Origin of the sequence: Bacillus carboniphilus (genome assembly GCF_020524035.2) — a bacterium.
Classification (GTDB): domain Bacteria; phylum Bacillota; class Bacilli; order Bacillales; family JAIVKR01; genus Bacillus_CC.
Window position 1 is genome coordinate 2,865,001 of record NZ_CP129013.1, and the last position, 57,671, is coordinate 2,922,671.

General features: G+C 36.7%; 50 protein-coding genes, 7 tRNA genes, 2 rRNA genes and 10 pseudogenes (2 of these 69 only partly in view). 49 read left to right on the forward strand and 20 right to left on the reverse strand.

Going from position 1 to position 57,671, the window contains the following annotated elements; all coding sequences use genetic code 11:
• The 9 genes from LC087_RS14705 to LC087_RS14745 form a co-directional block, all read left to right on the forward strand.
• Positions 1-1,720 (forward strand): 23S ribosomal RNA (locus LC087_RS14705); it begins 1,208 nt to the left of the window's first position.
• 66 nt (positions 1,721-1,786) lie between these two features.
• Positions 1,787-1,902, forward strand: a 5S ribosomal RNA gene (rrf, locus tag LC087_RS14710).
• Positions 1,903-1,911: 9 nt separating this feature from the next.
• A tRNA-Asn gene (locus tag LC087_RS14715) sits at positions 1,912-1,986 on the forward strand.
• 1 nt (position 1,987) lies between these two features.
• Positions 1,988-2,060: transfer RNA gene (locus tag LC087_RS14720), tRNA-Thr, on the forward strand.
• Between the two features lie 17 nt (positions 2,061-2,077).
• Positions 2,078-2,152: transfer RNA gene (locus LC087_RS14725), tRNA-Glu, on the forward strand.
• 9 nt (positions 2,153-2,161) lie between these two features.
• Positions 2,162-2,237 (forward strand) — tRNA-Val (locus tag LC087_RS14730).
• 66 nt (positions 2,238-2,303) lie between these two features.
• Positions 2,304-2,376, forward strand: a tRNA-Thr gene (locus LC087_RS14735).
• A 16-nt stretch (positions 2,377-2,392) separates the two neighbouring features.
• Positions 2,393-2,477: transfer RNA gene (locus LC087_RS14740), tRNA-Tyr, on the forward strand.
• A 462-nt stretch (positions 2,478-2,939) separates the two neighbouring features.
• Positions 2,940-3,014: transfer RNA gene (locus LC087_RS14745), tRNA-Gln, on the forward strand.
• Positions 3,015-3,366: 352 nt separating this feature from the next.
• On the opposite strand, the gene LC087_RS14750 is transcribed toward LC087_RS14745, so the two are convergent.
• Positions 3,367-3,786: a DJ-1/PfpI family protein gene (locus LC087_RS14750; RefSeq protein ID WP_306019674.1), complete on the reverse strand. Its 420-nt coding sequence runs from the start codon at positions 3,784-3,786 to the stop codon at positions 3,367-3,369.
• Between the two features lie 333 nt (positions 3,787-4,119).
• On the opposite strand from LC087_RS14750, the gene rocF reads away from it, so the two are divergent.
• From rocF to glmS, 7 genes and pseudogenes are all read left to right on the forward strand, one after another.
• Positions 4,120-5,025, forward strand: coding sequence for an arginase (rocF, locus tag LC087_RS14755; protein WP_226543255.1), 906 nt, complete (start codon positions 4,120-4,122; stop codon positions 5,023-5,025).
• A 189-nt stretch (positions 5,026-5,214) separates the two neighbouring features.
• The gene (sigW, locus tag LC087_RS14760; RefSeq protein ID WP_226543257.1) at positions 5,215-5,778 is read left to right on the forward strand and encodes an RNA polymerase sigma factor SigW; all 564 of its coding nucleotides are present in this window, start codon (positions 5,215-5,217) and stop codon (positions 5,776-5,778) included.
• 13 nt (positions 5,779-5,791) lie between these two features.
• Positions 5,792-6,397, forward strand: a complete 606-nt coding sequence (locus LC087_RS14765) for an anti-sigma factor family protein (RefSeq protein ID WP_226543265.1) — start codon at positions 5,792-5,794, stop codon at positions 6,395-6,397.
• A 405-nt stretch (positions 6,398-6,802) separates the two neighbouring features.
• Positions 6,803-7,632: pseudogene (gene cdaA / locus LC087_RS14770) on the forward strand (diadenylate cyclase CdaA).
• Positions 7,625-8,908, forward strand: a complete 1,284-nt coding sequence (locus LC087_RS14775) for a CdaR family protein (RefSeq protein ID WP_226543261.1) — start codon at positions 7,625-7,627, stop codon at positions 8,906-8,908. The pseudogene cdaA and the gene LC087_RS14775 overlap by 8 nt, the downstream one beginning before the upstream one ends.
• A 33-nt stretch (positions 8,909-8,941) precedes the next feature.
• Positions 8,942-10,291: a phosphoglucosamine mutase gene (glmM, locus tag LC087_RS14780; protein WP_226543263.1), complete on the forward strand. Its 1,350-nt coding sequence runs from the start codon at positions 8,942-8,944 to the stop codon at positions 10,289-10,291.
• Positions 10,292-10,750: 459 nt separating this feature from the next.
• Positions 10,751-12,553: a glutamine--fructose-6-phosphate transaminase (isomerizing) gene (glmS, locus tag LC087_RS14785; protein WP_226543264.1), complete on the forward strand. Its 1,803-nt coding sequence runs from the start codon at positions 10,751-10,753 to the stop codon at positions 12,551-12,553.
• Positions 12,554-13,205: 652 nt separating this feature from the next.
• Here the strand turns inward: glmS and LC087_RS14790 are convergent.
• On the reverse strand, positions 13,206-14,000 hold the full coding sequence (locus LC087_RS14790; protein WP_306019675.1) for a transposase: 795 nt from the start codon (positions 13,998-14,000) through the stop codon (positions 13,206-13,208).
• Between the two features lie 623 nt (positions 14,001-14,623).
• On the opposite strand from LC087_RS14790, the gene LC087_RS14795 reads away from it, so the two are divergent.
• The 7 genes and pseudogenes from LC087_RS14795 to LC087_RS14825 all read left to right on the forward strand — a co-directional run bounded on the left by LC087_RS14795 (position 14,624) and on the right by LC087_RS14825 (position 19,757).
• Complete coding sequence (locus tag LC087_RS14795; RefSeq protein WP_226543467.1) at positions 14,624-15,478, forward strand: AAA family ATPase; 855 nt, start codon at positions 14,624-14,626, stop codon at positions 15,476-15,478.
• Positions 15,479-15,924: 446 nt separating this feature from the next.
• Positions 15,925-17,039, forward strand: a pseudogene (locus LC087_RS14800) (RNA-guided endonuclease TnpB family protein).
• Positions 17,040-17,158: 119 nt separating this feature from the next.
• The gene (locus tag LC087_RS14805) at positions 17,159-17,443 is read left to right on the forward strand and encodes a GyrI-like domain-containing protein (RefSeq protein WP_226543113.1); all 285 of its coding nucleotides are present in this window, start codon (positions 17,159-17,161) and stop codon (positions 17,441-17,443) included.
• A gap of 63 nt (positions 17,444-17,506) precedes the next feature.
• Positions 17,507-17,903 (forward strand): annotated as a pseudogene (locus tag LC087_RS14810) (Gfo/Idh/MocA family protein); the annotation flags it as partial.
• 185 nt (positions 17,904-18,088) lie between these two features.
• Positions 18,089-18,460: a Gfo/Idh/MocA family oxidoreductase gene (locus tag LC087_RS14815; RefSeq protein WP_226543116.1), complete on the forward strand. Its 372-nt coding sequence runs from the start codon at positions 18,089-18,091 to the stop codon at positions 18,458-18,460.
• A gap of 626 nt (positions 18,461-19,086) precedes the next feature.
• Positions 19,087-19,296 (forward strand): DUF6141 family protein, encoded by a 210-nt coding sequence (locus LC087_RS14820; protein ID WP_264190027.1) that lies wholly within the window; start codon positions 19,087-19,089, stop codon positions 19,294-19,296.
• A gap of 245 nt (positions 19,297-19,541) precedes the next feature.
• Positions 19,542-19,757: a hypothetical protein gene (locus LC087_RS14825; RefSeq protein ID WP_226543120.1), complete on the forward strand. Its 216-nt coding sequence runs from the start codon at positions 19,542-19,544 to the stop codon at positions 19,755-19,757.
• Positions 19,758-19,815: 58 nt separating this feature from the next.
• On the opposite strand, the gene LC087_RS14830 is transcribed toward LC087_RS14825, so the two are convergent.
• Positions 19,816-20,007, reverse strand: a complete 192-nt coding sequence (locus LC087_RS14830; protein WP_226543122.1) for a DUF1272 domain-containing protein — start codon at positions 20,005-20,007, stop codon at positions 19,816-19,818.
• A gap of 220 nt (positions 20,008-20,227) precedes the next feature.
• Here LC087_RS14830 and LC087_RS14835 point away from each other — a divergent pair, with 220 nt between their 5' ends.
• From LC087_RS14835 to LC087_RS14845, 3 genes and pseudogenes are all read left to right on the forward strand, one after another.
• Positions 20,228-20,647: an Lrp/AsnC family transcriptional regulator gene (locus LC087_RS14835; protein ID WP_226543124.1), complete on the forward strand. Its 420-nt coding sequence runs from the start codon at positions 20,228-20,230 to the stop codon at positions 20,645-20,647.
• 148 nt (positions 20,648-20,795) lie between these two features.
• Positions 20,796-21,176 (forward strand): annotated as a pseudogene (locus LC087_RS14840) (VOC family protein).
• An 86-nt stretch (positions 21,177-21,262) separates the two neighbouring features.
• Positions 21,263-22,024 (forward strand): metallophosphoesterase family protein, encoded by a 762-nt coding sequence (locus tag LC087_RS14845; protein ID WP_226543126.1) that lies wholly within the window; start codon positions 21,263-21,265, stop codon positions 22,022-22,024.
• 154 nt (positions 22,025-22,178) lie between these two features.
• Here LC087_RS14845 and LC087_RS14850 read toward each other — a convergent pair whose 3' ends face one another.
• Complete coding sequence (locus LC087_RS14850; RefSeq protein WP_226543128.1) at positions 22,179-22,553, reverse strand: type II toxin-antitoxin system PemK/MazF family toxin; 375 nt, start codon at positions 22,551-22,553, stop codon at positions 22,179-22,181.
• Positions 22,553-22,840: an AbrB/MazE/SpoVT family DNA-binding domain-containing protein gene (locus LC087_RS14855; protein WP_226543130.1), complete on the reverse strand. Its 288-nt coding sequence runs from the start codon at positions 22,838-22,840 to the stop codon at positions 22,553-22,555. Before LC087_RS14855 ends, LC087_RS14850 begins: the two co-directional genes overlap by 1 nt.
• A 179-nt stretch (positions 22,841-23,019) precedes the next feature.
• Here LC087_RS14855 and LC087_RS14860 point away from each other — a divergent pair.
• From LC087_RS14860 to LC087_RS14870, 3 genes and pseudogenes are all read left to right on the forward strand, one after another.
• Positions 23,020-23,223: pseudogene (locus LC087_RS14860) on the forward strand (aminoglycoside phosphotransferase); the annotation flags it as partial.
• Positions 23,224-23,701: 478 nt separating this feature from the next.
• Positions 23,702-24,892 (forward strand): MFS transporter, encoded by a 1,191-nt coding sequence (locus tag LC087_RS14865; protein ID WP_226543131.1) that lies wholly within the window; start codon positions 23,702-23,704, stop codon positions 24,890-24,892.
• Positions 24,893-24,976: 84 nt separating this feature from the next.
• Positions 24,977-25,669 (forward strand): uridine kinase family protein, encoded by a 693-nt coding sequence (locus tag LC087_RS14870; RefSeq protein WP_226543132.1) that lies wholly within the window; start codon positions 24,977-24,979, stop codon positions 25,667-25,669.
• Here LC087_RS14870 and katG read toward each other — a convergent pair.
• Positions 25,661-27,836, reverse strand: a pseudogene (gene katG, locus LC087_RS14875) (catalase/peroxidase HPI). The gene LC087_RS14870 and the pseudogene katG overlap by 9 nt on opposite strands.
• Before the next feature lie 476 nt (positions 27,837-28,312).
• Here katG and LC087_RS14880 point away from each other — a divergent pair.
• The 5 genes from LC087_RS14880 to LC087_RS14900 all read left to right on the forward strand — a co-directional run bounded on the left by LC087_RS14880 (position 28,313) and on the right by LC087_RS14900 (position 34,657).
• The gene (locus tag LC087_RS14880; RefSeq protein ID WP_226543136.1) at positions 28,313-28,618 is read left to right on the forward strand and encodes an ArsR/SmtB family transcription factor; all 306 of its coding nucleotides are present in this window, start codon (positions 28,313-28,315) and stop codon (positions 28,616-28,618) included.
• 11 nt (positions 28,619-28,629) lie between these two features.
• A complete protein-coding gene (locus LC087_RS14885; protein ID WP_371932703.1) occupies positions 28,630-31,113 on the forward strand; it encodes a heavy metal translocating P-type ATPase in 2,484 nt (827 codons plus the stop codon).
• Positions 31,114-31,317: 204 nt separating this feature from the next.
• The gene (locus LC087_RS14890; protein ID WP_226543134.1) at positions 31,318-32,178 is read left to right on the forward strand and encodes an SDR family oxidoreductase; all 861 of its coding nucleotides are present in this window, start codon (positions 31,318-31,320) and stop codon (positions 32,176-32,178) included.
• Positions 32,179-32,364: 186 nt separating this feature from the next.
• Positions 32,365-33,030: a type 1 glutamine amidotransferase domain-containing protein gene (locus LC087_RS14895; RefSeq protein ID WP_226543135.1), complete on the forward strand. Its 666-nt coding sequence runs from the start codon at positions 32,365-32,367 to the stop codon at positions 33,028-33,030.
• 514 nt (positions 33,031-33,544) lie between these two features.
• Positions 33,545-34,657 (forward strand): RNA-guided endonuclease TnpB family protein, encoded by a 1,113-nt coding sequence (locus LC087_RS14900; protein WP_306019676.1) that lies wholly within the window; start codon positions 33,545-33,547, stop codon positions 34,655-34,657.
• A gap of 83 nt (positions 34,658-34,740) precedes the next feature.
• Here LC087_RS14900 and LC087_RS14905 read toward each other — a convergent pair whose 3' ends face one another.
• Positions 34,741-35,265, reverse strand: coding sequence for a GNAT family N-acetyltransferase (locus tag LC087_RS14905; protein ID WP_226540406.1), 525 nt, complete (start codon positions 35,263-35,265; stop codon positions 34,741-34,743).
• A 206-nt stretch (positions 35,266-35,471) separates the two neighbouring features.
• Here LC087_RS14905 and LC087_RS14910 point away from each other — a divergent pair, with 206 nt between their 5' ends.
• Positions 35,472-35,978 (forward strand): DUF2628 domain-containing protein, encoded by a 507-nt coding sequence (locus tag LC087_RS14910; RefSeq protein WP_226540413.1) that lies wholly within the window; start codon positions 35,472-35,474, stop codon positions 35,976-35,978.
• 250 nt (positions 35,979-36,228) lie between these two features.
• Here LC087_RS14910 and LC087_RS14915 read toward each other — a convergent pair.
• Positions 36,229-36,769, reverse strand: a pseudogene (locus tag LC087_RS14915) (GNAT family N-acetyltransferase).
• 303 nt (positions 36,770-37,072) lie between these two features.
• Here LC087_RS14915 and LC087_RS14920 point away from each other — a divergent pair.
• Positions 37,073-37,441, forward strand: coding sequence for a histidine phosphatase family protein (locus LC087_RS14920; RefSeq protein ID WP_371932606.1), 369 nt, complete (start codon positions 37,073-37,075; stop codon positions 37,439-37,441).
• 692 nt (positions 37,442-38,133) lie between these two features.
• Here the strand turns inward: LC087_RS14920 and LC087_RS14925 are convergent.
• The 6 genes and pseudogenes from LC087_RS14925 to LC087_RS14950 all read right to left on the reverse strand — a co-directional run bounded on the left by LC087_RS14925 (position 38,134) and on the right by LC087_RS14950 (position 43,534).
• Positions 38,134-39,003, reverse strand: coding sequence for an aminoglycoside phosphotransferase family protein (locus tag LC087_RS14925; protein ID WP_226540416.1), 870 nt, complete (start codon positions 39,001-39,003; stop codon positions 38,134-38,136).
• Between the two features lie 56 nt (positions 39,004-39,059).
• A complete protein-coding gene (locus LC087_RS14930) occupies positions 39,060-39,770 on the reverse strand; it encodes an MFS transporter (protein WP_226540418.1) in 711 nt (236 codons plus the stop codon).
• Positions 39,682-40,437 carry an MFS transporter gene (locus LC087_RS14935; protein ID WP_306019677.1) on the reverse strand — a complete coding sequence of 252 codons (756 nt, stop codon included), beginning with the start codon at positions 40,435-40,437 and terminating at the stop codon, positions 39,682-39,684. Before LC087_RS14935 ends, LC087_RS14930 begins: the two co-directional genes overlap by 89 nt.
• Positions 40,438-40,456: 19 nt before the next feature.
• On the reverse strand, positions 40,457-40,600 hold the full coding sequence (locus LC087_RS14940; protein WP_306019678.1) for a hypothetical protein: 144 nt from the start codon (positions 40,598-40,600) through the stop codon (positions 40,457-40,459).
• A gap of 557 nt (positions 40,601-41,157) precedes the next feature.
• On the reverse strand, positions 41,158-42,831 hold the full coding sequence (locus LC087_RS14945; RefSeq protein ID WP_306019679.1) for a sensor histidine kinase: 1,674 nt from the start codon (positions 42,829-42,831) through the stop codon (positions 41,158-41,160).
• A pseudogene (locus LC087_RS14950) lies at positions 42,828-43,534 on the reverse strand (response regulator transcription factor). Before LC087_RS14950 ends, LC087_RS14945 begins: the two are co-directional and overlap by 4 nt.
• A gap of 150 nt (positions 43,535-43,684) precedes the next feature.
• On the opposite strand from LC087_RS14950, the gene LC087_RS14955 reads away from it, so the two are divergent.
• The 3 genes and pseudogenes from LC087_RS14955 to LC087_RS14965 all read left to right on the forward strand — a co-directional run bounded on the left by LC087_RS14955 (position 43,685) and on the right by LC087_RS14965 (position 46,067).
• A complete protein-coding gene (locus LC087_RS14955; protein ID WP_226540422.1) occupies positions 43,685-44,377 on the forward strand; it encodes an ABC transporter permease subunit in 693 nt (230 codons plus the stop codon).
• A pseudogene (locus tag LC087_RS14960) lies at positions 44,377-45,284 on the forward strand (ABC transporter ATP-binding protein). The gene LC087_RS14955 and the pseudogene LC087_RS14960 overlap by 1 nt, the downstream one beginning before the upstream one ends.
• A 156-nt stretch (positions 45,285-45,440) precedes the next feature.
• The gene (locus LC087_RS14965) at positions 45,441-46,067 is read left to right on the forward strand and encodes a flavin reductase family protein (protein WP_226540433.1); all 627 of its coding nucleotides are present in this window, start codon (positions 45,441-45,443) and stop codon (positions 46,065-46,067) included.
• 167 nt (positions 46,068-46,234) lie between these two features.
• Here LC087_RS14965 and LC087_RS14970 read toward each other — a convergent pair whose 3' ends face one another.
• The 4 genes and pseudogenes from LC087_RS14970 to LC087_RS14985 all read right to left on the reverse strand — a co-directional run bounded on the left by LC087_RS14970 (position 46,235) and on the right by LC087_RS14985 (position 48,213).
• Positions 46,235-46,624 (reverse strand): hypothetical protein, encoded by a 390-nt coding sequence (locus LC087_RS14970; protein WP_226540435.1) that lies wholly within the window; start codon positions 46,622-46,624, stop codon positions 46,235-46,237.
• A gap of 534 nt (positions 46,625-47,158) precedes the next feature.
• Positions 47,159-47,512, reverse strand: a pseudogene (locus LC087_RS14975) (MerR family transcriptional regulator); the annotation flags it as partial.
• 99 nt (positions 47,513-47,611) lie between these two features.
• Positions 47,612-47,818, reverse strand: a complete 207-nt coding sequence (locus LC087_RS14980; protein ID WP_226540437.1) for a helix-turn-helix transcriptional regulator — start codon at positions 47,816-47,818, stop codon at positions 47,612-47,614.
• A complete protein-coding gene (locus tag LC087_RS14985) occupies positions 47,815-48,213 on the reverse strand; it encodes a hypothetical protein (RefSeq protein ID WP_226540443.1) in 399 nt (132 codons plus the stop codon). Before LC087_RS14985 ends, LC087_RS14980 begins: the two co-directional genes overlap by 4 nt.
• Positions 48,214-48,378: 165 nt before the next feature.
• Here LC087_RS14985 and LC087_RS14990 point away from each other — a divergent pair, with 165 nt between their 5' ends.
• Positions 48,379-48,966, forward strand: a complete 588-nt coding sequence (locus LC087_RS14990) for a Crp/Fnr family transcriptional regulator (RefSeq protein ID WP_226540445.1) — start codon at positions 48,379-48,381, stop codon at positions 48,964-48,966.
• A gap of 2 nt (positions 48,967-48,968) precedes the next feature.
• Here LC087_RS14990 and LC087_RS14995 read toward each other — a convergent pair whose 3' ends face one another.
• Positions 48,969-49,679 (reverse strand): DUF4386 domain-containing protein, encoded by a 711-nt coding sequence (locus LC087_RS14995; RefSeq protein WP_226540447.1) that lies wholly within the window; start codon positions 49,677-49,679, stop codon positions 48,969-48,971.
• Positions 49,680-49,857: 178 nt separating this feature from the next.
• Here LC087_RS14995 and LC087_RS15000 point away from each other — a divergent pair, with 178 nt between their 5' ends.
• The 7 genes from LC087_RS15000 (at position 49,858) to LC087_RS15025 (ending at position 54,090) form a co-directional block, all read left to right on the forward strand.
• Positions 49,858-50,310: a GNAT family N-acetyltransferase gene (locus tag LC087_RS15000; RefSeq protein WP_226540449.1), complete on the forward strand. Its 453-nt coding sequence runs from the start codon at positions 49,858-49,860 to the stop codon at positions 50,308-50,310.
• A gap of 19 nt (positions 50,311-50,329) precedes the next feature.
• A complete protein-coding gene (locus LC087_RS19760) occupies positions 50,330-50,596 on the forward strand; it encodes a nucleotidyltransferase family protein (RefSeq protein WP_371932607.1) in 267 nt (88 codons plus the stop codon).
• Positions 50,544-50,915 carry a nucleotidyltransferase family protein gene (locus LC087_RS19765; protein WP_371932608.1) on the forward strand — a complete coding sequence of 124 codons (372 nt, stop codon included), beginning with the start codon at positions 50,544-50,546 and terminating at the stop codon, positions 50,913-50,915. Before LC087_RS19760 ends, LC087_RS19765 begins: the two co-directional genes overlap by 53 nt.
• A 21-nt stretch (positions 50,916-50,936) precedes the next feature.
• Entirely contained in the window at positions 50,937-51,266 is a 330-nt protein-coding gene (locus tag LC087_RS15010) for a hypothetical protein (RefSeq protein WP_226540453.1), read from the forward strand.
• Between the two features lie 40 nt (positions 51,267-51,306).
• Positions 51,307-51,735, forward strand: a complete 429-nt coding sequence (locus LC087_RS15015; protein ID WP_306019680.1) for a DUF5391 family protein — start codon at positions 51,307-51,309, stop codon at positions 51,733-51,735.
• Between the two features lie 341 nt (positions 51,736-52,076).
• Positions 52,077-52,622, forward strand: coding sequence for a putative glycolipid-binding domain-containing protein (locus LC087_RS15020; protein ID WP_226540457.1), 546 nt, complete (start codon positions 52,077-52,079; stop codon positions 52,620-52,622).
• Positions 52,623-52,812: 190 nt separating this feature from the next.
• The gene (locus LC087_RS15025; RefSeq protein WP_226540460.1) at positions 52,813-54,090 is read left to right on the forward strand and encodes a glycoside hydrolase family 18 protein; all 1,278 of its coding nucleotides are present in this window, start codon (positions 52,813-52,815) and stop codon (positions 54,088-54,090) included.
• A 107-nt stretch (positions 54,091-54,197) separates the two neighbouring features.
• On the opposite strand, the gene LC087_RS15030 is transcribed toward LC087_RS15025, so the two are convergent.
• On the reverse strand, positions 54,198-55,160 hold the full coding sequence (locus LC087_RS15030; protein WP_226540462.1) for a calcium/sodium antiporter: 963 nt from the start codon (positions 55,158-55,160) through the stop codon (positions 54,198-54,200).
• Between the two features lie 383 nt (positions 55,161-55,543).
• Between LC087_RS15030 and LC087_RS15035 the strand changes: the two genes are divergently transcribed.
• Positions 55,544-56,320, forward strand: a complete 777-nt coding sequence (locus LC087_RS15035; RefSeq protein ID WP_226540464.1) for a DUF2087 domain-containing protein — start codon at positions 55,544-55,546, stop codon at positions 56,318-56,320.
• Between the two features lie 836 nt (positions 56,321-57,156).
• Positions 57,157-57,671, forward strand: partial view of a quaternary amine ABC transporter ATP-binding protein gene (locus LC087_RS15040; protein WP_226540466.1) — the 5' end (the start) only. 688 nt of this gene lie beyond the right edge of the window; only the first 515 of its 1,203 coding nucleotides appear in the window; the start codon lies at positions 57,157-57,159; its stop codon lies off the right edge, out of view.

The following is a 57,671-nucleotide window of genomic DNA, read 5'->3' on the forward strand; positions in this document are numbered from 1 at the left end:
ACTGTTCCGTATGGAACAGTGGTAGGAGAGCGTTCTAAGGGCGGTGAAGCCAGACCGGAAGGACTGGTGGAGCGCTTAGAAGTGAGAATGCCGGTATGAGTAGCGAAAGAGGGGTGAGAATCCCTCCACCGAATGCCTAAGGTTTCCTGAGGAAGGCTCGTCCGCTCAGGGTTAGTCGGGACCTAAGCCGAGGCCGAAAGGCGTAGGCGATGGACAACAGGTTGATATTCCTGTACCACCTCCCCACCATTTGAGTGATGGGGGGACGCAGGAGGATAGGGTAAGCGCGGCACTGGATCGCCGCGTCCAAGCAGGTAGGCTGATGAGTAGGCAAATCCGCTCATCATGAAGGCTGTTTGTGATGGCGAGGGAAATAGAGTACCGAAGTTCCTGATTCCACACTGCCAAGAAAAGCCTCTAACGAGGTGGGAGGTGCCCGTACCGCAAACCGACACAGGTAGGCGAGGAGAGAATCCTAAGGTGATCGAGAGAACTCTCGTTAAGGAACTCGGCAAAATGACCCCGTAACTTCGGGAGAAGGGGTGCTCTGGTAGGGTGCAAGCCCGAGAGAGCCGCAGTGAAAAGGCCCAGGCGACTGTTTAGCAAAAACACAGGTCTCTGCGAAGCCGTAAGGCGAAGTATAGGGGCTGACGCCTGCCCGGTGCTGGAAGGTTAAGGGGAGCGCTTAGCGTAAGCGAAGGTGTGAACCGAAGCCCCAGTAAACGGCGGCCGTAACTATAACGGTCCTAAGGTAGCGAAATTCCTTGTCGGGTAAGTTCCGACCCGCACGAAAGGCGCAACGATCTGGGCACTGTCTCAACGAGAGACTCGGTGAAATTATAGTACCTGTGAAGATGCAGGTTACCCGCGACAGGACGGAAAGACCCCGTGGAGCCTTTACTGTAGCCTGATATTGAATGTTGGTACAGCTTGTACAGAATAGGTAGGAGCCTTGGAAGCCGGAGCGCTAGCTTCGGTGGAGGCGTCTTTGGGATACTACCCTGGCTGTATTGACCTTCTAACCCGCACCCGTCATCCGGGTGGGAGACAGTGTCAGGTGGGCAGTTTGACTGGGGCGGTCGCCTCCTAAAAAGTAACGGAGGCGCCCAAAGGTTCCCTCAGAATGGTTGGAAATCATTCGTAGAGTGTAAAGGCACAAGGGAGCGACTGCGAGACCTACAAGTCGAGCAGGGACGAAAGTCGGGCTTAGTGATCCGGTGGTTCCGCATGGAAGGGCCATCGCTCAACGGATAAAAGCTACCCCGGGGATAACAGGCTTATCTCCCCCAAGAGTCCACATCGACGGGGAGGTTTGGCACCTCGATGTCGGCTCATCGCATCCTGGGGCTGTAGTCGGTCCCAAGGGTTGGGCTGTTCGCCCATTAAAGCGGTACGCGAGCTGGGTTCAGAACGTCGTGAGACAGTTCGGTCCCTATCCGTCGTGGGCGCAGGAAATTTGAGAGGAGCTGTCCTTAGTACGAGAGGACCGGGATGGACGCACCGCTGGTGTACCAGTTGTCTTGCCAAAGGCATCGCTGGGTAGCTATGTGCGGAAGGGATAAGTGCTGAAAGCATCTAAGCATGAAGCCCCCCTCAAGATGAGATTTCCCATCTAGCAATAGAGTAAGATCCCTGAAAGATGATCAGGTTGATAGGTTCGAGGTGGACGTGTGGTGACACATGGAGCTGACGAATACTAATCGATCGAGGACTTAACCACACACATGCGATTCTTGTCACCCTTCGTTATTTAGTTTTGAAAGAATGAATTTTCTTTCAAACATAGCCTGGTAATAAGGGCAAAGAGGCCACACCCGTTCCCATGCCGAACACGGAAGTTAAGCTCTTTAGCGCCGATGGTAGTTGGGGGTCTCCCCCTGTGAGAGTAGGACGTTGCCAGGCTAATAATGTTCCGCAGTAGCTCAGTGGTAGAGCATTCGGCTGTTAACCGAACGGTCGTAGGTTCGAATCCTACCTGCGGAGCCACGCTTCCATAGCTCAGTTGGTAGAGCACTTCCATGGTAAGGAAGAGGTCACCGGTTCGAGCCCGGTTGGAAGCTTAAAAACGAGAAAATTTGGCCCGTTGGTCAAGCGGTTAAGACACCGCCCTTTCACGGCGGTAACACGGGTTCGAATCCCGTACGGGTCACCACTTTAAATTGGAGGATTAGCTCAGCTGGGAGAGCACTTGCCTTACAAGCAAGGGGTCGGCGGTTCGATCCCGTCATCCTCCACCATTTAAACCAAGGTTTATAAATGGTATTCCGATTGATAGAGTAAGACCGCAAGGTCTGGTAATATACGCCGGTGTAGCTCAACTGGTAGAGCAACTGACTTGTAATCAGTAGGTTGGGGGTTCAAGTCCTCTTGCCGGCACTCTTAAAATTAAAATGGAGGGGTAGCGAAGTGGCTAAACGCGGCGGACTGTAAATCCGCTCCCTCAGGGTTCGGCGGTTCGAATCCGTCCCCCTCCACCATTTTAAAAAGTTTTTTTGGTTTTTTAATTAAAATTGGACATGATAATTGTAAAGATAATGTCTAAATGTTAAGTAGTAAAGGTATTATGAGATATCTGATTACATAGGTTGTGTCAATGATTTTTTCTTGAAGTAATTCAATGAAGTATAATCCCAAAAAATCATCTTGCGATGTTAAGTAGTAAAGATAAATTTTGATTAGCGAAGATACAATGATTAGCGTAATTATTTAGTTATGTCAATGATTTTTCTTTGAAGTCACTCAATGAAGATAATACATAAAAAATCATTGTGCGAAAGTTATTTAAGTAGTATTATTTTTATATGAGCTATTGATTTGTTATATAGTTATGTCGATGATTTTTCTTGAAGTAATTCAATGAAGTATAATCACAAAAAATCATCTTGCGATGTATATTCACGAAGCTTAATCGAAGAAGAATATTCGTGAGGTTAAATCAATGGGCTATAGCCAAGCGGTAAGGCAACGGATTTTGATTCCGTGATGCGCTGGTTCGAATCCAGCTAGCCCAGCCATTTTCATACAGAAAGCCGATGTTAGTTTGTCGTTCAGACTAGCTTTTTTTTGTTTATAATAAAATGAGATAGTTTTCAAAAGTAATTGAATAAGTATCACCATACTGTGTAAGTAGTAAAGATAAATTTTGATTAGCGAGTAGTGATGATATATTAGGTAGTCAAATTATTTAGGTAATGTCGATGATTTTTCTAGGAGAAATGCATTGAAGCCAATACAATCAAAAAATCATCTTGCGGTGTCGGTTCACGAAGTATAATCAAAGAGGGTTAATCATGAAGTGAAATCAAAGTGCAACTGCAACAGCAAATTCAACATAGGCATTTCCCTCTGCTGTTATAAGGTTCTCGCTTACTGTAACGTCTGCTTTGCTTTTATATAATGGATCGAAGTAAGAGGGAATTCGGATATCTCTAAAGAGGTTGAGTAATATCGATTTCTTAAGACTGAACTCATACCCAAAAAGGTAGCTGCTCCACAAATTGTAGCAATCCATTTATTACGTTGATCAAATTCTTGTATAAGCTTTATTAACTTCCTTTCATTTATTAACTGTTCAGGGTCACCACCGGGTATGATTAAAATATCATAATTACTAATGTTACATTCTTCAATAGATAGATCTACTTTTATTCTGAAGTTACCATAATGTGTTATTTCTGTATTAAGAGCAGTTGTCTGTATTTCCATGTTCGTTTCACTGAAAATATATGACAGCAAGCTAATCTCCCAGTCTACATAGCCATCATACAAAAAGAATAATGCCTTCATTTCATCTATCCCTTCCTAAATATACTGTTAACAGTGTGAGCTTTTAATTTAAATAGCATGTTAGCATCCCTGGTTTTACCTACATCATTACAATTATAGCATTAATTTCTTCTTAATCTCTACTCTATCTATCCTAAAACGTAGTTGGAAACAAACCTTTATTTCAATTATTGATTGTCTTTTGCCATGTTGATAACAAAATGCCTTCTTAATTTGAATATTTTTCTAAAGTTTTCATTTATCGAGTATGTATATTTATTCAACCTAGTGTACAGTTGAGTCACTGGCGGATAAATGTATAGAATAGATATAGAGTCAAAAAGGAGGTACATCATGAATAATAAAAAAATCTCACTAATTGGAGTACCAATGGACCTTGGTCAAATGAGAAGAGGCGTTGACATGGGGCCGAGTGCGATCCGGTATGCTGGTGTCGTAGAGCGCCTAAAAAATTTAGATTATGACATGGAAGATTTAGGAGATATAGAAATAGATAACTCTGAGAGAGAAACAAGTTCTTTGAAGAGAGGGCTTCGTAATTTAGATGCTGTTTGTCAAGCAAGTGAAAAGCTTGCTAACCAAGTAGATCAAGTCATCAGCAATGAAAGGTTTCCACTTGTTTTAGGAGGAGACCATAGTATTGCCATTGGTACATTGGCAGGTGTAGCTAAGCATTATGAAAATTTAGGTGTCATTTGGTATGATGCTCATGGCGATTTAAACACGGCTGATACAACGCCAACAGGAAACATTCATGGGATGCCTTTAGCTGTAAGTTTAGGCATTGGAGAGGAGTCTTTAACCGATATTGGTGGTTTTACTCCAAAAATAAAACCAGAGAATATCGTGATCATCGGTGCTCGTTCATTGGACGATGGAGAAAAAGAATTAATTAAGGAAAAAGGTATAAAGGTTTATACTATGCATGAAATTGATCGAATTGGAATGACGAAAGTGATCGAAGAAACTATTGACTATTTAAAGGATCGAACAGATGGAGTTCACTTATCACTAGATCTTGATGGACTAGATCCTCTTCATGCTCCAGGAGTAGGTACACCTGTGAATGGAGGAATTAGTTATAGGGAAAGCCATTTAGCAATGGAGATGCTAGAGGAATCTAAGATGGTTACTTCTGCAGAGTTTGTGGAAGTTAATCCAATCTTAGATGAGAAAAATAAAACAGCTGGTGTTGCTGTAGCTTTGATGGGTTCTTTATTCGGCGAAAAATTATTGTAAAAGAAAGCAAAGGAAGAAAATGAGCTTATTTTCTTCCTTTGCTTTTTATTTTTCTAAAGCAGTGGGTTCAAGTTACACTTTTATCCACACCAATGAAAAATTCTGATAGAATAGAAGATGCGAAAAAATGAAACCAAATGCAAACATAAAACGTATAGTAGGTAGCCGCTACTGCGGAGGTAACGAAAAATGGAATTGTTAATAAAGAAAAGAATTAAACAAGTGAAAAAAGGCGACCAAGATGCTTTTGCTGAGATCGTAGATTTATACAAAGACAAAGTATACCAGCTTAGCTATAGAATGTTAGGGAATTCACATGAAGCAGAAGATATTGCTCAAGAGGCTTTCATTCGTGCCTACGTCAATATTCACAGTTATGATACGAAACGGAAGTTTTCTACATGGTTGTATCGAATTGCTACAAATCTATCTATTGATCGAATTCGTAAGAAGAAGCCAGATTATTATTTAGATGCAGAAGTGGCAGGGACAGATGGGCTAACAATGTACTCCCAAGTTGCGGCTAATATTTCTCTTCCAGAAGAAGAAGTGGAATCCATGGAACTTCAAGATACGATTCAGAAGGAAATATTGAAACTTCCAGAAAAATATCGGGTAGTCATTGTTTTAAAGTATATTGAAGAGCTGTCGCTTCAAGAAATAAGTGAAATTCTAGACATTCCTATTGGAACCGTTAAAACCCGGATTCATAGAGGGCGAGAAGCACTACGAAAACAGTTAAGGTATTTGTAATGAGGTGATAATGATGAAATGTTCAAAGCAGGTCGTTGAACAAATTCACGAATATTTAGATGGAGACTTAACAGTCGAACAAGAATTAACGCTAAAAGAGCATCTATACAAATGTGAAGAGTGCTTAAAGTATTTACACGAACTTGATAAATCCATTGCACTAGTAAAAAGTACGTCGCATGTAAAAGCACCTGATGATTTTACAAATAAGGTTATGCAAAGATTACCTGACGAAAAAAAAACTATTGGAATGCAGCGATGGATGAAGAATCACCCTTTTTTGATTGCCGCATCCTTGTTTATGTTATTGATGACAGGAAGTGTGCTCTCATCCTATCAAGATGACCAGCAGTTTCAAGTATCCCATTACCCTAACCTAAAAGTTGAGGATGAGTTAGTAATTGTGCCTGAAGGAGAAGTAATAGAGGGTGATATTACCGTCAAAAATGGCAATATTCAAATAGATGGTAAGGTAGAGGGAGATGTAACCGTTATTAACGGAGAACAGTATATGGCGTCTGCAGGACAAGTAACAGGTGAAATTGATGAAATAAATCAAGTTTTTTCATGGATTTGGTTTCATATCAAATCAACAGTTGAACAGTTATTTAACCGCTAAGGGGGATCCTTAGCGGTTTTTCTCTCTAGTGAATTAATTTCATAACTCAAACATAGAAATCTCTTTCTGTTCTTGTTTTCTGTAATGAAATAGATTTAATTTATAGTAATATTCGTATTTAAACTCATAAAAGAGGGATCCGAAGTTTCCAAGTAACCTCGAATTAATTATTGTAACCCTTTTATAATTTTATCGATGTAATAAACATATGATATAATTGTGGAGATTTTAATTAAAGAGGTTGTTCAAAAAGTCCTGCGATGGTCTGGATGGCCTAGCATCATGCGACATGGCTGTACTTAGATGATGGACTTACAAAGGGTTTCAGCTTTTCTATTCAGCGCCCTTTTATCCCTACTTTTTGAACACATACTTAAAGGAATATGAACTAATGGAGGATGGAAAATGGCAAGTGCAATAGAGGCATATCCTTTTCTAGCTTACCTCAGTGATATCGTAGATATACTCCTAGTTTGGTTTGTTATATATAGACTGATCATGGTTATACGTGGAACAAAAGCAGTGCAGCTGTTGAAAGGAATTATTGTCATTGTTCTCGTAAGGATGCTCAGCTATTGGATAGGATTAGACACCTTAAAATGGTTAATGGATGAGGCATTAACTTGGGGATTTTTAGCGGTTATTATTATTTTTCAACCTGAGTTAAGAAGAGCACTGGAACAGTTAGGAAGAGGAAGGCTTTTCGTATCTAGGACAACTCACCTGAGGAAGACAATTATGTACATATGGTCGAATCAATTGCTAAAGCAGTTGAGTATATGGCAAAACGTCGAATTGGTGCATTAATTTCTTTAGAAGACAAGACAGGGTTAAATGATTATATTGAAACAGGAATTAATATCGATGCAAATATTACCTCTGAGTTACTAATAAATATTTTTATTCCCAATACTCCTTTGCATGATGGCGCGGTTATTTTGCAAGATTATAAGGTCGCAGCAGCAGCCTGCTACTTACCTTTATCAGAAAGTCCTTTTATTTCGAAAGAATTAGGGACAAGGCATCGGGCTGCCATTGGTATTAGTGAAGTAACCGATAGTTTAACCATTATTGTATCAGAGGAAACGGGAAGCATATCAGTAGCAAAAAATGGCGACCTTCACCGAGATATTACGATAGACATACTAAAAGAAATGCTAATGGTCAAATACAATCAATCCATGAAGGATGATCAATCGTTTCGCTTTCAATGGAGGGTAAAAAAAGATGGATAAATTCATAAATAATCTTTGGTTTTTACGTATTGTTGCCCTGTTACTTTCCTTGATGCTCTATATGTCGATAACGATTGAATCGGAAACTGGTGAAAATGGGAGTTCTTTTTTTGGGTCGTCTTCTGAAGATACGGTAACGATCTCAGATGTCGAGATTGAAGTACGCTACGATCAAGAGAATACAGTGTATGATGGAATACCTCAAACAGTAGAGGTCACGTTAAGTGGTCCTAAAAACATTTTAACTCCAGCTAAACAGAAGAAGGATTTCAAGCTATTTGTTGACATTCAAGAACTACCAGCTCTAGAAACTCATAGGGTGAAAATTCAACATGAAGGTATTTCTGATAAGCTACAAGTGAAAATTGAGCCCGAATATGTGGACGTTTTCATTGATGAGAAGGTAGAAAAAAGCTTTACTGTTAGTGCGGAAACGTTTAACGAAAAAGAGCTTGGTCAAGGATATTCTGCAACTGATTTAACAATCGAACCAAATGAAGTAGAAATCACCGGAGCAAAAACGTTGATAGACAGCATTGGTCGAGTGAAGGCCATCGTCAATTTAGCAACTATCAATAATTCACGAAGCTTTGAACAAGTAAGCGAAGTAAAAGTGTATGATAAAGAAGGTAGAAATATAACGGAGTTAATAGTAGAGCCATCTACAGTGACAGTAAAAGGAACAATTAATATACCTAGTAAAACTGTTCCGGTTACATTAAAAAAAGAGGGTAGTTTACCAGAAGGTTTAAGTATTACTAAAAGCACAGTTAAACCTAATGAAATTAAGATTTACGGACCACAAGATAAGTTAGACGAGATAGAGTCTGTCGAAGCGCTGTTAGACTTATCGAGTATTGAAGATGATGGAAGGAAAACCATTTCAGTTACGGTCCCTGAAGGGATAGAAAGAGTTTCTTCAGAAACGGTAGAAGTTGATGTAACGCTTGAAAAAGAAGAAACGAAAGTCATTGAAGATGTTACAATTACAACTGAAATAAAAGAAACGTTTGACATACAATTTATAGATCCAGAAGAAGACCAACTAGATGTAACCATTACAGGTGTGTCTAATGTTGTGAACCAAATGAATAAGGATGATATAACGTTAGTTCTGGACTTGTCTGATTTAAATGAAGGAGAGCATGATGTAGAAGTCCAAGTCGATATAAAAGATGATATTAAATGGACGTTAGCCCAAGAAAAAGTCAAAGTAAAGATCACGAGTAAGGAAGCTTCAGAAGCATATCAAGAAACTGAGGTTTCTCAACGATAAATGTACTTTGTTTGGTAAAAGGAGAGATTGATGATGGGAAAATATTTTGGAACAGATGGTGTGCGAGGAATCGCTAATAGCGAGCTCTCACCAGAGCTAGCTTTTAAAATCGGACGTTATGGGGGATATGTTTTAACAAAACATCAAGAACGCCCTAAAGTATTAATAGGAAGAGATACTCGTATATCCGGTCACATGCTAGAAGGTGCACTTGTAGCAGGCTTACTATCAATCGGTGCAGAGGTTATGAGATTAGGTGTCATTTCCACGCCAGGAGTCGCATATTTAACGAAAGCTTTAGATGCAGAAGCAGGAGTGATGATCTCAGCCTCTCATAATCCTGTTCAAGATAATGGAATTAAGTTCTTTGGGCCAGATGGGTTTAAGCTATCAGATGCACAAGAAGCTGAAATTGAAGAGCTAATGGACAAGGAAATAGACGAACTCCCAAGACCTATAGGTGGAGACTTAGGGCAAGTGAATGATTACTTTGAAGGTGGACAAAAATACTTACAATTCCTTAAACAAACCGCCGATGTTGATTTTACTGGCTTACACATTGCTCTTGACTGTGCGCATGGCGCAACGTCAACGTTGGCTAATCATCTATTCGCTGATTTAGATGCAGATGTCACTTCAATGGGGACATCTCCAAATGGTCTAAATATAAATGATGGAGTTGGTTCCACTCACCCTGAGCAGTTAGCCGATCTTGTGAAAGAAAAAGAGGCTGATATTGGCTTAGCTTTTGATGGAGATGGTGATCGTTTAATTGCCATTGATGAAAAGGGTCAAATCGTCGATGGTGATCAAATTATGTATATTTGTGCAAAGTTTTTAAAAGAAGAAGGACGTCTCAAAGATAACACAGTGGTATCAACAGTTATGAGCAACTTAGGATTTTATAAAGCACTTGAAAGGGAAGGAATTGAAAGTGTGCAAACCGCTGTAGGAGATCGGTATGTGGTAGAAGCCATGAAAAAAGGGAAGTACTCACTTGGTGGTGAGCAATCTGGTCATATTATCTTTTTAGACTATATTACAACCGGCGATGGTTTATTATCTGCTCTTCAACTAGTAAACATTCTTAAAATCACGGGTAAAACTTTATCTGAACTTGCTTCAGAAATGGTTAAATACCCACAAACACTCGTCAATATTCGAGTGAAGGATAAGTACCATGTTACGGACAATGATAAAGTGAAAGCGATCATTGAAGAAGTAGAACAAGAGATGAATGGGGAAGGAAGAATTTTAGTTCGTCCATCAGGAACAGAGTCATTAGTACGAGTAATGGCAGAGGCACCTACAAAAGAAAAATGTACAGAGTATGTTGATCGAATTTCAAAAGTAGTTAACGATGAAATGGGGATCAAAGAATAAAACGAAGGAAAAATGATGATGGCGATCGAATGAAGACTCGGTCGTCTTTTACTTAAGTTAGCCTATTTTATGAAACAATCTGTTCATTACAACATATAATAGTAGGAGAATTCACTTATAATTTTTCTATTGACGAAAATAGGAACTATATAGTATGATTTCTGTTGTATCTTATTCTAATGGAAAAAGGAGGATAGTTAGTTAAATGATTTTAAAGCGCCTGAGCTAAGGGTCAATCTTTAGCTGACGAGGAGGAGGTTTATCGAATTTGTTCGGCGGATGCCTCCCGGTTGATTGATTACAATCGTTAGGCAAACCTTTTAAAACAAAAAGGTGACTTTTTGTCCAAAAGAGGTTTGAATAATCAAACAATCATAAATATAACTTGATGAGGGGACAGTATAAGTCCCCGTGTTGACTATACTGTCCCTCTTTCATTCTGAGAGGAGAAAACAACAAATGTGTGGAATTGTCGGATATATAGGTGAACTAGATGCAAAAGAAATATTATTAAAAGGGCTCGAAAAACTTGAATATAGAGGGTATGATTCAGCAGGAATCGCAGTTGCAAACGAAGATGGAGTGCACGTCTATAAAGAAAAAGGCCGTATTGCCAACCTTCGTGAGGCAGTAAATGCTGATACGAAAGCAAAGACCGGGATTGGGCATACACGTTGGGCTACACATGGGGTACCAAGTAAAAAAAATGCGCATCCTCACCAAAGTACGACTGAAAGATTCACTCTTGTTCATAATGGTGTGATTGAGAATTATGAGCAATTGATCAGAGAACATCTTCAAGGTGTAGAATTAAAAAGTGATACTGATACTGAAGTGATTGTCCAAATCGTAGAATCATTTGTTAACAATGGCTATACGGTTCAAGATGCTTTCAGACAAACGTTAAAACTGTTAAAAGGTTCTTACGCAATAGCTTTACTAGATAACGAAACACCAGAAACCATTTTTGTTGCGAAAAACAAAAGTCCCTTACTTGTAGGTCTTGGAGAAGGATTTAATGTGGTAGCCTCGGACGCAATGGCTATGTTACAAGTTACGGACCAATTTGTTGAGTTAATGGACAAAGAGATGGTTGTGGTAAACCGTCATCAAGTAACGATTATGGATTTAGATGGAATCATTGTTGAGCGTGCTCCTTATACGGCTGAGTTGGATGCTAGTGACATTGAAAAAGGGACTTATCCTCATTTCATGTTAAAAGAAATTGATGAGCAGCCTGTCGTTTTACGTAGAATTATTCAAGAGTATCAAAATGACCAAGGCGATTTAATCATTGATTCAAACATCGCAGATGCTGTTGGAACAGCGGATCGCATTTATATCGTTGCATGTGGAACGAGCTATCATGCAGGACTTGTTGGAAAACATTTTATTGAGAAGTGGGCTCAAGTACCAGTTGAAGTGCATGTAGCGAGTGAATTTTCATACAACATGCCGTTGTTATCTAAAAATCCATTGTTCATCTTTATTTCTCAAAGTGGAGAAACAGCTGACAGTCGTGCTGTCCTAGTACAAGTTAAAAGGCTAGGGCATAGAGCATTAACAATCACGAATGTTCCTGGCTCTACTTTATCTCGTGAAGCAGACTATACGTTGTTACTTCATGCAGGCCCTGAAATTGCCGTTGCATCAACTAAAGCCTATACAGCTCAAATTGCGGTATTAGCTATTTTAGCATCCGTCACAGCTGAGCAAAATGGTGCTATGGCATCAACCAACCTCATCAAGGAACTTGGAATTGTCGCAAATGCGATGGAAGAACTTTGCGACAAAAAAGAAGAATTTGAACAAATAGCAAAAGAATATTTATCTACGACTCGTAATTGTTTCTTTATCGGCCGTACCATTGATTATTATGTTGGCCTAGAAGGGGCATTAAAATTAAAAGAAATTTCTTATATACAGGCAGAAGGATTTGCAGGTGGGGAGTTAAAACATGGGACCATCGCATTAATTGAAAATGGTACACCTGTTATTGCCTTAGCAACTCAAGAGCATGTGAATTTAAGTATTCGCGGAAATGTGAAGGAAGTCGCTGCACGTGGAGCTAATCCATGTATCATCTCAAGTGCGGGCTTAAACCATGAAGGTGATCGTTTTGTCTTACCAGCGGTTGATTCGGACTTAACACCACTTGTATCGGTCATTCCTTTACAGTTAATTTCTTATTATGCAGCACTTCACCGTGGCTGTGATGTTGACAAACCAAGAAACTTAGCTAAATCGGTAACGGTTGAGTAAGAGTTACTCTTGTTGGATGACTTTTTGTAGGTTTTAAAAAAGTCGCAATGTTTATAAAAAAGATGCCAAGCTTTTCCCCTTTGGATATGATTATCTAAAGGGGTGTTTTTGTGTCGAAAAGAAAAAGGACATCTAAAATTGATAAGTGGATTAAAGAGGGACGAGGAACTAGCAGTGGATAGAGTATTAGCCTTTGATAATAGGTCGGTCAACGAGATTAAAATGAGTTCAATTGCTCGCTCAGTTACAAGTAGAAAAACGTGGATTGAACATTAACATAGCCATTCACTTTATTGAATTTGTTCCCTTGAATTACACTTTAAATAACTCATCAAAAAATGAACCCTCTAGTTCTCCACGCTAGAGGGCCGTATCAATTCCAGAAGTTTTACAAAATATTAATTATCCACTAATAGTATATTTTCATATTTAAAATAGGCACCTCATTCTTCAAAAAATCCGCACACGTCCAATCCATTTTCAAACCCTTACATAAGATAAAAGTAAATTAAAAAAAGAGGTGAAAAGTATTGGTGATTTTATTTTCTTCTAATCCCATTCTTGTCAGTCAAAAGTTTTCACCTTTAAGAAGCCTTCAGATCCTCGTCAAAAAAAGAGTCTGATTGCTTCTTTTTCATTATTCGACTTATGCTTAACGGCTCGTTTTACTAAAAAGCGAAAAAGTCGTCTTCCTTAAATAATAAGCAACCGTTGCTTCTGAAACAATGGGATTCGATTTCGTTCTTAGAAATCGAACAGGACTCTCATTAATCTTAGTTGAAAAAGTAAGAGACAACATTTGAAGCATTCCCATGGCGATACAACTACACATGACAAATCCCTCGATTGCTTTCAAAGCGGACAAGATGAGTTCTTTCTCTTTTTGATCCTCCATTTCTTCTAATGGATGAATCATTCCTTTTTTTGCATAGCGTCTCAGTTTAGGCATGGCTTTTGACCAAAATTGATACCCAAATCCATTCATCACTTGTTTCAGCTCTCGAAACGTACATTCAATTTTGAACCTAAAACTGTACAATTCAATGATGTTAACGGGATCTAAATCGAGCTTCGTTGTAACAAGAATGGCTGTTTTTTCTCCATACATGACAAGGACGAATCGCAGTTCTTGATAAAGCTTTTGCCCCCATAATAAATTAAGGCAAAGGTAACGAACGGTCTCTTCTTTTCCATATAAACGGACGGTTGCTTCTACGAATTCACTCTTCCTTGATGTAAAGAGGTCTTGAAGTTTGATGGTCTCTCCTTTTTTACGAGGACGACCTTTCCCTTTATATTCACCGGGCTTTGTATAAGCCCTACAAGACTTCTTGGCTTTAGTCAAAAGGTGAAGCATCGTTTCTGATTTCTCTAACAGTTCTGCCCGTTTCATAAGAGCAAAAATGGATAAATAGTAGCCATCAAGCAGTACGAGCGATTCTCCCATACATTTAGCTGCTTGAAACGCATCGTTTATGCTTCAATTGTCAGAGTAACCGAAAGAATTCCGTTTATTAAAAATTTCGACTAACGCTGAAGGTATGATATTGATTCAATCTACTGTATTTTGTTTGAGTGAGTAGATTGAAATGTTGGATAGGTATAGGGCGGTAATATTCATTTATTTTTGAGGAGTAAGGTGATATAAATAAAAACAACCCAGTCAAAAGAAGGTGCAACTTTGGCGTATGATGTCTACGGATCGCTCATTTACATAACCTGAGCAATCTGCCATCGCTCATTTAAGCCCATCGTACGAGATGCCAAAATATTTGCCACTGAATTCACTGTTTACTATTACGATCGGGGATAGTGGTAACACACTTCCTTATACTATAGAACGTGAAGTTGAAGATATTGAGGCCATAATTGATGTGGCAGGCGGCAAGGCGTATTTGTATGGCCATTCTTCCGGTGCTGTGATCGCACTTGAGTCAGCACTTCGACTTGGCAACAAAGTGCAAAAAGTAATTATGTAGGATGCGCCATATGTTCGTGATGACAAAGAAAAATCCGAATACAAACAATTAAGTAAAAAAATAAAATAGATGCAATTGATAAGGGGGAACTATGGTTTATTTACATGCTTTTTCATTTCCGGATGAGGACAGAGAATTTGACTTTTTATTAAAAATAAAAAGAACGTGCTATGATTCGTTTTATCCATTTAAAATTTTATCAAGAAAAGGCTTTGGAAATATTGTTTTTGATCCATTGACAATTTTGTATGGCGGAAATGGTTCAGGAAAATCTACTGCCCTGAATGTGATAGCTGAGAAAACAAGAATCAAACGAGATTCTATCTATAATAAATCTAATTTCTACCCTGATTACATCAATTTGTGTGAGGTGCAGATTAAAGAGGACATTCCTGAAAATAGTAGAATTATTACTAGTGATGATGTCTTTGACTATATGTTGAATATTAGGAATCTCAATGAGGGAATTGACCAAAAACGAGAACAACTTTTTGAAGAATATTTAGAGGCTAAACATTCCCACTTTCAAATGAAATCTATGGAAGATTACGAGCAGTTAAAAAAAGTTAACACAGCTAGAAGTAAAACACAGTCCCGTTTTGTGAGGAATGAATTGATGGACAATGTGAGGGAATATTCGAATGGGGAAAGTGCATTTAGATATTTCACTGAAAAAATTAGCGATAATGGACTTTATATTTTGGATGAGCCGGAAAATAGTCTTTCTCCAAAACGTCAAATAGAATTGGTGCAATTTATTGAAGACTCAGCTCGATTTTTTGGCTGTCAGTTTATCATATCAACACATTCTCCATTTCTTTTATCCATGAGGGAGGCGAAAATTTACAATCTTGATGAAAATCCTGTTAAGGTGAGACGGTGGACGGAACTAGAAAATGTTCGTACATACTATGAATTTTTCAAAAGTCATGAAAACGAGTTTTGAGGTTTTATAATGAAGATCCTCACAGGGTACAAAAGGGTGAAACAGTTTTCATAAGGCCAAAATTCAATTCTTTGTTTCTTAGAAAAATAATCCTCATATAAGGTTTTGAGTACACTTTACAAACTAGAGATTGGAAGGGAATTGTATATGGAACCTAAAATTAAAATTTTTAAGGAAACCAAGTTGATAGGGAAAAAATAAGGATGTCTGTTGCCAATGACAAAACAGTGGAACTTTGGCGGGATTTTTCACCTAGAAGAAAAGAAATAAAAAATAGCGTCAATTCTGATTTATATTCTGTAGAACTTTATCCTGACACTTCGTTTTTTCAGAATTTTAACCTAATTGCCGAGAAGTCGCCCACTTCTAAATGAAGAGAAAGTGGGTGATGAATCGGTTCTTTTTTTGTATAATATTGTTATAGAATGTCAAGGTAGGTGAAATTCGTGACAAAGCTAAACAAGGCGTATAAATTCCGTATCTATCCTACACGTGAACAAGCTTCTCTTATTCGCAGAACCTTTGGTTGTGTGCGTTTTGTGTACAACAAAATGTTAGATGACCGTAAGAAAACCTATGAGAAATATAAGGATGATAAGGAAACCTTGAAAATGCAAAAGTTCCCGACACCTGCCCAGTACAAAAAAGAATTCGAATGGTTGAAGGAAGTTGATTCACTCGCTTTAGCGAATGCACAAATCAATCTTCAAAAAGCGTATCAAAACTTCTTTGCTAAAAAGGCTGACTTTCCTACTTTCAAAAGTCGTAAATCGAGACAATCCTATTCAACAAACGTTGTAAATGGAAATATTGAACTTATAGATGGATTGATCAAACTACCAAAACTGAAATGGATAAAAATCAAACAGCATCGCCCAATACCTGATGGACATAAGATAAAAGCGTGTACGATCTCCATGACCAAAACAGGGAAGTTTTTTGTGTCCATCTTGACTGAATATGAAAAGAAAATTGTAGAACAACCAAATTTCATTTATTGATTGGTCTAGACTTTGTGATGAATGGCTTATTTGTCGATAGTGAAACAGGTAAGAAAGCCAATTACCCTCGTTTTTATCGTCAAATGGTAGAGAAGCTAGCCAAAGAAAGCCGCATATTAGCTAGACGAACAAAAGGCTCTTCTCGTTGGCATCAACAGCGCTTAAAAGTAGCGAAAATTCATGAGAAAATCGCCAATCAAAGAAAAGACTTTCTTCATAAACAGTCTTATAGACTCGCAAACCAATACGATTGCGTCATTATTGAAGACCTCGATATGAAAGGGATGTCTCAAGCATTGAAGTTTGGTAAAAGTGTAGCTGATAATGCCTGGGGGAGGTTCACATCCTATTTAGAGTACAAGTTAAAAGAACAAGGAAAGAAACTAATCAAGATTGATAAATGGTTTCCTTCTTCAAAAACGTGCTCAAATTGCGGTCAAATTAAGGAAGAATTGACGCTTTCTGACCGAGTTTTCGATTGTCATTGTGGATTCTCGTCCGATCGAGATTGGAATGCCTCTATCAATATCAAAAACGAGGGTATTCGAAAGCTTACATAAAGGAAACAAGAACTCTTGGTTCACGAGGGATCGCCTAGTCCATTAGAGACCATTAGGTTTCTGTACCTAGGAAGCATCCACCTCTAAGCGCTAGCGTAGGTGGTATGTAGTTCACTCCAATGAAAGAATTTATAAAGTGGGCAGCAGTCGAGGTAAGAGACTTTGATACAATACCCGATAGTATGGAGAAATTGATTATTCCAACCGGTCAATATGCAGTTTTTCACTATCGAGGAAAACCTAGTGAAGCTGAAGGAACGATTCGCTTTATTTATGAATCTTGGCTCCCTAATTCTGAGTATAAATTGGATCATAGACCTTATTTTGCTTTAATGGGGGAAAAGTATAAAGGTGAAGCCATTGATTCTGAAGAGGAATTTTGGATACCTATTCAGAAAAAGTAAAACGGAGAACTGAACAAGAAGTTATTCATTTGGTATTTAAGGAGCATCATCTAAATAGAAACTCTTCTTGCAGGCAAACATGTTGTAGTTGAAAAACCGATGGTTCTTACAGCTGAAGAAGAGATGGAGCTTGCTAAATTAGCAGAAGATAATAACCTTATTTTGAGTGTGTACCATAACCGACGTTGGGACAATGATTTTTTGACGGTTCAAAAGTTAATTGTAGACGGTGCGCTAGGGGATATTTCAGTGTTTGAATCACAATTTAATCGTTTCCGTCCGGAAGTGAAAGACCGTTGGAAAGAGAAAGGGCAACTAGGAGGGGGGAACCCTTTATGATTTAGGGTCACACTTAATTGACCAGGCATTGGTGCTGTTTGGCATGCCAGATTCAGTGATGGCGGATGTACAATCGCAGCGTGAAAAAGCTGAAGGTGTTGATTATTTTCATGTTGTTTTATTTTCTATATCTAGCTTTAGCTTGCGGAAGCACCTGCGTAGCAGGAGGTGTGGTATAAAACCACCTACTTTTAGTAGCATTTCTTTTAGTCGGCTTTAGCCGATAAAACTCGTAGGCGGTTCAGTCCGCCTACGAGAAACCTCCGTACTTTAGTGCGGAGTCGTTTAGTTTATGGACGATTACGAGTGATTTTACATTCTGGTTCCATTGTTCCTTATAGTGGACCACGATATCAAGTACATGGGAGTAAGAAAAGTTTTATAAAATATGGACTGGATGGTCAAGAAAATAAGCTGCGTGCGGGGATAAGTCCATTGAAAAGAGGTTTTGGAGCAGATGAACCCCATCAATATGGAAAGTTGTCGACCGAAACATCTTCTGAAGAGGTAGTAACAGATCATGGGGCGTATATGAATTACTATTACCAATTGAGAGAGGCAATTTTCACAGGTGGAAAAGTACCTGTATCTGCATATGAAGGTGTAAGTGTAATTCAAATTATTGAAGCAGCACTCATGAGTGCGAGGGAGAAAAAAGTTGTTGAGATTAAAGAATAAACGGTTCTCTAAATGGTAGATAGGTATGCCTCTTCGCCGATAGTTGTTTTCTATGCAAAATGGGGGAGAGTTAAAACAACATTTCAATAATATGCACTACTACATTCAATATAGAGCTATTATAAAAGGAAGGATCTTTTTAGACATTAACTTGCGTATTTTTTATGAAATAATTAAAAGGTAGAATCATATTCAGGTACAAACATATTCCTGCAAATGAACCTTAAGCATGGTACGCTATTCCTCTCAACTCTACCAATAATCTTCATATATTCTAAGTAGATAAAACCTCAATAGAATAAAATGATTCAACCAACAAAGTATTTCTTGAATGAATGACGGCTGTAAATGGGGCATATCGTGAGTAAAAAAGGAGGAAATGAAATGAGGGACAACACTAAACGACTCCGCACTAAAGTACGGAGGTTTCTCGTAGGCGGACTGAACCGCCTACGAGTTTTATCGGCTAAAGCCGACTAAAAGAAATGCTACTAAAAGTAGGTGGTTTTATACCACACCTCCTGCTACGCAGGTGCTTCCGCAAGCTAAAGCTAGATATAGAAAATAAAGTTGTCTATCGAGAAATCCAAAGGCTACGACAAACTTGGGTGTAGGTGTTAGTTTTATTGTTTGCTGCTTTCATGTGGTATTGGTTTATTCAGCAAATTATTTTAGGAGTGTCTTTAGGAAATAACCCTGCCCCAAATGTTGTAACCATGGTGTTGTGGCTGTTTTTTGGAATTGCATTTCCTGTGTTTATGTTTCGCGTATTAAAGCTAGTAACGGAAGTTCGTGAAGAAGGGATCTATATACGTTTTTTTTCCTTTTCCATATAAGCCATACCTCTTTAAAGATATACGGTATCATGAAAGTATTTCTTTCAACCCTCTAAAACGATTTGGAGGTTGGGGATTACGAATGAATGTTAAGGGTGAAAAAGCTTATATTATAAGTGGCAATAAAGGGATCCTTTTAGAGGTTGTTCAAAAAGTCCTGAAAAAATGTCGGTTGAATAACTTTGTTGGTTTGCTTTTCCGACACTCCGACGCCAGGATTGGCTAGCACGGGTGTTGTCCCTAGGATGGGGACGTTCTTAGCCCGTAAACCATACTGTACGTACACTGCGAGTGCTCAAAGCTACACCGCCTTGTTCTTCAGCGCCCTTTTTCCCCTGCTTTTTGAACACGCACTTTTAAAGTTAAAATATGAAACAGTCGTCATTGGCACTCAACAACCGGTTGAATTAAAGAAAGTAGTAGATTCAGCACTAAAAAATAGTCTCCAACAACGGTTGTAATGGATGTTGAGGAGACGTGTAAACCATTTGTACCGATGTTTTTACAACCTTCAATTGATTAACCTTTAACTGAGCAATAGCTAGCTGGTGCTTTTGGTCTTCTTACTAGCTCACCCGTACAGTTTGGGCATGTATTTGACAGTTCATGAGTACATGTTTCGCAAAACGTACATTCATGAACACAAATATATGCTTCTTCCATTATCTCCTGTTCGCACTTCTCGCACATCGTTTTCATTTTTAACCCCATTGAACATACCTCCCTATTAAAGTTACTATCATTATAATAAAGATAGGTTCAATAACACATGCTTTTTTTAAGGGCTTCAAATTAGTAACCTTCATAAATAAAGGTAAAATCGTTAATGTGTTTTATTTATTAAGGAGAGTTTCAAATGCTTCAAGTTTGATTCTTTTATAATCAATCAAAATGTTATTCTTAATTTATAAAGAATTGAAGGGGAAGAGAGATGGATACAATTAACCGCAAGATTATAGATATCTTACAACTAGATGGGAGGATATCTATGACTGAATTAGGAAAAAAAGTTTCATTATCAGTTCCAGCTGTAACGGAAAGGGTGAAGAAGTTAGAAGACCAAGGAATTATTACAGGGTATAGGGCAAGTATTGATCCTGACAAGATACAAAAGTCAGTTAAAGCGTTTATTCTGATTAAAACCCATCGATGTAAAGCATTCAGAGAATTTTGTAGACAGAATGACCTCGTAATAGAATGTCATAGATTAACTGGAGAATATAGTTACCTGGTTAAAATCATAACAGAAACATTCGATTCATTAGAAGAATTTATTGATTCCTGTATGGAATTTGGTGAATCTTATACCATGATGAATCTTTCTTCGCCCATTATAAATAAGATCGTTTAATCAATTTTTTAGAAAATACTACTTAATTATTCGAAAAATAAGGAAACCTAAAACTAGAAAATAAAATACGATGCAATAATGAAGTTTCAAAGGCTTCTTCTTTGTGATTATAGAATTGAATTAGTTAAATCAATTAGGAGGAGTACGAATGATTACTAACGTTGGTCAAATAATGTTGTATGTTAATGATCAGGACGAGGCTGTGACATTTTGGACTGAAAAAGTAGGATTTAGTGTGATCTCTGAGAATGATGATGGTCAAGGTTTAAGGTGGATTGAAATTGCTCCAGTAAATCATGTTGAAACAAGTATGATACTCCACAACAAGCAGGTTATCTTCAAATTAGAACCAGAAATAAATCTTGGTAAACCTTCTCAAATGTTTTTTTAAAAAAATCTCGATGAATTATATAACAAGCTATCTAATAAACATGTTAAAGTTGGAGAAATTGTAAATATGCCATCTGGTAGAATATTTAACTTTGCAGATCATGAAGGAAATTACTTTACGGTTATGGAAAAGGCTTAGTGATTGCCGGTAAAGAAATAATAGATTTTAGTTCGGTAGTATCGTAACAAACGATGTTTTAAATTTGAAGGAAAGGAGAAGGAGAGATGAAGGTAGCTGCACTTTATGATATCCATGGAAATCTGCCAGCACTAAACGCAGTGCTAGAAGAGCTCAAAGAGGTACAGCCGGATCTAATATTAATTGGAGGAGATATTGTTTCTGGACCGATGCCTGTTGAAACGCTAGAGCGTATATTTCAGCTTGATGAAAAGGTTCGTTACATTCGTGGAAATGGAGATCGAGAGGTAGTTATGGCTTACGATGGTCAATCCCTTCAACATATGTCTGAAAAAGGACGTGAAAACCAAGAGTGGGTCGCTGAACAAATCACACCCCTCCAACGAGATTTTCTTGCTCAATTACCAGAACAGGAGCCATTTCATATTGAAGGATTTGGTGAGATTTTATTTTGTCATGCCACGCCAAATAGCGATGAGGAAATCTTTACACCGAACACTACAATGAAACGTCTTTCTACCATCTTTCAGAATGTTAGTCAGAAGTATGTTGTATGTGGACACACTCATATACAATTTGAACACGAAGTAGATGGATTAAGTATTCTTAACGCTGGTAGTGTAGGGATGCCTTTTGCTGATCAACCAGGTGCTTATTGGCTTTTACTTACTCCAGATGGATATGAATTTAGACGGACGACATACAGTAAAGAGGAAGCTGCTAAAGTGATAAGTACGAGTAAAGATCCTCAAGCTCAGGAATTTATAGAGACATACGTAGTAAAAGGAGTGCCAGAAGCGAAAGGAATGGAAATACTAGAGGGGTTGGCTAATAAACAGTATTTGTAATGTGGATTCTAAGGTCAATGCCAAACTACTAACCTTAGAGAAGGATGTTGAACCTATACAAGAGGGTGTCATGACAATTATAAAAACGATCATTGAGAAATAATTAAAGACATTGACCAATTTAAGATCAACCATAAAGAATTTTTAGAAAGAGTCATGTTAAGTATGTTGCTATTTTTGCTAGGCACTCATCAATGATATCCACTATTATTTCATTCTCCGGATTAAACTTCTTTAACACTTTTAAATTTCGGACTCTCCAATCCAATGATTTAATTTGGTCAGTCAAAATCACACCTGTTATAGGAAAGCCTTCTTCAAAGGGGATCCCACCATTGGGTAAGTTGACTTCAAAGGGATACCCCTTCTTTTGATTGGTAATAGGACACACGACTATGAAACCTGTTGCTTCATTAAATTCTTTAGGCGATAAAACAATAGCATTTCTTCTCCCGGCTTGTTCATGACCCGCTTGTGGGTTGAAGTTTAATACAATCAAATCGCCTCTCTCAGGTACAATTTCAGACATTAAATTAATTCACGCCCCTCGCGATTAAAATCAATTTCTTTGTGTCTATTTTCAGGAGTGATTTGTGATAAGAGTTCATCCAATTTGTATGATTTTCGTTTCTTTTTTGGTTTTAATGTGAGTGTGTTTTCACTTCCAATCACACGTAATTCCATTTCCGAACCTTGATCAATTCCTATTCTATCAGCAGCTTCTTTTGGAATACGAATCCCTAAACTGTTTCCCCATTTTTGAGCAATGACAGTAGACATGAAATCATCCTCTTCATAGTTTTTCTTGGAAATCATTATATCACCACCAAATTCATTTGTATATACATAGTATATACATTATGATAAGGGTTGATACGTCTAATTATATTTTTAGTAAGTGCACTGTTGACGAAATGATATATACTTGGGATTCATTTTAGAAATTCAGATGAAATCAATGAAATGAAACAACCTTAAATGGAGGGATTTTCGAGTTGTCAAGCTACGAAAAAGAAGAAATACTAACAGGTGGAAATGTCTCAAACGTATATCGTTCGGGAGATACTGTCAGGCGAGAATTAAAACCTAACAGTTTTAAAATACATAAGCTCTTAACTCATTTAGAAAACAAAGGGTATAGTTATGCTCCCACGTTTTTAGGAATTGATGAAAAAGGAAGAGAAATTTTATCATTTATTGTACAAAAAATTCATTATGTAAGGGACCCCGAGACTCCTGCGGAAAAACGGGCTAGTCTCGGGCCCCGCAATGTGAGGCACGAACGAGGAGGCTTGACAGGTCGTCCGCGGAAAGCGAGGGGAATCCTTTACCATTACATAAAAAACAACTAGTATGGGGAAATATCGGAGAACTTTTGACTCTCCAGTTACTATTATAAATTAGGAATAACCAATACAATAATTTCCTTAGTTGGTCAGATCAATTTATATTGAATGTCTTTAATTGGATACGGTACAACTCTAGCGTTCTGTTAAAAATTTGTTTGCTTATGTATAATAAAAAGTAATTATTTTATAGGAGGAGTTCGACATGCAAAAAAACGTAAAATTCTTTTCAAACCAACAAGTAGGGGTGAAAGATTTACGTAGGTAAAGAATAATCATATTCACTCCTGCTTGTTTATGACGTAAATAAACATCATGCAGGAGGATAAAAATGAAAAAAGGTACGTTAGCTTCACGAAATATTCGTGTTTTATTTTGGGCAGAACTATTTGGGAGTGTTCGTTTTATACAGCCCGTTTTGGCTTTGTTTTATTTTGCGCGTGGATTGGATGAAACATCGATCCTCTGGGTTATGTTATTTTGGAGTACTGGAGTATTAATTGGAGAAGTTCCTACAGGTGTGTTTGCTGATCGTTTTGGTGCCAAGCGTTCTTTTATGGTTGGGGCCGTTTTAAGTGTCATTAGTCATGGAATGCTTATTTGGGCCTATGATCCTTGGGTATTTTTCGCTAGCAGTTTTGTCAGCGGATTTTCTGTCACGTTCTTTAGTGGGGCAGATGAAGCGTTAATCTATGAATCTTTAAAAGAATCTAATGAAGAAAATAAGATGGATAAAGCAGTCGGGATTATCCATTCAGGCCAATTTGTTGTGATGGTTTTTGTCTTAATCATAGGTGCTATGATAGCCAAAGACTTAACAGATCAACAGTTTATATTACTATTAATATTGGGTATTCTTTTTCAATCTATTCAAATTGTTCTGTTGTTATTTATTGGAAATCCAAAAAATCAAGGAAACTACCGGGACAATCCTTTTAAGCAAGTAAAAGAAGGCATTCTCACGATCAAAAAGGCTCCACAAGTATTATGGATGTTTCTAAATGTTACGCTTGTGTTTATTCCATCAGCTGCTATTTTCGATCAGTTTAGTGATAAATTATTGAGTGATGCTGGTTTACCGGTGTTTTTAATCGGATTTGTCTTTGCTGGACTATCTATATTAAGTTTCTTCCTTTCCCGTTCAATTGGTTGGATTACATCGCGAATCTCTCGAGTAATTGTGTTACATGTTACAGGGGGGATAAGTGTAATTGGCTTGCTATTGGTTGCTTATTTTCGGGAGACCCTTTGGATCTTATTACTCATAATGATTCTTCTCCGGTTTGTGAGAACAATACGTTACCCTGTTTATTCTCAATTAGCGAATGATATCATTCCATCCAATGTACGAGCGACAACGATTTCGTTATTATCGATTATTGATTCAGTCTGTGACTTAATCATATTTAGCAGTGTTGCTGGAATTGCGGTGTTTGGGTTTAACGTGCTATTTTTAGCGTGTGCGGCTATTGCTTTAGTGGGAAGTTTAATTCCTATACGACCAGTAGCGAAATTAAGTTAGTAGATATAAGTTAGAATCCATTTTGACCTTTTTCAAGATGGATTCTTTCGTTTTACATGAAATAATTGAATGAAGGGGACCGTAATGAAAAATTTAGTACAACAAATCATCAACTGGATCAATAAAACGGATGAACATATGGTTATAGGTATTTCAGGGCATGGTGCCGCTGGAAAAACGACGTTTGCACAAGATTTGGTCAATGGGGTAAATCAAAAAGGAGTAAATTACATAAATACAGACCCTTACCTTGTTAGCTCAAATGTTCGAAAACATGCCATCATTGAGTATACGTATCACAATGAACGTCATCAATTTAAGGTGACGGCTTGTCATCCAGCTGCTCACAATCTTGGTGCGCTGGAAAGAGATATTCAGATGGTCAGAGAGAAGTTAGATTTTAATACGATTCATACTTCTTATTTAAAAAGTAAATTGATATCTTCAAAAAACAAAGTGACGATAGTAGAAGGAATGACCGTAGCTTTTATTAATCCAGATCTTTTTGATCTGACAATCTATCTTTATGCAGATGGAGAAACGGAATTAAGGAGAAGAAGTAGCAGGGACATTGTTGAAAGAGGGGCTGATCTTGCTTATTTGAAGAGATCTCATGAAGAACGACGGATTCAGTATGAGGTATTTATGCATCCCTATAGTGAAAGGTTTGATATTATTGTGAAAAATGACGATCAATCTATCGTTCTAGAAAAAAACAATTTAAAAAACACGCCTCATGTTAATAGACGTGAGGCGTGTGGAAAGAAATTATTTTAAATCAAATCGATCGGCATCCATCACTTTCACCCAAGCGGCTATAAAATCACGTGCAAATTTCTCTCTGTTGTCATCCTGTGCATACACTTCAGCTATGGCACGTAGGACGGAGTTGGAACCGAAGACGAGGTCAAAACGGGTTGCCGTCCGTATAACTTCTCCTGATTTTCGATCGCGCCCTTCAAATAAATTGAAGCCTGTAGGTTTCCATTCAATCTCCATATCAAGTAAGTTAACGAAGAAGTGGTTTGTTAAAGAGCCAACCGTGTCAGTAAAAACACCGTGTTTTTTATCGCCATAATTGGCACCAAGAACACGCATTCCGCCAATAAGGACAGTCATTTCAGGAGCAGATAAACCTAATAGTTGAGCTTTATCGACAAGCATTTCTTCGGGTTTAGTAGAAAATTCTTTTTTCTGGTAATTGCGGAATCCATCGGATATAGGTTCCAATACATCGAAGCTTTCTGCATCGGTCTGTTCGGTAGTTGCATCACCGCGGCCAGGAGAAAATGGAACAGTAACATCAAAACCAGCCAGCTTGGCGGCCTTTTCGACGGCTGCACAACCTCCTAAAACAATTAAGTCAGCAAGGCTCACTTTTTTTAGTTAGTGTGCTTTGAATCTTTTCGTAAACATCAATTACCTTTGTAAGTTGCTCTGGCTCGTTTACTTCCCAATCTTTTTGAGGAGACAATCGAATCCGGGCCCCGTTTGCTCCCCCGCGCATATCTGATCCGCGGTACGTGCTGGCTGATGCCCAAGCCGTTTTCACAAGCTGGCTTATAGTTAATTCAGTATTTAAGATTACTTCTTTCATCTCTACTATTTCATTAGCAGATAGTTCGTAATCAACTGCTGGAATCGGATCTTGCCAAATGAACTCTTCTTCCGGTACTTCAGGTCCTAAGTATCGGATTTTAGGTCCCATATCACGATGAAGAAGCTTGAACCATGCACGTGCAAAAGTATCGGCAAATTCTTCAGGGTTTTCATGAAAGCGACGGCCGATCTTTTCGTAGACTGGATCCATTCTTAGAGCCATGTCAGCTGTCGTCATCATGGTCTTAACTCGGGTGGATGAATCCTCAGCATCGGGAGCTAAATGCTCTTCCTTCATATTAATGGGTGTCCACTGAAATGCGCCAGCTGCACTTTTAGTCAGTTCCCATTCGTAACCAAATAGAAGGTCAAAGTAGCCATTATCCCACTGTGTAGGATTCGTCGTCCAGGCACCATCAATCCCGCTTGTAATGGTGTCTCGTCCTTTTCCTTTTCCGTGTGAACTAATCCAGCCTAACCCCTGCGTTTCTAGTGTGGCAGCTTCTGGATCATCACCTACATGAGAAGGGTCACCTGCACCGTGGGCTTTACCAAACGTATGACCACCAGCTACAAGAGCAACTGTTTCTTCATCATTCATGGCCATTCTTTTGAATGTTTCCCGAATGTCACGAGCACTTGCTACTGGATCAGGTTCTCCATTTGGACCTTCAGGGTTTACGTAGATAAGCCCCATTTGCACAGCAGCTAGTGGGTCTTCTAATTCGCGATCTCCCGAATAACGATTGTCTTCTAGCCATTCCTTTTCTGATCCCCAATATACATCTTCTTCCGGATGCCAAATGTCTTCACGCCCACCAGCAAAGCCAAATGTTTTCAATCCCATTGATTCAAGTGCGACGTTACCCGTTAACAAAAGTAAGTCGGCCCAAGAGATTTTGTTTCCGTACTTTTTCTTTATAGGCCATAAAAGACGACGGGCTTTATCAAGGTTGACATTATCAGGCCAACTGTTTAGAGGTGCAAAACGTTGTGCTCCAGTAGAACCACCCCCGCGTCCGTCAGATGTACGATATGTACCGGCTGCGTGCCATGACATGCGGATAAAGAAGGGGCCGTAATGACCGTAGTCAGCTGGCCACCAATCTTGGCTGTCTGTCATCAAATCAAGAAGGTCCTTTTTTAGCGAATCGTAATCCAGCTTAGAGAATGCTTCTTGATAATGAAAGTCATCCTCCATTGGATTTGATTTATGATCATGCTGGCGAAGAACACCTAAGTTCAACTGCTTTGGCCACCAATCTTGATTTGTTGTCCCGTGGATAGCTGTATTTTTCTGGTGAGTGAAAGGACATCCCTGATTCGATTTTTGGTTATTTTCCATCTTTTATTCTCCTTTCTATTATAGGGATCTGAATCCATTCATAATTAATACAGATTAATAGGTAGATAAGGATCATTACACATGATTATAACTTGTACTGTATGGATCCCCTAGTACATATTTATGCAGAGGATAAAAAGATATTGGTACAAATACGTATTTTTCATTTTAATTTTAGAGGTTGTTCAAAACTGACATGGCCTAGTGGCCACCACTATAAACGAAAATAAGAAGGCTATTTTCGTATAAAAAGTCCTACGATGAACACGCGCATTCTGGATGGAGATGGATCTACGTTGTGTCTGAATTTAGTTAATGACCCTATGTAATAAGTTGATGCTCTGCATACTTGTCGTCGTTATAAGGGAGTTTCCATTTTTTTGACACACATATTAGGTGTTGCTAATATAATAGTGAAGAAATATTAGAAATTTCTAATGTGATGGAGGTTTAAACAAGTGGTACAAAAAGTAGATATGGATACAAAAGTAAAATTTCTACAAGGATTCGCACATAAAATAAGAATTCAAATTCTTGAATGCATTAAGGAAGAAGAAAAAACGGTATCACAAATTGTTGATGACCTAAATGGAAACCAGTCGAGTATTTCACAACACTTAGCGTGCTTGAAGGGGTGTGGGTTGATTGTTGGCAGACAGGAAGGAAAATATATCTTTTATCGATTAAGTAATGAGCATGTCAAAGACTTACTGACCATGTTTGATGTTGTGCTAGATCAAGTGGAAGACGATGTAGCTTGTTGTAAAAATCATATTGTTTAGAAGGTGTGGGTATAGTGGCAGATCAATGTTGCAGTTCGAAAGAAAAAGAAAAAATGGCAGTACAAGAAGCAACAAGTTGCTCAGAAAGTAAAGAGAAGACTAATAGTTGTTGCAGTAGTAATCAAAGTTTAGAGCAATCTTGCTGTAGTGATAATGAAATTGATTTTACTCCTAAAGATGAAGTAGTTGAATATCGAATATATGGGATGGATTGTCCTTCATGTGGATTAACAATAGAAAAAGGCTTACGCAAACTAGAACATATTAAAGATGTAAAAGTGAACTATAATACAGCAAAACTTCAATTAGTTAGGCAAGATGGTGCGAATATGATAGGGGTCGAGGATGAAGTCCAAAAATTTGGTTTCCGAATAAAACCTCTCAAACAAATTGAAGATGTAAAAGAATACTTAATAGAAGGAATGGATTGTGGCAGTTGTGCGAAAAGTATAGAAAATCATTTAAATACTATTGAAGGGGTTAACAGTGTCATTGTTAACTTTTCGACTGGGAAAATGAAAGTGGAGCATGACAATAGTGTAGATGAAATAATCTTACAAGTATCTAAGATTGGTTTTAAAGCGTCTTTGCTATCAAAAGCTAGTCCTTCTCCTAAGCCCGCTAAGAATAAAGAAGGAACCACAATTATTATTACGTCTGGACTATTAATTGCCTTAGGTATGATGGGGGCGTTTGCGGAAGTATCATTCTATTTGACAACTCTATTATACGCAACAGCTATGGTGATTAGTGGATATAAACCAGTGAAAAGTGCCTATTACTCTATTAAGAGTCGTTCATTAGATATGAATGTACTCATGTCAGCGGCGGCTATTGGTGCTGCCCTCATTGGCGAATGGGTAGAAGGAGCAATGGTTGTTTGGTTATTTGCTCTAGGGACAACTCTTCAAAACATTTCGTTAGAGAAAACGAGGAATTCGATTCGCAACTTAATGAATCTATCTCCTTCAGAAGCATGGGTTAAAGAAGGGTCTCAGCTGGTGAAAAAGATTGTGGAAAATGTATCAATAGGGGAAGTAATAATCGTAAAACCAGGTGATAAAATTCCGTTAGATGGGGAAATCCTCAAAGGTGAGTCTAGTATTAATCAAGCTCCGATTACAGGAGAATCAATTCCAGTCGACAAAGAAGTTGGAGATACGGTTTATGCAGGTACCATTAATGAAAATGGTTCGCTAGAAGTAAGAGTTACTAAAATAGTAGAAGATACAGCCATAGCCAAAATTATTCATTTAGTAGAAGAAGCACAAGAACAAAGGGCTCCTACTCAAGACTTTATAGATAAATTCGCAAATGTTTATACGCCGTTTGTCTTTATTTTAGCATTACTCACGATGGTTTTTCCTCCTATAGTAGGACTAGGTACGTGGGATGATTGGTTTTATAGGGGGCTTGAACTGTTAGTCGTTGCTTGTCCGTGTGCTCTAGTTATTTCTACACCAGTAGCGATTGTTTCGGCCATTGGAAATGCCGCCAAAAATGGCGTTTTAATTAAAGGGGGTACATTTTTAGAAAAATCAGGAGCGATTAATGCGATTGCCTTTGATAAAACAGGTACGTTAACGGAAGGGAAACCAAAAGTTTCTGAGGTAAAGGCATTAAATATGCCTGAGGAAGAGTTTTTATCAATCGCTTTAACATTAGAAAGCTATTCCGCTCATCCAATTGCACAAACCATTGTAAATTACGCAACGGAAAAGGGAATAACCTCTAAAGAGGGTGAATTATTTAAAAATCTAGTCGGTAAAGGCATTCAAGCAACCCTTGATGGAGTAACTTACTATGCTGGGAATGCACGACTTTTTGAAGAAATGAACTTACCTTTAGGTGAGGCTCAAACAATCGTTCAAGAGATGCAACAGAAAGGAAGAACCGTTGTAATTATTAGTAATCAGCAAGAAATGCTAGGGATTATCTCTGTTGCTGATACCGTTCGCCCCTCCACTGTTCAGGCATTAAGTGGATTGAAAAAAGTCGGAGTTCATCAAGTTGTCATGTTAACAGGTGATAATGAAGGAACAGCTAAAATGATTTCAAAAGAAGCGTCAGTTAGTCGTTATTTTGCAGAATTACTACCAGAAGACAAAGTCGACGTTATCAAGAAATTGCAGAATGAAGGGCATAAAGTAGCAATGGTGGGCGACGGAATTAACGATGCTCCAGCACTTGCTTCAGCTGATTTAGGAATCGCCATGGGCGGAGCAGGTACGGATACAGCAATGGAAACAGCAGATATCGTATTAATGGCGGATAATCTTGAAAAACTGCCACACACGATAAAGTTAAGTCAAAAAGTACTGAAGATTATAAAACAAAACATTTGGTTTTCAATAATTGTAAAATTGATTGCACTAATATTAATCTTTCCAGGTTTGCTCACACTATGGTTAGCCGTACTAAGTGACACTGGAGCTGCTGTACTAGTCATCTTAAATGCTCTACGTCTTTTAAAGGTGGAGTCGGATAATCAATAAAGGTAGGTACTCTTCCTTTGAACCCTCTAGCTTTTTTGTGCTAGAGGGTTCGTCATTTTTATGACTTAATAGTTTAGAAAAAACCAAGTGAACTATATATATATATATTAGTTTACAAAGTATAAAACCTATGCTATCTTCTTATTAGAAGCACAAAACAATTAATAATGGACTACACAATATGAAAAGGTGGCTGTAAATACGATGAAAAAACAAATCGCATTAATCACGGGAACTTCTACAGGTCTTGGGTTTGCATTAACTGAAAAACTTGCAAAAGAAGGATGGAAAGTTTATGCCACGATGAGAAATGTCCAAAAAGGGACGGATGTTTTAAATCTAAAAAATGAAGGACTTGATATAGAATTACTTCAGTTAGATGTTCAATCTCAGCAATCGATTGATGAGGCTGTAAATACAATTATTAACCAAGAGGGGCAGATTGATCTTCTGATTAACAATGCAGGTATTGGGTTTATAAAAAACACAGAACAAGCGACTGAAGAGGAGGTTCAAAATGTGTTTGATATTAATACATTCGGGCAAATTCGTTGTACGAAGGCGGTTCTCCCATTCATGAGGGAGAAAAAGGCAGGGAGAATTGTTTCTGTTTCTTCGGTAGGAGGGTTAGTTGGCCAACCGTTAAATGAAATTTATTGTGCCTCTAAGTTTGCTTTAGAAGGATATTATGAAAGTTTAGCTACTTATGTTACGCCATATTTTGGTGTCGAATTTATGATTGTAGAACCTGGGGGGATTTCATCGGAATTTACTACCAACATTCTGTCCAAGGTAGAAAGTGAAGGTGGGCTTCCTAAAGATGACTATGCACCAGTATTAAATGATTATTTAGGATCAAGAGAAGGGCGTAATAATGACGGTGTATTCCAAACACCAGAAGAAGTAGCAGGTGTTGTTTTGGAACAGTTAAACAAAGATCAACTTTCTTTACGTGTTAGAACGTCTCCTTGGGCTGAAGAACTATGCAATTATAAAACGTCTACAGATCCAACAGGATTATTACAAACAAAAGAAGTTACTCGTTCGATGTTAGGGAAAGAATAATTTAAGATTGAAAAGTGTCATCAAAAGGATGAAATACTTTCTCCTCCTCTATATTTGACTTAATTGGAAAAGCAGATTGTTTTGCTGAACTTAGGTTTTTTGTTACGATTAAATTGCGCACAATAAACAGTTGGGCAATTTGAGAATGAAGAGTCCAAAAGCAAATTTTAAATGGAGGGATTAAAATTGACAAAGCATATTTTAATGGTGGTTACTACAGCAGACGAGATGAATGAAGGTCACAAAACAGGTTTATGGCTATCTGAATTTGGTGAAGCTTATGTAGAATTTGCGAAGTTAGGATACGAAATTACGGTAGCGAGTCCTAAAGGTGGAAAAACACCGATTGATGATCAAAGCTTACAAGGAGAGGTCCCTCAAGAGATTTTGGATACAGAGAAGTATTTACAAGATACTATGAAGATAGAAGATATTCAAGATACAACATTATTTGATGCGATTTTCTTGCCAGGTGGACATGGTACAATGTTTGATTTACCTGAGAATAAAAAGTTACAAGAAATCATCCGAGACCTATACGAAGCAAATAAGACGGTAGCGGCAGTTTGTCATGGACCAGCAGGTTTAGTTGGAGTAAAATCATCAGATGGTACTCCTTTAGTATCAGGTAAAACAGTAACGGCCTTTACGGATGCTGAGGAGCGCGAGACAACACTAGACCGTTTCATGCCATTCTTATTAGAAACTCGTCTTCGTGAGTTAGGAGCAAATGTCGTTGTCGAGAATAATTGGTCAGACCATGTACAAGTAGATGACCATTTAATTACAGGGCAAAATCCTCAATCTACCATTAGCGCCGCAAATGAAGTAATAAAGCAACTGAGTAAGTAAAGAAGTAGAAGTAGGTTAGTGAAATAGTGTGAATTTAGTATTTACATGTTATAGTAATTAAAGAAAAAAACAGCTTGTGAAAATGCATCTCGATAAATGGGGGTTCTCCATTTATCGAGATGCATTTTATTTTTGAAAAAGTAATTATTAATACAAGGGGTAGTATAAAGAATGCTCCATTTTTCAGGGACGCCTTTTGTAACTTAAATAATAATTTTGTTTATTTGTAAATCAATCCGTGGAGTTTGATTGATACAATCCGTATCAATATTCAGAAAAAACAGTTAATATTCATATGGACAACATTAAAACCCAATCCCATAGTAGAGTCATAGGATGAGTTTAATCCTAGCACGGTGTTTATTATTCGAAAATTGTTTAGTGCTCATTTCTCCCACTCTTCTTTAACCTAATTGCCGAGAAGTCGCCCACTTCTAAATGAAGAGGAAGTGGGTGATGAATCGGTTCTTTTTTTGTATAATATTGTTATAGAATGTCAAGGTAGGTGAAAATCGTGACAAAGCTAAACAAGGCGTATAAATTCCGTATCTATCCTACACGTGAACAAGCTTCTCTTATTCGCAGAACCTTTGGTTGTGTGCGTTTTGTGTACAACAAAATGTTAGATGACCGTAAGAAAACCTATGAGAAATATAAGGATGATAAGGAAACCTTGAAAATGCAAAAGTTCCCGACACCTGCCCAGTACAAAAAAGAATTCGAATGGTTGAAGGAAGTTGATTCACTCGCTTTAGCGAATGCACAAATCAATCTTCAAAAAGCGTATCAAAACTTCTTTGCTAAAAAGGCTGACTTTCCTACCTTCAAAAGTCGTAAATCGAGACAATCCTATACAACAAATGTGGTCAATGGGAATATTGAACTTACAGAAGGATTAATTAAACTACCAAAACTGACATGGATAAAAATCAAACAGCATCGCCCAATAACAGATGGACATAAGATAAAAGCGTGTACGATCTCCATGACTAAAACAGGGAAGTTTTTTGTGTCCATCTTGACTGAATATGAAAAGAAAATTGTAGAACAACCAGCTCATTTATTGATTGGTCTAGACTTTGTGATGAATGGCTTATTTGTCGATAGTGAAACAGGTAAGAAAGCCAATTACCCTCGTTTTTATCGTCAAATGGTAGAGAAGCTAGCCAAAGAAAGCCGCATATTAGCTAGACGAACAAAAGGCTCTTCTCGTTGGCATCAACAGCGCTTAAAAGTAGCGAAAATTCATGAGAAAATCGCCAATCAAAGAAAAGACTTTCTTCATAAACAGTCTTATAGACTCGCAAACCAATACGATTGCGTCATTATTGAAGACCTCGATATGAAAGGGATGTCTCAAGCATTGAAGTTTGGTAAAAGTGTAGCTGATAATGCCTGGGGGAGGTTCACATCCTATTTAGAGTACAAGTTAAAAGAACAAGGAAAGAAACTAATCAAGATCGATAAATGGTTTCCTTCTTCAAAAACGTGCTCAAATTGCGGTCAAATCAAGGAAGAATTGACGCTTTCTGACCGAGTGTTCCATTGTCATTGTGGATTCTCGTCCGATCGTGATTGGAATGCGTCAATCAATATCAAAAACGAAGGTATTCGAAAGCTTACATAAAGGAAACAAGAACTCTTGGTTCACGAGGGATCGCCTAGTCCATTAGAGACCATTAGGTTTCTGTACCTAGGAAGCATCCACCTCTAAGCGCTAGCGTAGGTGGTATGTAGTTCACGGATTGCGTAATAATACTCATCCCACCATTCATCTCCATGAGGAATACACTTCTTATGATGGCCTTCTCTTCTCATTCCGATTTTCTCCATCACACGGTAGGAGGGGATGTTTTCAGGCTGGCATGTATCAACGATTCGGTGGAGATTAATTGTCTCAAAGCCATGTCTTAGTAGTGCCATTGCCGCTTCAGATGCATACCCTTTATTTTGATATTGGGGGTTGAAGACCCATCCTATTTCATAAGTATGCTCACCAAAATAGGGATGGAAAATAATATGACCAATCACTCTGTTTTGGTTAACGAGTATGACAGGGAATTTTTCAGCTTTTTTACCCATATTGGTCTGAACAAATCTTTTAGCCTCTTCTTCAGAAAAGACTCCTTCAGGGATATACTCCATCACACTTTTTTGGCTGGTATATTCATGAACTTCTTTCCAATCACTTTCTTCAAATGGTCGTATTAGTAACCGATCTGTTTTAATAAACATTTTTCATACCCTTTCTCAAAAAACTTCTTCCTTAGTAATTACGAGATTGAAAGATTCATTCCTTTATTATCAATATTTATCTAAAGTTAGTGTGGGATTTTTGAATTCTCGGCCCCTTATTGTGTCTAGTACACTTGTTTCTCAAAGCTTATTAATGTAGTGTATTTAAGCGTAATAGTTTTATTTAACGATTAGGGGGAAATAAAGTGGCATCATTGAAGAAGAGAACATCGGTCGATTTTGCAGAACTTGATGAAGAAATGACCGAAGAGGTTCTATTGTTTGTAGGAAAGAACAAAGAAACTTATCAAAAGAAATGGGAAAAGTTATCTCAAAAAGGGAAATCAAAAGTATCATGGAATTGGGCAAGCTTTTTATTAGGATTGTTTTGGATGGCGTTTAGGAAAATGAATACATATGCCTATTCTTTTTTAGCTATGTTTGTAACCTTAGATATTTTCTTTCTTTTATCTGCTAACCAAACAATCCCTTCAGGTAGCTTGATAGGAGTTTTTGTCGTTATAGGTATGATGTCGAATCAAATGTATTTAGATCATGTAGTGAGATCAGTCAATAAGTTAAGAGAATCTTATCCTAATAGAGAAGAAAGACTTAAAGAAATTAGTAAACGAGGGGGCGCAAGTTGGATAAATGCGATTGTATATGTGATCGTATTCTTTACTGTTTATACACTTGTAGATATATTTTTATAATAGGGTGGAACATACAGGTGTATTTCTAATCATAGATGGAGAAGCAGATGAACTTAGAAATCCCAAATTCCCTGCTCCAGAAATGTAATATGCCTATTATGATTTATTCATTTTATTTTCAATATGTGTAGCATAAAAATTTAATCTTGATCGATCTCTCGTATATGAATATGAAATAAAGGGAGTTGTAATGGGGATAGCTGACTATAGTTTAAAAGATAACTGTAGTCAGCATGACACAGTTTGCTGTTTACAGCATTCTCCTCATCATAACTGTGTTGTAATTCCCGTCCGAGAGAATCTTATCTTTTTTAAGAATGCCTTCAATTTCAAATCCAAGTTTTTTGTAGAGAATAATGGCTTTATCGTTCGTTTCAAGAACGTGTAGAGTCACTTTTTTTTATGTTGTTTAATTCAGCCCATTCAAGTGATTCTTTTAATAAGTTTTGACCGATTTTGTAACCCCAATAACCCTTTAAAACTCCTACACCAAATTCTACTTTATGGGCAAGCCGTTTTAAGTGGTTTCCTTCACACCTTGAAAAACCAACCACTTTTCCATTAACTAAAGCTACTAAAAATAAATTTTTAGGGTTTTTCGTATCCTCTTTAATAAGATGTTCAAAACCCTTTTTATCTATAAAATCCTCTCCTTTTTCTCGGTCAAGGAATTCGGTTTCTCCATCAATTTGTAACCTTGTTTCAGATAAGCTTTGTGCATCTTCATGAATAGCGGTCCTAATAACATAGGAGACTCTTTTAATATTATATTTTTTATTAATCTCATTCATCTATATGTCTCCTGTCTAAAAAGATGTTTGTGTTTTTACTATAAGTGGGTGTTTAAAAAGTAGGGAAAAAAGGACGCTGAAGAACGAGGCGGTGTAGCTTTGAGCACTCACAGTGTACCTACAGTATGGTTCACGGGCTAAGAACGTCCCCATCCTAGGGACAACACCCGTGCTAGCCAATCCTGGCGTCGGAGTGTCGGAAAAGCAAACCAACAAAGTTATTCAACCGACATTTTTTTAGGACTTTTTGAACAACCTCTATAATGAAAATATAGTCAAATAGCAAAACGAGGGGGTAATAGCATGACGAAAAGAATATTTGTCATACGACACTGTCAAGCAAACGGACAGCAACGAGAAGCTGAACTATCGGAAGAAGGGGAAAAACAGGCATATGAATTAGCCAACTTTTTTGCGAACAAAAAGGTCGAACGAATCATCTCTAGTCCATTTTTACGTGCAAAGCAGTCGATCAAACCACTGAGTGAGAGGTTGAGTCTAGATATGGAATCAGATGAGCGTTTGTCAGAAAGAATTCTTAGTTCAAGTAACCTGTCAGATTGGTATGAGAAATTGAAAGAAACGTTTGAAGATTTGGAGTTGAAGTTTGCAGGGGGAGAATCAAGTCAAGAAGCCATGAATCGAATCGTAAATGTGATTGAAGATGTGTAGATTCAGAGGCTACTAACACAATCATCGTTACTCACGGGAATATCATGTCGTTGTTACTCAAGAATTATGATCCTTCAATTGGATTTGAAAAGTGGGAGAACCTAGACAATCCAGATGTATATTTATTAACTTTTCAGGGACAAGAGGTGGATATTGAACATTTGTGGAATGTAACGAGGGTAAATTTATGATGACAACTTAAAAGGGATTATACTTGTAGCCGCATCCATTGATTTCAATACTCCGATCGCAAGTTCACTTCTAACTCAGGAATTTTTAGAGGTTATCCCATTATTAACGAATTCTTGTCTTCAGGTTACTTCTAAGAGAATCAGTAGATTCTTATCGTTACTCTTTAATTGTCAGATTCCTAGAAATAATGCGGAATAAATTATCTCTTATGCATCTTTAGTACCATCTCAAATTAGAGGGAATTTATTTCTTTACGAACCATTAAGTGCTAAAGAAGTCTTGTCGAATGTACAGACTCCTATATTAATTCTAGATAGCAGGGAAGATAGAGTAGTTAGATTCCAAGCATCTGTAGGAATTAATCGAATAGCACCCAACTCAAAGATTATATTATTTGATCATATTGGTCATTCGATTTTTGCAGAAATACCCGATCCGTTTAATAGAATCTTATGTAAATTTGCTCATTCTATCCCTAGCTAGGTTTTCTAAAAAACTTCCTATTGTAATAAGCTTCTTAGGATCTTTAAATTTTCTTGTGAAAATTTTCGGTGCTTTTCGATTCCTCTCTTCTTACACCAGCCAATTGAACTAAACGCGTCTAAAAAGCGATAAAACGGCAAAACATCCTCTAAGTTGATAATGGGGCGAATAGATTCATAGCCTAGTTGATATGCTTCTTTCGTCCCAGGATATTTCATAAAGATATCCCGATTCATTTTGGTGAAGTCTATTTCTGTAGAACCAATTTTCACACTTTCAAAATCAATAATACCTGACACTTTGTTTTCACCAATGATAATATTAGCTGGCCTAAAATCATTATGAATGAAGCTAGGTCCATCTGGCTGTGGGAGTGATCTTAAATGACTCTCAAAAAAAACAACTGATTGATCATATAGATCAGGGTCGATGACTTCTATAACATCTTTCGCAAATGAATAAAAATGGTCGTGCAGAAAGTCAGTCCATTGATGAAAAATAGTGGGTATGGGACCATTTAGATCCTTTTCAGTTGGAACAATATTGTGTAGTTTGGCATGATAAACACCTATATCATAAGCTAACGATTTATCTACAGCTTCGGATAACGGTTTTCCATTTAGTTCAGCTAATAAAATGGCACCTGTAAAATCTTCGTCTCCCTCAAAATAGTCTACTACTTGTGGAACAGGTAACTCATGCTGGAATCGTTTTAAAGCCGCCAACTCACGTTCGAATTTTATTTTGGAATAAGGGATCTTCAAATAAACCGATCGATGATCGATTAGCTTTATTTTATAAACAGTTGAGCTATAAGACTCAGGAACGTCGTCAATGGTTAAGACGTTCAAGTGAAATGTATTGATTAAATGTTGTAGTTTATCCATTGGTTACCTCCAGAAAAGGGGAGGCTATCCTCGTTATAGGGATAGCCTCGTTACTATTAATAAGTCTTTGGAAAAGCTTTTCTATTAAATAACAAGTAAATTGCGGATGCGGTCAATAGTGTACCTGCTAAAATGAATGATAGTTGAACATTTGTAAACTCTGTAATGCATCCAAATAATAAGGAAGAAAAACCAAACAGAAAAGAAAATAAGGCTCCTTGTAATCCATAGATTTTAGGTAAATCGATAGCATCTGCTTCCTTTTGTATATAGGTGTTCATCGTGATAGATTTTACTTGTTCTACCACACCTACTAATACGGAAAGGACAAGTGCTAAAATAGCTATAGAATTCAAACCAAAGAAAAGTGTTAATAAGCCAACACAGAAAGAGGAACCAATTAACAGGCTTCTCATATGAGTTTCAACAAGATGAACCAACTTTGAAACGATAAAGCCACCCACAAGCAAACCAAAGAAAAAGGTCGTATTGATATATCCCCACCAAGATTCTGATTTTTGTAACACCTCAGAAACGTAAACATATAAAATGGCTGCAATCCAAACGACGCTTGCAATTGCTTCAAATATGATTAAAACATGTAACCTTTTGATTATCGGGTTATCCCAGATTAACTTCCAACCCTCTTTTATCACTTTTAATGGCTTTTTACGATTCTCAGTCTGTGATAAAGGCTCGGCGGTATCGTTGAGAAAAGCCATAATAATGGAGGAGACAAGAAATAATAATAACGTGATCCATAACACTTGTTGTCCACCGACAATCGTGATGAATACTCCTCCAAATCCCTGCTCCAGAAAGAAGAATTCCCGTTTGAGTGGGAGACAGTTGTAAGTGCTGTTTTGCCGTAATTACAACAAGCAAGACAACGGCATGAGTTGTGAAATTCAAAACCGTGTGATTAAAGGAAATAAACCTATGAATTTTAGTTGAAAATAATAAATTTATGCCAGCTAGTCCTTCCTTTAAAGAAGATTTTTCTTTTAGTTCTGCTTGATTTATAGGTTCTTTTTCAATAAAACGTAGTGCACATATACTTAAAAAGGATAGTAAAAATGTCAAAGCATCAATTCCTAACGTTGCTGCCGCACCGATGGTGGACAGCATCAAACCAGCTAATAAAGGACCGACTAACGTACTAACAGCATCTGCCCCTTCTAAATAGTTATGAGCTTCTATTAAACGATCTCTACCTGCAATTTGAGGAGTAATAGAGTTCAATGATATCTTAAAAAACAACCCAGCCATCCCAGATATAAAAAGAATAGAACAAATGATTAGGATGTTAAATTCATCAAAAAGGATGACGAATACAAGTAAAGTCATTGTAATCGTTCGGACTAATTCTGCAGTTAAGGCAATTTTTTTCTTTGATCTCTTTTCTACCCAAACTCCAGCTGGTAAAGAGAGCAATAAAGGAGCAAGTTGTGTACTAATGGCAACTAAAGCCTGCTTTCAAGGGTGATTGAGTGACTTGAAGAACAACCCATGGAATGACGAGTTCGCTAAATCTTCCTCCAAATATCGAAACAAGCTGACCTAACCATAAAACAAGAAAGTTTCTGTTTTTAAACATGTAGAACACCTCTTAAGAAGATTATGAGTATATGGGATTTAAAAAATAATAATCACACGTTAATCTCCTCCTAAGAGTAGTTGGTTAGGTCAGTTAGATAAAGAAAAATTATACATAATAGAGATTTTATATTATATGGATTGGTTTGTGAAGAGAGAATTTTATTATTGGAGTTTGTATTTAGTTCTGACTAACAGAGCAAGGATTCAGTCATTATTGATGATCCTCATTTAAAGGGAGTTGAATGAAAACTGTTTAGAAGGTCTGAAACTATGTTAATAGAGGGTTTAATTTGGCTGTTTGAATATCTTGTTTATTTAAAACTGATTTCGATTCTTCTATACTTTTGAAAATAATCAAACTACATCATTGGGCAACAACTTTTTTAATAAGTTTTGTTCTTCCATAGCTTCAGCCTCAATAGAATGGTGTTGCCTCTCCCTTCTATTGTGCGTAAGTCAACATCGAAATTAAGCAAAAGAAGCATGCAGACTCTTTTTTTGAAGAGCAACTGACTGCGTGCTTCTTTAGTGTACAAACTTTTACTGACCAGGTTATTAATTTATTGGAATTAGAATTCGTATGCTCGTTCCTTTGGTTAGCCCACTTTTGACATTAATGGCACCGTTATGGAGGAGAATTAATTGTTTTGCAATAGCCATCCCAAGTCCACTTCCACTCGTCATCTCTGTTGTATGAGTCCCTCGGTAATATCGCTGAAAGAGATTGTTTACGGTTTCTTCATCCATTCCGATGCCGTTATCATTTACTTTAATGACAAGGAGATGTTTCTCGATACGAGATATGGAAACGGTTATAGTTGTGCCAATAGGATTGTACTTAATAGCATTTGTAATCAAGTTATCCATCACTCTTCGAAACCATTTCTGATCTATTGATGCATAAATATCTTCATAATAAGGCTGAAATTCGAATTGGACATGGCTATTAGCAGGATTGTTGATAAAGAAAATCAACGACTGTCGAAGAAGTTCATTCATTTCAGATGTTTCTTTTACAATTGGTAGGGCGTCATTTTTTAGTCTAAATGTTAATGTTAAATCCTCTAATAGCTCCATCATAAAGCTTGTCTTTTTTGAAATCACTTTTGCAAATTCTTTTACTTCTTTATTTGTCCAAGTGTATTTATTTGATTCTAGCATTTGTGCATAACCAGATATAGAGGAAAGTGGCGTTTTTAAATCGTGTGAAAGACCACTAATCCATTCTTCTCTTGTTTGATTCATCCTTTCCCTTTGTTTCTTTGTTTGTTTCAGGGTCTTCATTAACGAGGAGAGGGTTTCAATTAAATCTTGATATAATCGATATTTTCTCTTTATTTTTCCTTTCTTTTGCAAATCAGTAGGTCGTTCATACACCCCATTACCAATGTTTTCAATCCAATTCATGATGGTTATAACAGGAACGGCAAATTTGTGAGTATACCAAAAAATACATAAAAATAAGGTCAGAATAACCACGAAAAGAAGGAGTAACAACTTATAACCAATTAAATCTTCTACTTCATCTGTCTGTTTGGGTACCCCTACAATAACGGTTTGGTTTGTTTTGTTGTTAAAGTAGAAATCATGAAGATTATTTTCAGATATATCATGGAGTTTACTCCATGAATATTCCAAATCACCATACTGACTCAAAACCTTTCCATTTGCATCAATGAGAAGCACCCATCCGTTGTTATTTTTTATTTTCTGAACGAGGGATTCTGATAGATTCAGATTCCCTTTTTCCCAATTAATTGAGATTTTAATCTCATGTAAGATGGTGGATTGAATGTTAGGTTTTCGGTATAAGACAATGACTGGTTCGTTTGACACATCATCCAATTTCCAATAAGAATAACTTTCGGATAAAGAATGATCTCCTAGCAGTAATGCAGTCAGTTCTCTTTTTGAGAAGTGTTTTTGTACGTTTGATGGAGCATTCAAAGAGCCAATTTGTTTTCCTTCTAATGTTAAAAGAAGAAGGTACCCTTTCTGTTGTTGGACTAATTCTTTCAGTTCATCATCGAAAAAGACTTCGTTATCTTGCACTATTATGTTTTGCGAAAAGTAAATTTCATCAGCTTGAGAGAGATCTCCACCTGCTTCATTTTTAAATTGATTAAATCCAATGACCAATAAAAAGATCACAACTAATAATAACAGCGAGACAAATATAATGAGCAGTTGGATAAAAAATTGGAGCATAAAACGTTTACGTATCGTCACTTTGCTTGCTCTCCTATAAATTTATAGCCAATGCCCCTTACCGTTACAATATATTTAGGCTTACTTGGGTTCTCCTCAATTTTCTCTCGTAATTTTCGAATATGAACCATAACGGTATTATCTTCACCAAGAAATGGTTCCTTCCAAATGTGTTCATATAGTTGATGCTTACTAAAAAGCTGATTAGGATGTTTGCAAAAGAATAGGAGAAGTTGATAGCCTTTAGCAGGCAAGTCTACTCTCTTTCCTTTGACTTTTACATCTCCTGAGAATGTATCGATCGACAGGTCATCGTATTGATAGATGGTTTGCGGAGGAGGGGGTAGCTTTTTCTGTATAACGCCGTAAATGAGCTTTTATTCTGGCCACGACTTCTAATGGGTTAAAAGGCTTTGATATATAATCATCTGCACCTAGAGCAAACCCAGAAAGCTTATCTAAATCACTTGAACGGGCAGTAAGAAAGAAAATAGGAGCATCACTCATTTCCCTAATAAGGGGGGCAATCTCGAACCCGCTTGCGATCAGGAAGCATGACATCGAGTAAAATTAGATCAAACCTCATTCTTTCACATAATGATAGGGCTTCTTTAGCTGTACTTGCTATATGAATAGATTGAAAGTTTTCTTTTCTTAATATGGTTTCTAGCATTTGGAGAATAGCCTGTTCATCATCGACTATTAATAGTCTAGCGTCCTTCATGGAAAATCTCCTAACATATGTTTAATATTAAATATCATAACATATACCATCCTGATATCTCTTAATTAAGGAAGAATTAAGGTGAACGTTCAAGTTTGTTAAGGAAAGATGCTTAGAATGGAGATAGTTGAATGAAAGGAATGAATATAAATGTATGCCATAGCAAAAAGAGAATGCATTCAATTATTAATTGGGGTGAAGTCAATCATTATCATTGTACTATTGCTCGCAACAGCCTATTATTCTGGAAAGTACGCTGATTCATGGATTTCGGTAATGGAGATTGAGGGTACATCAGAAGAAGCCAAGAGTATTCATTATGCTGGTGTAAGCGTCTTCTTTTTACTGTTAGGCCCTTTGTTTGTGACGACTCTCTCACACGATAGTATCAATCGAGAGTTGCAAAACAGGACCATGAGATTTTTAGTAACAAAGACGTCAAAGAGTTCAATTTTATTAGGGAAATTTTTAGGAGGATGGATGTTCTGGTTTATTTGTTTGACAGTTTCATATCTGCTGATTCGTTTTTTTTCAGAAACCCTTGATGTGTTCCTCTTTTTTCAAAATTTAAGCTTATTAACTTATCAAGTAGCTTTCACCATTTTACTTTCTGTATGGATTTCAAAACCAAGCTTAACGATGTTTTTATCGATTGTAATTGGAATAATGACACCTGTCTTCGCATTATGGTCATTTGCATCTTCTCATTGGTTGAGTTGGATAAATGTCATCACACCTTTTTATTATTTATATCGAGATGATTATACTTTTATTGTCATCTATTTATTAACGGCTATCATTCTTTATCTTGCTTATTGGTTGTTTAAAAGGAGGGAGTTCTAATGAGTGCTATTCAGATTAATCAGATGAAGAAGGCATATGGAAAAAACCTTGTTATTAAAGGAATAGACTTGACGGTGGAAAAAGGAGAAATCTTTGGTTTGTTAGGCCGAAATGGAGCGGGTAAATCAACATTTATTAATATGCTAACGGGTATTAATGTTCCGAGTTCTGGAATATTTTCAATCTTAGGTGAGAAATCCTCCATCGAAAAAACGAAGAAGAGAATAGGGGGTTTTACCTGATTACTCGACTTTTTATGATTCTTTGACTGCGGTGGGTCATTTGAAATACTTCTCCGCTATATCAGGAGTTCCAGCATCAAGAATTACATGCATGGAAGTATTAAAACTCGTTGGGTTACAGTCTCATGCACAAAAAAAAGTGAAGAAGTTCTCCTTTGGAATGAAAAAGAAACTAGGTATTGCACAAGCCATTATTCATGATCCAGAGCTTATTTTTTTTAGATGAACCAACATCAGGTTTGGATGCGGAATCTGCCATTCATATTCAGAAGCTAATTATTCAATTACAAAAAAGGGGGAAGACGATTTTTATGACTTCTCACAACCTTGATGAGGTTGAAAAAATATGTACCCGAATCGCCATTATGAAAGACGGGGCACTTGTAAAAGTAGGAACAATAGATGAACTTCGCTCCTATTATCGTTCCACAATCTTTGTCAAACTTAAGCACGCAAAGGTGCCAGAAATACAAAAAGAAATGATTCAACAATGGTTGCAGACGATCGGGAAAAACTTGGAATGGGGAGATACAACTATGACCATTAAAGTTGATGATGAAAAGAAGATAGCAGAAATCATTCGTGCCTTTAATCATTGTAAAGTTGATGTTCTCCGTGTCGAAGTGGAAGAACCTTCATTAGAGGAAATCTTCTTAGATCAGTAAGACAAAGAGTTTTTTTAAATCCAAAGGAAAGAGACTGATGTATCTTTAGTTAAAGAAATGTTTAGAGTTTCAAGAAAATTATACAGCAAGAATCGAAACGCTATTATGCATTCCTTTCTATATAATGAACTTATTATTAAGGAAGGAAGTGACAAAATGCATAAAACAATCAACCCTAAAATCTTTTATTTTGGTACGCCAGTGGTTCTTATTAGTACAACAAACGAAGATCGAACAATCAACTTAGCTCCAATCTCATCTGCCTGGTGGATGAACCAATCATGCATGATTGGAATGAGCGGTCAATCGCAAACGGTTATAAACTTACTAAGGGAAGGAGAGTGTACATTAAATCTTCCATCAGCAAACTTAGTAGAAGAAGTGGATCGCTTAGCGTTGTTAACAGGGAGAAACCCTGTTCCAGAATATAAACGCGAGATTGGCTATCAATATGAACAAAATAAATTTTCAAGGGCAGGTCTGACGTCTATACACGCAACCAATGTTGGTCCTCCACTCGTAAAGGAATGTCCGATTCAATTAGAGGCTGTTGTACAAAAAGAGTATGATTTTGATGAACCTAGTGCAATTAAAGCTTTTGAAATGAAAATTGTCACAACTCATATCGATGAGAAAATACTATTGGAGAATGGCAAAGACTATATAGATCCTGAAAAATGGAAACCGTTAATGATGAACTTTTGTGAGTTTTTTAGTTTTGGGCCTAAGCTCTATCCATCTAAATTAGCAGAACCGTTTACTTCAAGGTACTATGCCAATTAACCTTTGGATTGGCGCAAGCCTGTATGATTTAGGTTGTTAGACTAAAAAATTTAGAGGGGCTGTATAAAGCAAATTTTCAGATCTAATCCAGATAAAAAAGCCAAAAATATTTAATATAAAAATTTTTGGCTTTTTGAGTTACTATCTTTAAAAAATGAAGTTATATTTTAACTCGCTGGAAGCACCTGTACAATATAGGAAGTAGAGAAGATTTGTTGGAACGTTTCTTTGTTTACGACTAACGTATCAAATTCGTAAGTTCCCGGTTCTGTAAAGGTGGTACGTAGAAAATCGCATTGTAATTCATTATTAACGTCTATATCAAAAACAATGGTCCCACCTGCGAAGGAAACATCAAAGAATTCTCCCGTTTCTGGGTCGTATTGTTGAGCTTTAATGTTTGCTCCTTGATTTGGTTTAGCTAATGATGCAAAAACAGTAACGACACTTGGGATTTGATCTGAAGTAGCTTGAAAGCAAGATAAATATCCGTATTGACGATTTTCGATTACGGTACTTGGTAGAGTAATATAAGTTGAAACAGAAATTGTGATCACCCCCCCTTTGAATGAATTACTATATTATATTCAAAACAGCGATTGGACTGTTGTCCCATCAATTAATGGACTGTTTCTTCAATTTTAGAGGAATGTAATAATGTGTTTGGAATAGAAGAACCCCAGCTATATTACGGTAGCCAGGGTCTTCGAATCAATCTATTCATCTATTTTCTTTAAGTCAAACTTTAATTTAAGATCTATCAAATAATTTAGGTCATGCTGTTTCGTTGTAACAATAAACAATTCATTTATCGAAATAGGTATCGAATGAATCAATACCTTATATTGATTATTTTTATTTTTTATTGGAATAGGTGCTTCGTTTGTCCTGTATGATATTCCACTCTCATCTTCCAACCATAAATTATTAATTTGATCATATGCATTATCTTCTTCAACTTCCACGGTCAACGTGATAATACTTTCTTTTTTAACTACGTTTATTATAGAAATATGTCCAAGATCTCCTTGAGAAAGTGTCTGTTTTTCTCCATCCCACTTTGTATAAAGTCTTTCAGGACTTGAATGATGATTAGATAAGAACTCTTTATATGTGTCGATTTTTGTTTGTAATAGCTTTTCTGTTGTATATAAATTTTCTATTTGATTATGAGTGCTCTGTTTATGATCCTCTAAAAGCTGTAATCGATCGAGTGTCGTGTTCTCACCTTCTCTAACTAAACAAGCATATTTTTTTATTTGAGATTTAGGCATTTCGGTTTCTTTTAGTTTGAGAATAAACTGTATCCATGTCAGATGTGTTTGCCCATACACTCTTTCCCCATTTTTATTACGTTTAGGTTTGATGATTCCCTCTTTTTCATAATACCTTAGTGTATGTGTACTAATGTTCAAGGCTTTGGCTAAATCGCCAATTGTATACATATTCTTTCCACCCCCATCTGGAGGTTATCCCGCATAAGATGACACTTGTACTCAAGAAAGACGGTCATTTCAAATAGGAAAGACCGTCTTTTTCCAAAGCTATTTCAATTCCTCTTCTTCAAAAAGAAAGAGTTCTTCTACAGGTGTGTCCAAAATTCTTGAGATCTTTACAGCTAATTTTAATGAAGGATTATATTCTCCTTTTTCTAAAAAAACGATGGTCTCTCTTCTGACTCCTGCTTGTTTTGCAAGTTCAGCTTGTGTTAACGAATGCCTTGCTCTCATCTCCTTCATTTTTGTAATCATTCAGTAATCCTCTTTCTCATGATGAGTAAATGCCCCCAAAATAAAAGGACCATACCGCCTAAACCAAACATAAGAAGATCGTCAAAATCTAGATAGCTTTTAAAAGCGAACAACCCTAGCCATAAAAATAAGGAATAGAAATAAGAGTAACCAGCAGCAAATAGTTTGATTTTTTTGGAGCGTTCATCACTTCGAGGAATCCCTTGTTTTGTTTCTCGCCACAATTGAATAATGATCGGCACAACAATAACAAGCACGAGTAGGGAAAGTCCACCTAAAAGCCAAGCAAATGTCGTATCACCAGCTTGAATGAAATTCATGGCTTCAAATCCAATTCCTAATAAAAGTAGAAAAGAAAGTCCTACTGTAAAGAGAAGTACATATTTGTTTTGCATTTTCATCCCTCCTATGTTAAAAATAATTAACTTCGTGTTATAAATATATAACATAATATTCATTATTGCAATGGGTAATAGTCAAAATATTTATTCTTTTACTTTTGAAATTAAAGTAAAATGACCTTAGCGTTTGAGTATAATAGTGGAAAGGGGGAGAAGATGATGGAGCACAAACTGTTTAAATATATGACAGAATTTACTTCACTTCGTGTTGAACAGCAACAAGCGATTATGGAAGATATCCAAATAAAAGAGTATAAAAAAGGAACCGTTCTCCTTACACAAGAAGATGTTCCTAGAAAATGTTATTTTGTGTTAAAAGGTTGTATTAGACAATACTCAATTAATGAAGAAGGAAAAGAGTTTACTTCGAATTTCTATACAGAAGACCAAGCAATTGCAAATTTTAATCGTTATAAGAAAGAGAAACAATCAGAATATTATTTGACATGTTTAGAAGACTGTATTTTGGTTGTTGGCGATCTCGATACAGAAGAGAAAATGTACAAGAAATACGCTGGGCTCGAAACGATGACACGTAAAATGGTCGAAAAAAATTTAGGTGAAGTTCAAGATGAATTTGCTGAATTCATTGCTACAACTCCTGAAAAACGGTTTAAGACTCTCTTACAAAAAAGACCCGAACTAATCAATCGTGTACCTCAATATCAGTTAGCAAGTTATTTAGGAATGACACCAGAGTCATTAAGCAGAATTAAGAAGAGAGTTTCAGATGGTAAAGTCATGTAGTGTTAGCCATGCTTCCCACCTTTTGCGAGTAACCAAAGACCAAATCCTATTTCACCAAGAATCATTGGGATACTAAAAATATACTCAAATAAAGTAATGACATCGTTAGCTTCAGAAAGAAAAGTGTATCCAAAATGAATGGTTATGTATCCTATTGAAGCAATGATTAGTAGGACACTTATCACCTTAGGAATATTTCTTGATTGATAAGTTAAATACCCGATAATCAATAAATGTCCTCCAAAGATGATTAACCCAATTGACCAAACATAATCAAACGTATTCAATAACAGCAATACATATCCTTGAATTTGTTCAATATTAAAAGAAATTAGAACTTCTGGATGAACTGTAACCATCAAAACCAAAATTAAACACAGGATAGCTACTCCTAATATTGCTGAATAAATGAGGCGAAACCAAGCTCCAAGCAATGAAAGGGGTTGATGGACTGGCTTTAGAAAGAAATAAAAGCCCCAAGCGACTAAAACGTCACAAATAAGAATCAAAACCCATCCGAAAATTCCAGCTTTAAAGAGCATTTTAGATGATTGGATGTTATGAAGTGTGGTAGCAGCATCATGAGGAACAACTAATTCACTAAGCACATAACCATATGAAAAAAAGGCAGCAAATGCCATGATGAATAGTGTAGTTCCCGCTGTTAAAGCAGCTTTTCGCCGAGCAGATGTTTCTGTTACAACGTTAGACATTAAATCATCTCCTTTTGTCATTCATTAGATTCATTTTAATAAGGATATCAATTGTTTTCATTGACTTAAATCAAGAGAGTGAAGGGTAATTACTGAAGCGAAACTTTCTCCCAGTCTATACACAATTAGAGTTAATTGGTAAAATGATTAATAATTTCAAAGGTGAAGGAGGACATATATGAATATTAGAAAGCTAGAATTAGATGAAAAACCACCTATTGATTTGCTTTTATTAGCTGATCCTTCTCATATGATTGTGGAAAGATATATAGAAAGAGGGGACTGCTATATCGCTGAAAAGGAGGGTGAGGCTATTGGTGTTTATGTGTTGCTTCCGACAAAGCCAAACACGATTGAGCTAGTAAACGTTGCAGTGAAAGAAACATATCAAAAACAAGGGTTTGGTAAACAATTAGTATTAGATGCTCTTAAACAGGCTGCTTTATGTGGGTTTAAAACAGTTGAAGTAGGAACAGGAAATTCGAGTATTGAACAACTAGCACTCTATCAAAAGTGTGGTTTTAGAATAAAGAGTGTAGATAGCGATTTTTTTGTTAAGCATTATCCACAAGTTATATATGAAAATGGAATCCAATGTCGAGATATGGTCCGGTTATCTATAGAGCTTTGAAGAGAGAGGGATTGGTTACTTGGTTATCAAAAGTGAAAACGATATTATTCAACTGGTTGAAAAAGATCAGTGGATGATGGATATCATAAGGTCTGTAAAGAGACTGCAATTACCGGATTGGTGGATATGCGCTGGTTTTGTTCGCTCAAAGATTTGGGATGTTCAGCAGGGGTTCACGGAGAGGACGAAGCTCCCAGACGTAGATGTGATTTACTATGATAAAAGTAATACCGATGAAAAAACAGAAAAAAAGATTAGAAGAAAAACTATCAACGATTCAACCTAATATCCCGTGGTCTGTTAAAAACCAAGCAAGAATGCACAAGATAAGTAATCTACTACCTTATTCATCATCAGAGGATGGAATATCAAAATTTCCAGAAACAGCGACAGCCTTAGGGATTAAATTGGAGGATAAAGATCGAGTCAAGCTCACGGCTCCTTGGGGAATAGAGGATGCCATTCGTTTAAAAGTGAAGCCTACTCCTATGTATTGTATCAATAAAGAGCTGTTTTTTATTTATGAAGAACGAGTGAAAAAGAAAAACTGGCAGTCTATTTGGAATAAGATTGAAATTTATTATTCGAATCATTCAATAGAATAATAACAACAGGAGAAACAAATCATGAATATGAAAAAGTATTTAGAATGCGGCTGTATATATGGAAAAACAACCTCACTAAGAATCGAAGTGGATGTGGCAGATCCGATCTGGTGTGATAAGTGTAGCTATAATTTAGAAATGGAAGAACTGCCACTTTCAAATCAACTAACAAGTGAAATTAATGATTGGGTAGCGTTATATGAACAATCAGTTGATTGGGAAAGTGATAGTCAAATGTGGTTCGATGATAAGCTTGCAGAAAAAATCAATCAAAAGGGAATAGAAATTACTAAACGAGTAAAGAAAGAATTAGCTGTAACTCCCTTTTTAGTAACATATAAACCTGTTTAGATTGTTTCTTTATAAATTGATCAAGTGGTGTGTCAATATGTTGAAAAACAGTGAAAAGGTAAGTGTGATGATCGTAACTCTTATATCAGCCTTTCTTTTCTTTGTAGTTATCATTTTAGCCTCTGCATCTCCTTTATCTGAGATGGGACGAAACGCTAACCAGTTTAACTCGTTAGGGATGTGGATAGCTATTGCTATGATCTTCGCTTTTTATATTATCCCATTAAGTATTTATATAATGGGAGTAGATGCGATGAAGTATGTGATGGCTATTTTTTGTGGGGTAGGGGTGCTTTGCAGTTTTTCAATCCTACTTACTGTTCTCATAGTTAGTTCCATAACTAAATTTGTTAATTCTTCATTATTAGGACTTGCGTTGGTTTGTGGACTATTCATTTTGAATAATATTTTCTGGTACTTTATCACTTTTCGATCAGCGATTAAAGAAAAGAAAAATCTGGCTGTGTAAATGATTTTTTAATGAGAGTAGGAGAATGTAGAAGGGATAAAAAAGAGCTAGTGTATATAGTTTTTAAACCAATTATAGATGTGGAATTTAAAAGGTTTAATAGATCTTTTTGTACAAAAAACAGGTACTCTTTAGGGGGGAGCACCTGCATCTTAGCGATATGGTTGAACTGACTGAACAAATAGTAACAACAAAATGATTATAACACATATTGATAATCATTATCAATGGATAATTGAGAATTAATTTCAACTCAACCTTCATTTCTTTATAATTTTTATTATCAAAGAAACTAATTAATCATGATAAGAAATGATAGTTCGAGGGGGGGGAATACAACATTGAACGTATTTTGGGAAAATAAAGAGGACATAGGAGCTGAACTATTAACGATAGATTACCAGAAAGCAACGATAGTAAGTGAGAGTCTTGTTCTTTTAGCGAAGACAGGAGCCTCATATAAACGATCCTATTTATTAGTACTGGGCAAAGATTGGTGTACAAGAAAAGTTGAAGTTTATGATCAAGAAAACAATGAAAATATATGTCTTCATTCCAATCGAGTTGGAAACTGGTTTCAAGGTGACAGTCATTTAAAGCAGTTGGATGGAGCTATTGATGTAGATATCTCCATCACGCCATTTTCAAATTCCTTACCTATTAATCGGTTGAAATGGGTGAAAGATCAAACAAGAACATTGGAAATGGTCTATATTAATGCTCTTTCTTTTGAAGTCGAAAAGATAGAACAGCAATATACTTATTTAGGGGAGTTTTCAGAAGGTAGGAAGTTTCAATACCGATGCAGAGATTATAATACTGTGATTACTGTAGACGATCACGGTTTAGTCCTTCAATATCCAGGTGTTTTTAATCGTAAGCTATAAGTTAAAAAAATAAAAGAAAAGAATAACAAAAAATAGACGCTACATTCCTTTTTGAACAATCTCTTTTAGGAAAAGCGTCTATTTTTTGCTTAATCTCTACCTCGGTGCAAGAGTCTATCACATTTCATACAAGCTTATCATAAGTTGTTATGGAGGAACATCCACAAAAAATATAAACGGAGTTGATTGCGTGTCATCATGTTGTACTAACTTCACAAAATTTACTTTGCCAGAAAACATTCAAGCTATGTTAGAAAAAGTTTACTTCATTGAATTAGAAACGCTTCTATTCAAAAATGCTCAATATCTTATGATTATTAATAACCGCAATAACAGAAAGTACTTTGTGCAAGTTTTAAATGAAGATATGGCCTATTTTGTTAATTTAAGAAGGTTAAATACAACGGAAAATACGGGAATATTTATTACCTCAAGTTCGTTTGCCATCGAGAGACCAGAGCGGGTAGCAAGGAAAATATGTCAATTGTTAGTTCAAGATCAAAAGGAACTAATCACAGACACTTATCCACCAGGGCTTTCCGCAGAAATTACTTGTACATTGCCTGTTGAAGTAGGGACAGGGAAATTTCCATGGCCAGATAACGTTTATGCTCCTTATGTAGGAACCACTTGTTGGCCTTATGTTGATTTAAGAGATATTTCAGATAACACAGGAGTTTTATATTTTATCTTAGGATTTGTCGTTGCTGATAGTGCTACTGATTGTACTCCTGGTTGGGCGACCTTTTTTGATATTTGTAATGTACCACAAATACTTGGTATTGAAGAAATAAGAAGTAGAGGAGGAGATGTGAGCCCTTCATTTGGTGGTCAGGCCAATACGCCCATTTGGACGTGTGCTTCTAATGCTGTGTCATTAGCTGGATGTTATCGAGATATTGTGGATCTGTATGACTTTAGAAGACTTGATTTTGATATTGAAGGTGCTTGGGTTGCTGATACAGAGGGAAATGAAAGAAATGCGGAAGCTTTGAGGATCTTGCAACTTGAGCTTCTTGAAGAGGGTATTGAAATTGAAATATGGCTGACCCTTCCTGTTGCTACTTTTGGACTTACGGCTGATGGTTGTGCACTTGTTCAGACTTATATAGATGCTGAGGTTGATATAACGGGAGTAAATGCTATGACCATGGACTTTGTACCCGTAGAGGAGGATATGGGTGGAGCATCGATTGAGGCACTTCTTGGCCTTTTTGAACAATTAAGTGACCTATACCCTGATAAAACGAGCGAAGAAATATGGCAAATGATTGGGGCAACACCTTTGTTCGGTGAGAATGATATTCCAGATGAAGACTTCAATTTAGAAGATGCGCAAGATATATTAGAATTTGCAGAGAGTGTGAATATGCGCTTGCTTTCGGGGTGGAGCATTAACATAGATGTAGGGGGATTTGATAATGAATACTCCGAGATATTTAATCAATTTACCAGTTCAGATGAGTAAAGGTTATATCATATCGAATAAAACAAAAGGGACTCTATAGAAGAAAGGTCCCTTTTTAATATATACAGTATCATAGGACAAGCAACTTTTACTGGACTGCTTTAAAATCAATTTCTGATAATAATATAGATCATATAGATTAGATAAGTTAAAACGAGAATTAGTCCTTCTGCCTTTCCAATTTTGTATTTCGTTCTTGAAAAAAGAAGTAATAGTAAGGTTAAAGCTAACATGATAAAAATATCTGTAAAGATCTTGTTTTCCACGGGTAAAGGGGTAATGGCAGCTGTCGTTCCAAGTACAAATAAAATATTAAAAATATTACTACCGACAATATTACCTAAAACAATCTCGCTTTGTTTTTTTATGGCAGCTGAAATGGACGTTACTAACTCTGGAAGAGAAGAGCCGATGGCAATTACAGTTAATCCTATGAGTGTTTCGCTTAAACCGAAAGAAAACGCTATCGAAGTTGCACTTCGAACGACTAATTCTCCGCCGATGATAATAGCAATAAGGCCCATAATCGTAATGCCAATATATTTCCCCCATGTTCGAGCAGGCGTCTTTTCCTGTTTGTTTTTTTCTTTTCTTTGTTTTCGACTACTCTTGGCAACTTCAAAAATATAGGAAAAAAAGATCAGAAGAAAAAGTAACAAGATTAGACCGTCACTATTGGATAACATATTTATATTGGAATTGCGAAAAAAAAGGTCACTGACTAAAACTAAAAATGCAACGCTACCGAGTAATGTAAATGGAATTTCTTTTTTGATCGTTTCATCTTCTACCTTCAGAGGAAACACCAACGCTGTTAGCCCAATAATAAGTGTCGTATTCAAAATATTACTTCCCACGATATTTCCTAATGATACACCAGCACTTCCTTCAATAGCTGCTAATATACTAATGGTTGCTTCTGGTGAACTTGTGCCTAAGGAAACGATGGTTAACCCAATAATTAATGGTGAAATATGAAGGGCACGAGCGATGTGAGATGAACCATCAACGAAAAAGTCAGCTCCTTTTATAAGTAGAACAAACCCTATTAGTAATAATAGATATGTCAATAATAACTTCCTTTCTCTATTCAACTTATCTTGCATTCAGTTTATCACAAATCAATTCAAAAAAGGTTTAAGAAAGTTGCTTGAGGTTTTACCGAGTAATAACGAAGAATCTAGTACTATCATCTTCTTAGAAGTTTCACTTTATGTGTTTTCTTAGAGAATAACCCTTCATATTGGATGATTTTGACTATCCATTTTTTTGCATGAGTTTTAACCGTAATAAATGAGAATTGAAGGTTTATGGAACGAACATATGTTTTTATTGTTATAGAATAATCACAATAAATTTAACGTTTCTACTCACAAGTAGAGGCGTTTTTTCTTTGAATAGGTTTGAGTTTTACTAAACAATATATTAAAATGTTTAGTATATAAATAAACAAATGGAGGTTTTGTTATTGTTTAAAGAGACTTTTTGGAATTCTACAGTTTCCGAGCTTGCACAAGGGTATGTTATGGATGAGGAGAGAGACGTATATCACTGTCTTATATGTCAAGCAAGCTTTGAAAATGGAGTTATATATCAAATGTCAGAGAAATTATATGAAGCAAAAAAAGCCATTTTAGTTCATATAAAGGAATCCCACGGCTCCATGTTTGACTACTTAATAAGTATGGATAAGAAGTATACGGGAATCTCCGAGCATCAAAAAGATATCCTTCAGTATTTAAAACAAGGGCTATCGGACAAAGAAATGGTTAAGGAGTTAGGAGGAGGGAGTACTTCGACCATTCGAAACCACCGTTTCAAACTACGTGAGAAAGAAAAGCAAGCGAAAGTTTTTTTAGCCATGATGATGTCATTAGCTGAGGGCAAGGAAAAAAATTCAGAGGAGTTTGTTTCCATTCATAAGGGGGCGACAATGGTGGATGATCGTTATGCAATTACAGAAGAAGAAAGAGAAAAAATACTCAAAACTTATTATAAAAAGGGACTCGAGGGACCTATATCGTCCTTTCCAAGTAAAGAAAAACGAAAAATTATCATTCTTCAGCACATCGTCAAGCAATTTGAAGTGCAGAAAGAGTATACAGAGTCACAAATCAATGAAGTACTCAAAAGTATTTATAGTGATTTCGTGACAATTAGAAGGTATCTTATTGAATATGGATTTATGGAAAGAAGTCAAGATTGTTCCAGGTATTGGGTGAAAAAATAAATATCTAAGGAATGGTCATGATTTTTAAGGTAGAAACTGCAAATTTTTACTTAACAAAGTTTGAGGTTTCATCTTCTCATGTTAATTGAGGTTGTTTTCTGATCAAACGTTTGTTTAAACTCGTCTATAAGGTGATCGAGTTCTTTGACAATCGACTCTTTTATTTGTTTGTGATTCCCAGTTTAATTGTCGCTTTAGAATGTATCATTGAAGTTTCAAATAAACGTTTGTTTAAAAAGAGTTTAGATTAAAAAGGGTAAATAAAACGTAAGTTGTGTATAAGAATAGCTGCTTTATAAGATCAGAAAGCATAGACTTTGTCCTTAATAAGACAGTGCTTTCACCGTTGTCTAGCTCCAGCGCCCAGCGGCGGGTAGAGATTTCGAAGCACACGACGTGCTAGCATCATCGTTAGCTCGAGCGACGCGGCTGTACTTAGATGATGGACTTACAAAGGGTTCCAGCTTTTCTATTCAGCGCCCTTTTCCCCTACTTTTTGAACACGCACTAATAGGATAAGCAAACACGTAAGGTGTGTAATAATAATAGCTTCCTTAGCTGTATAAAGAATAAATACATATTAATAGAATAGTTGGATAGCTACTTCATTTAATTTACATTTTATTTTTATGACAAAAGTGTTACAAGTGAATTTGTGAGCATATAGGACTATTTTAGAGTAACTAGGAGAATGTAGATTCATGTAAAGTGGTGTACCTTCAAACAGATATAAATAGTGAAATATGCTTGATTTTGATTTTTGTATAAAAAGATCATTTGTTATAAAATTCACTTATTGTCTAAATGCAAGAGAGATGTGAGGTGACTACAAGACATTGACAGAGGACGTAGTGTTAAAAGTAAAAGATTTAACGAAAATCTTTGGTAAACAGCATAAAAAAGCCCTTGAAATGCTGAATCAAGGAAAATCAAAAGGTGAGATTCTTGAACAAACAGGTTCCACCGTTGGCGTCAATAAGGCGAGTTTCGATGTAGTAAAAGGTGAAATTTTTGTTATTATGGGCTTGTCTGGTAGTGGTAAGTCAACACTTATACGTATGTTAAACCGGTTAATTGAGCCTACAAGTGGAGAAATACATATTGATAACGAAAACTTAATCGGAATGGACAAAGCTAAATTGTTAGAAGTACGCCGAAAAAAAATGAGTATGGTCTTTCAAAAGTTTGCTCTTTTTCCTCATCGTACAGTATTGGAAAATACTGAATATGGCTTGGAGATTCAGGGTGTGGATAAAAGCACCAGGGAACAAAAAGCGATGTCTTCTCTTTCTTTAGTTGGCCTAAAAGGCTATGAACATCAATACCCTTCTCAATTAAGTGGAGGAATGCA

What these genes read in the sequence shown, in the direction of transcription:
- LC087_RS14855 (WP_226543130.1), bottom strand. Translation starts at nt 22,840, where the DNA reads ATGATTTCCAAGAAAAACTATGAAGAGGATGATTTCATGTCTACTGTC.
- LC087_RS14955 (WP_226540422.1), top strand. Translation starts at nt 43,685, where the DNA reads ATGTATGCCATAGCAAAAAGAGAATGCATTCAATTATTAATTGGGGTG.
- LC087_RS14790 (WP_306019675.1), bottom strand. Translation starts at nt 14,000, where the DNA reads ATGGGAGAATCGCTCGTACTGCTTGATGGCTACTATTTATCCATTTTT.
- LC087_RS14805 (WP_226543113.1), top strand. Translation starts at nt 17,159, where the DNA reads ATGAAAGAATTTATAAAGTGGGCAGCAGTCGAGGTAAGAGACTTTGAT.
- LC087_RS14990 (WP_226540445.1), top strand. Translation starts at nt 48,379, where the DNA reads ATGGAGCACAAACTGTTTAAATATATGACAGAATTTACTTCACTTCGT.
- LC087_RS14775 (WP_226543261.1), top strand. Translation starts at nt 7,625, where the DNA reads ATGGATAAATTCATAAATAATCTTTGGTTTTTACGTATTGTTGCCCTG.
- LC087_RS15035 (WP_226540464.1), top strand. Translation starts at nt 55,544, where the DNA reads ATGGAGGTTTTGTTATTGTTTAAAGAGACTTTTTGGAATTCTACAGTT.
- rocF (WP_226543255.1), top strand. Translation starts at nt 4,120, where the DNA reads ATGAATAATAAAAAAATCTCACTAATTGGAGTACCAATGGACCTTGGT.
- LC087_RS15000 (WP_226540449.1), top strand. Translation starts at nt 49,858, where the DNA reads ATGAATATTAGAAAGCTAGAATTAGATGAAAAACCACCTATTGATTTG.
- LC087_RS14985 (WP_226540443.1), bottom strand. Translation starts at nt 48,213, where the DNA reads ATGCAAAACAAATATGTACTTCTCTTTACAGTAGGACTTTCTTTTCTA.
- LC087_RS14825 (WP_226543120.1), top strand. Translation starts at nt 19,542, where the DNA reads ATGGGGACGTTCTTAGCCCGTAAACCATACTGTACGTACACTGCGAGT.
- glmS (WP_226543264.1), top strand. Translation starts at nt 10,751, where the DNA reads ATGTGTGGAATTGTCGGATATATAGGTGAACTAGATGCAAAAGAAATA.
- LC087_RS14845 (WP_226543126.1), top strand. Translation starts at nt 21,263, where the DNA reads ATGAAGGTAGCTGCACTTTATGATATCCATGGAAATCTGCCAGCACTA.
- LC087_RS14850 (WP_226543128.1), bottom strand. Translation starts at nt 22,553, where the DNA reads ATGTCTGAAATTGTACCTGAGAGAGGCGATTTGATTGTATTAAACTTC.
- LC087_RS19765 (WP_371932608.1), top strand. Translation starts at nt 50,544, where the DNA reads ATGAAAAAACAGAAAAAAAGATTAGAAGAAAAACTATCAACGATTCAA.
- LC087_RS15010 (WP_226540453.1), top strand. Translation starts at nt 50,937, where the DNA reads ATGAATATGAAAAAGTATTTAGAATGCGGCTGTATATATGGAAAAACA.
- LC087_RS14965 (WP_226540433.1), top strand. Translation starts at nt 45,441, where the DNA reads ATGCATAAAACAATCAACCCTAAAATCTTTTATTTTGGTACGCCAGTG.
- LC087_RS14925 (WP_226540416.1), bottom strand. Translation starts at nt 39,003, where the DNA reads ATGGATAAACTACAACATTTAATCAATACATTTCACTTGAACGTCTTA.
- LC087_RS14940 (WP_306019678.1), bottom strand. Translation starts at nt 40,600, where the DNA reads ATGTTTAAAAACAGAAACTTTCTTGTTTTATGGTTAGGTCAGCTTGTT.
- LC087_RS14795 (WP_226543467.1), top strand. Translation starts at nt 14,624, where the DNA reads ATGGTTTATTTACATGCTTTTTCATTTCCGGATGAGGACAGAGAATTT.
- LC087_RS14865 (WP_226543131.1), top strand. Translation starts at nt 23,702, where the DNA reads ATGAAAAAAGGTACGTTAGCTTCACGAAATATTCGTGTTTTATTTTGG.
- glmM (WP_226543263.1), top strand. Translation starts at nt 8,942, where the DNA reads ATGGGAAAATATTTTGGAACAGATGGTGTGCGAGGAATCGCTAATAGC.
- LC087_RS14830 (WP_226543122.1), bottom strand. Translation starts at nt 20,007, where the DNA reads ATGGGGTTAAAAATGAAAACGATGTGCGAGAAGTGCGAACAGGAGATA.
- LC087_RS14870 (WP_226543132.1), top strand. Translation starts at nt 24,977, where the DNA reads ATGAAAAATTTAGTACAACAAATCATCAACTGGATCAATAAAACGGAT.
- LC087_RS14920 (WP_371932606.1), top strand. Translation starts at nt 37,073, where the DNA reads ATGACGAAAAGAATATTTGTCATACGACACTGTCAAGCAAACGGACAG.
- LC087_RS14880 (WP_226543136.1), top strand. Translation starts at nt 28,313, where the DNA reads ATGGATACAAAAGTAAAATTTCTACAAGGATTCGCACATAAAATAAGA.
- LC087_RS14905 (WP_226540406.1), bottom strand. Translation starts at nt 35,265, where the DNA reads ATGTTTATTAAAACAGATCGGTTACTAATACGACCATTTGAAGAAAGT.
- LC087_RS14835 (WP_226543124.1), top strand. Translation starts at nt 20,228, where the DNA reads ATGGATACAATTAACCGCAAGATTATAGATATCTTACAACTAGATGGG.
- LC087_RS14750 (WP_306019674.1), bottom strand. Translation starts at nt 3,786, where the DNA reads ATGAAGGCATTATTCTTTTTGTATGATGGCTATGTAGACTGGGAGATT.
- sigW (WP_226543257.1), top strand. Translation starts at nt 5,215, where the DNA reads ATGGAATTGTTAATAAAGAAAAGAATTAAACAAGTGAAAAAAGGCGAC.
- LC087_RS14980 (WP_226540437.1), bottom strand. Translation starts at nt 47,818, where the DNA reads ATGATTACAAAAATGAAGGAGATGAGAGCAAGGCATTCGTTAACACAA.
- LC087_RS14890 (WP_226543134.1), top strand. Translation starts at nt 31,318, where the DNA reads ATGAAAAAACAAATCGCATTAATCACGGGAACTTCTACAGGTCTTGGG.
- LC087_RS14765 (WP_226543265.1), top strand. Translation starts at nt 5,792, where the DNA reads ATGAAATGTTCAAAGCAGGTCGTTGAACAAATTCACGAATATTTAGAT.
- LC087_RS14995 (WP_226540447.1), bottom strand. Translation starts at nt 49,679, where the DNA reads ATGTCTAACGTTGTAACAGAAACATCTGCTCGGCGAAAAGCTGCTTTA.